We start from the raw sequence: 55,376 nt of genomic DNA on the forward strand, positions 1-55,376 counted from the left end.
TGCGCCGCGCGTCGGCCAGCAGCCGCTCGCCGTCGAAGCCGGGCCAGGCGCCGGCGACCACGAACTCGTGCGGCACGCCCGCGGCCTCGAAGCTGCCGCGCCAGAAGCGGCCCAGCTCGAAGGGGTGGTCGATGAGCTCGTCGTAGTCGGGCACGCCGAAGGTCAGCGCCGCGCCGCCCTCCACCGCCGGCATGGCTGTGGCCACCTCCCAGCCCTCGGGCAGCCGGCCGAAGCCGATCTGGTGCGGCTCGTGCTCGCGCCCTTCCACGCGCAGGCACAGGCTGGTGCCGTTGAAGAAGCCGCGGTCGGCGTCGAGGAAGGCGGTGCGCACCGAGGTGTCGAAGGCGTAGACCAGGCAGCTCACTTCCAGCGGCGCGTCGCCCGCGCAGGGCGCGAGCCAGGTGGTCTTGTCCAGCTGCCGCAGCGCCACGGGCGCGTCGCCCTGGCGCGCCTGCAGCCCCGAGAGGTGGCGGCCGAACTCGCGCACCATGTAGCTGCCCGGGATCCACACCGGCAGGCTCAGGCGCTGCTCGGCGGCGGGCCGCGGCACGCTCAACGTGACGCGCCAGAGATGCGAAGGGGCGTCCTCGACGTCGATGCGGTAATGGATCATGGCTGCGGTCAGGGTGATGCGTGGGTGATGCGGGCCGCCGCGCCGGCGCCCCGGTGGATGAGCCGCAGCGGGCAGTTCAGGTGCCCGCCGCGCCCAGGAAACAGCTCAGCGCGCCAACGGCGGTGAGACGGAAGCGCAGCGTCAGCCAGGACTGAAGCCCCAGCGTGGGGTAGACGCGCCGGTCCACCAAGTAGCACGCCACCAGCAGCACGCCCTGCAGCACCAGGCCGGCATAGGGCGGCATCAGTAACGTCACCCAGGCCGCCAGCGAGGGCACCACACCCCAGGTGAAGAGCCGCGGCTGGCCGTGGATGAAGCCCAGCCCCCAGTGGATGCCCCCCAGGAAGGAGACGATCAGCGCCGCGTAGGCCGCCAGTGCATCCACCACGTAGGGATGCGCGTCCGGACGCACGAACCACACCAGCAGCGCGCCCAGGACGAAGGGAATCAGGCCGGCATACCCCAGGCGCAGCGCGGGCTGCACGGGCAGGTAGGGGCCGGAAGGGGCGACGGTCACGGGCGTATGCATGTGCAACATTGTGCCGTTGCTCCCCCTTACAGCCGGCTGACCGTTCCTAAAAGCATGGACAACTGTTCCACTAGAACGGAACATCGTCCAAGACGCCCCCCGAACAGTGTTGGGAGCGGTTCGCGCCACGGGATTGCACCGTGGAAAAGCGGTGTGCACTCGATGCCCGCGTGGCCGGGGACAAGGGTGCGGGCGGGTCCTTGGATCTGCCCGACCGCCAGTGCGCTGCGTGCGCCGCTTTGAGTGCTGAGCGAATTCCCGACCATTGCTGCCACACATGCTTCGCGCGATTCCTCGCGGGTACGGCGAAGGTGACGTGGCCGCCATTGCGCAGCGGCACGATGGCCTCACGTACGGCCGGGGCTTCACGCAGCCCCAATCCTCGACGGGCGACGGCACACGCCGCGCCCTGATGTACTGAAATGCCCCGGCGCTGTGCATGGTTCACCGCGCCGATGACCGAGGTGTATGCCGGGTTGACCTCGAACACTTCCACGCCGGCGCGCAGGCTTGCCGCCTTGAGGCCGGCGATCATCTTCGAGAAGACAAACGACGAGAGCAGCCTGGCGCGGGCCGGATCCACCGCTTCGAGCTCGGCCTTCCTTTTCTGGAAGTCCAGCTTCTCCAGGGCCAGCGGCTTGCCACGCGCCTTGGCCAGTGCTGCGATTTGCACGGCTGCATCGCCGATGAGGGCCTTGGCTTGGTCGCTGGACTTGCCACGCGTGGGCAGTTCGAGGCGCCGCGCGTCCACCAGGTTCCCGAACCGGTCCAGCTCCGCCACGGCGAGGTGGTCAGCGTTGATGTCCAGGCCGATGCAGCCGTGCACCCGCGATGTGGTGACGGCCGCCGGCTCGATCTCGACGCTGGCGAACACGCGCCAGCCCTTGTCGTCACGCAAGAAGCGGTAGGTGATTGCACGCCGCACGCGCTTGGACGTCGGCCTGCCAGCTCGGGTAGAGACCGGCACGAGCCGGCTCATGGCCAGCGCCGAGACCAGGGCCCCGTGGCCGTAGGCAAAGCGCACGCCGGAAATCGTCAGGAACCTCGCCCCGCAGTGCTGCATCAGCGCGTCGGGCAGGCGCAGCTTCAGTTGCAGGCTGCCGTCCTCGCACACTGCGCCCTGGCAGGTCTGGTTGCCCGCGGTCTCGTCCTGGCTGCCCAGCACGAGAAACTGGCGGCTGCGCGAGCGGCGCCACTGGGCCAGCCACTGCTCATGGCTGGACAGGCCGTTGGCGTGCAGCTTGTACTGGGCATGGAACAGCCGGCGGCTGCCAAAGCACAGCCCCACCCGGCCCTGGGCCTCGTCGCGCTGCAGCGCCGCCAAGCGCTGCTCCAGCACGGCCAGACGCCGTCTCTTCTGATGCAACTTGTTGGTACCAGGACAGGTCTGGGCAAGCTTGTCGACCAGGCGGCGCGCCTTGGCAAGACGCGCCTTCGCCTCCTCGATGAGTTGCGGCCGGCGCTGCCGGATGGCCTGGACCTTGCCGTCGAGCTCGATGCGAACGGCGTTGAACTGGCGCGCGGTCAATCCGAACCGCGCCAGGAACTCGCGCTTGAGCCCGTTGAGATCGCGTTGCGCGCGCAACTCGGCGTGGAGACGGCGCTGCGCCCGGCCGTGCAGCTCGGCGTAGGCCTCCAAGGCGCGGGCCTGCTCGGGCGCGAGCACCAGCCGCGTTTGGTAGGTAAAGACGCAGCGCTCAGCCATGAGACAACACCTGCATCGACGCGATTGCCGTACTGCTTGACGGTAACCGGCATTTTGCTCTTGTGCCAATGCCACCTGAGTCAATTTCCACCACCATCCCGGCTTCCCATGGCACATGCGCTGTGCCGCAGGCCGCGATTTCGTCTTCTTGTCCTATCTGCCCATATCTTTCTCAACTGCTGGCAATCCTTCATGCCGGGCGCCACAGGACGGCGGACGCCTCAAGGCCCGCGGCCTCAGGACTTGCGGCTGCTTTCGGCTAGGTGCTTCTCGACCTCGGCGCCCGGGATGGCGCCGGGCACGCGGGTGCCGTCCTCGAACACCATGGCCGGCGTGCCCTGCACGCGGTGCTTCTTGCCGAAGGCCACGTTCCGCTCCAGCGCGGCAGTGTCGCAATCGCCCATGGAGCGCGGCGGGGTAACGCCGCTCAGCATCCAGTCGCGCCAGGTCTTGGCCGGGTCCTTGGCGCACCAGATGGCCTTGGACTTGGCGTCGGAATCGGGCCCCAGGATGGGATAGAGGAAGGTGTAGACCGTGACGTCCTTGACAGCGGCCAGGTCCTTTTCGAAGCGCTTGCAGTAGCCGCAGTTCGGGTCCACGAACACGGCCATCTTGCGCGCGCCACTGCCCTGCTTGATGACCACCGCGTCCTTCAGCGGCAGGCTGGCGAAGTCGATGGCGCTGAGCTTGTTGAGCCGCGACTCGGTGATGTTGGCGCGGGTGCGGGTGTCGACGATCTGGCCCTGGATGATGTGGTCGCCCTTGTCGTCCGTGTACATCACGTCGTTGCCGATGCGGATCTCCCACAGCCCAGGCACGGAGGTGCGGCTGACCTCGTCGATCTTGGGCAGGCTGGGCAGCCGCTCGGCCAGGTTCTTGCGGATCTGCGCCTCCTGCGCCGACGCGCCCAGGGCGGCGGCGGCCAGCAGGCTGAGGGCGCCTAGGCGGGCCAGCGTGCGCGTGTTCATGAAAGGTCCCTTCCTGGGAAAAGCGGTGTCAGATGCCCAGCGCGCGGCCGGCGAGCCAGCGCTTGAGCGGCGTGAGGTTGTTGACCAGGTTCAGGCCGTGGTTGCGCAGCTCGCGCAGCACGGGCGTGTCGTGCTCAAAGAGGTGCAGCAGCCCGTCGGTGAGCTGCTGCATGGCCAGCGTCGGCACGGCGCGCTGGCGTGCGTAGCGGCGCAGCAGCTTCTCGTCGGACAGCGGGCGCCAGGGCTCGCGCTGCGCGATCACTTGTGCCAGCGCCTCTACGTCGCCCAGGCCCAGGTTCAGGCCCTGGCCGGAAAGCGGATGCACCGTGTGCGCCGTGTCGCCCAGCAGCACCCAGCCCGGGCCGCACACGCGCTGCGCGCGCGAGAGCTGCAGCGGCCAGCCCACGCGCGGGCCGTCCAGCTTCAGTTGCCCGGCGGCACCGCTGCTGGCCTCGTTGAGGGCGGCCTCGAAGTCGGCGTCGGAGAGCTGCTGCATCGCCTGCGCGCGCTCGGCGGGCACGGACCACACCAGGCCGTAGGAGACGCTCCGCTGTGGCCGGTCGAAGGGCAGCAGCGCCAGGATGTCGGGGCTGCGGAACCACTGCCAGGCCACGCCCTGGTGCGGCCGGTCCGCCACCAGCCGCGCCGCCACCGCAGTGTGGCCATAGGGCTTAACCTCGAAATCCACGCCCAGCGCCTCGCGCGCGGCAGAGTGCTTGCCCTCGCACAGCGCCGTGAGCTGCGCCTGCACGGGGGCGTTGGCCGGCAGCACCGTGATGTGCGGGGCGAAGCGCACGGCGGTGGCCAGGGCCTCGTCCAGCGCCTGCGCGTCCACGATCCAGCACAGCGCGTCCACGCACTGGCCCCAGGCCGAGAACTCCAGCTGGCTGCCGTGGGCGTCGCCATGCACCAGCATCTCGGAGACGGGGGTGGCGGCGTCGGCCGGCAGCGCGTCCCAGACCTTCAGGCTGCGCAGCAGGTTCACCGCCTGCGCGTTGAGCGCGTAGGTGCGCACGTCGGGCCCCTGCTGGCGCGGCGGCGCTTCCAGCAGGGCCACGCCCAGGCCCTGGCGCGAGAGGGCCAGCGCCAGGCTGCGGCCCACCGCGCCGGCGCCGCGCACGGCGATGTCGTAGGAACTCATGCGGGGGATTGTAGGCAGCGGCGCTTTTCCCTCCGCCGCGCCACAGGCGCGGCAGTACGATGCCGCGCCCTGCCCGGCGCATGCGCCCAGGCGCCCTCTTTTGCCCTCCTGCCGAGTCCTGCCGTGAGCGACCTTTCCCTGCGCCTGCACGCCCTGAGCATCTACCCCGTGAAGTCCTGTGCCGGCCTGGCGCTGGAGCAGGCGCTGCTCACGCCCACCGGGCTCGAATACGACCGCGCCTGGATGCTGGTGGACGCCGACGGCGACTTCGCCAGCCAGCGTCAGTGGCCGCGGCTGCAGCTGGTGAAGCCCTCCTTCGAGGGCGAGACGCTGCTGCTGCATGCGCCGGACATGCTGCCGCTGGCCCTGCCCTTGGCCGTCCAGGGCACACCGCGCCAAGTGAAGGTGTGGGACGACGAGGTCACGGCGCTGGACCAGGGCGACGCGGCGGCGCACTGGTTCGAGGCCGCCGTGGGCCAGCCGCTGCGGCTGGTGCGCTTCGACCCGGCGCAGCGCCGGCTGTCGGACCCGACATGGAGCGCCGGCGTGGAGGCCGAAAACGCCTTCAGCGACGGTTTCCCGCTGCTGGTGGCCTCCACCGCCTCGCTGGCGGAGCTCAACGCGCGGCTGGCGGCGCGCGGCCAGCCGCCCGTCACGCTGGAGCGCTTCCGGCCCAACCTGGTGCTCGACGGGCTGGAGGATGCCAACGGCGAGGACTTTATCGACACCCTGGAGCTCGAAGGCGGGGTGCGACTGAAGCTGGTGAAACCCTGCGTGCGCTGCTCGATCCCGAACGTCGATCCGGCCACGGCCGAGCGCGGCCACGAGCCCGGCGACACCTTGGCGAGCTACCGGGCCGATCCGCGCATGAAGGGGCGCATCACCTTCGCCATGAACGCGGTGATCGAGGCCGGCGCGGGGCAGGTGCTGCGCGTGGGCGGCGGCGTGGAGGCGTCGCTGGCGGTGTGAATGCACGCCGCGCGGGCGGCGTCCATCCCCCGCGGTGGGGAGGCTGAAGGGCCGGGCGACTAGAATTTCGGCCCTTCAGCCCTGTCCGGGCCTTCGTCTGCCCTCTTACCCGGAACCCTTTCCATGAGCCTCAAGTGCGGCATCGTGGGCCTGCCCAACGTGGGCAAGTCCACCCTCTTCAATGCGCTGACCAAGGCGGGCATCGCTGCCGAGAACTATCCCTTCTGCACCATCGAGCCCAACGTGGGCGTGGTGGAGCTGCCCGATCCGCGGCTGGACAAGCTGTCGGAAATCGTCAAGCCCGAGCGCGTGGTGCCGGCCATCGTCGAGTTCGTGGACATCGCGGGCCTGGTGGCGGGCGCGTCCAAGGGCGAAGGCCTGGGCAACCAGTTCCTCTCGCACATCCGCGAGACCGACGCCATCGTCAACGTGGTGCGCTGCTTCGAGGACGAGAACGTCATCCACGTGGCCGGCAAGGTGGACCCGATCGCCGACATCGAGGTGATCCAGACCGAGCTGTGCCTGGCCGACCTGGGCACGGTGGAGAAGAGCCTGCACCGCTACGTCAAGGCCGCGCGCTCGGGCAACGACAAGGAAGCCGCGGCGCTGGTCAAGGTGCTGGAGAAGTGCCAGGCCGCGCTGGACCAGGCCAAGCCGGTGCGCACCATCGAGTTCAGCAAGGAAGAGCTGGTCATCCTGAAGCCGCTGTGCCTGATCACGGCCAAGCCCGCGATGTTCGTGGGCAACGTCTCGGAAGACGGCTTCGAGAACAACCCCTTCCTGGAGCGGCTGAAGGAATACGCCGCCGGGCAGAACGCGCCGGTGGTGGCGATCTGCGCCAAGACCGAGTCCGAGCTGGCCGACATGGAGGACGAGGACCGCGCGATGTTCCTGGCCGAGATGGGCCAGGACGAGCCGGGCCTGAACCGCCTGATCCGCGCCGCCTTCAAGCTGCTGGGCCTGCAGACCTACTTCACCGCCGGCGTGAAGGAAGTTCGCGCCTGGACCATCCACATCGGCGACACCGCGCCGCAGGCCGCCGGCGTGATCCACACCGACTTCGAGCGCGGCTTCATCCGCGCCCAGACCATCGCCTTCGACGACTTCATCGCCTACAAGGGCGAGCAAGGCGCCAAGGACGCCGGGAAAATGCGCGCCGAAGGCAAGGAATACGTGGTCAAAGATGGGGACGTGATGAACTTCCTGTTCAACGTGTAAGCCTCAGCCGAGCAGCGGGCCACCCGGCCCGGCTCCCGACGAGCCCTGCTCATCCTCGCGATGGCGGGGCTTTTTGCTGGACGAGGCGTCCCGCGCAACCGTTGCCGACCTGCCCGGTCAGGCCCTTGAGCAGATAAAGAACAGGCTCCGGTGAACGCAGAGGGAACACAGGCGCAGGTGGCCCGCTGGTGACGCGCGCCGGTGTCAGCCCGCGGCGGATGCCGGCATGCCAGCCGGGATGAAAAACCCGGGCCTGCCCGGGTCTTTTCACTATCCGAACAGCCGTCAAGGAGAGCACGCGGCGCGCCGGCCATCGGACAGTCCGGCATTAGCACTCAGATCAGCCGAGTGCTAATATTTTGGGAACCAAACGCGATTTCTCCAGTCCGAGCACTCCATGAACATGTCCACTGCGAATGCTGTTGCTCTGCGTGACCCTTGGGCGCTGGTGCCGTCCCTCGGCAACCTGGACGCCTACATTTCGGCCGTGAACCGCATCCCGCTGCTGACGGCGGAAGAAGAGAAGGACTGCGCCAAGCGGCTGCGCGACCACGGTGACGTGCAGGCCGCGGGCCGGCTGGTGCTGTCGCACCTGCGCCTGGTGGTGTCGGTGTCTCGCCAGTACCTGGGCTACGGGCTGCCCCACGGCGACCTGATCCAGGAAGGCAACGTGGGCCTGATGAAGGCCGTCAAACGCTTCGACCCCGAGCAGGGCGTTCGGCTGGTGAGCTACGCGCTGCACTGGATCAAGGCCGAGATCCACGAATACATCCTGCGCAACTGGCGCATGGTCAAGCTGGCCACGACCAAGGCGCAACGCAAGCTGTTCTTCAACCTGCGCTCGCTCAAGCAAGGCTTCAAGAACGAGGCCGATGCCGGCCGCAGCTACCGCAACTCGCTCAGCGGCGACGAGGTGCGCACGGTGGCCGAGCATCTCAACGTGAAGCCCGAGGAAGTGCTGGAGATGGAGACCCGCCTGTCGGGCGGCGACGTGGCGCTGGAGCCCCAGGGCGAAGACAACGAGGAGGCGACCTTCGCGCCCATCGCCTACCTGGCCGACGAAGCCAGCGAACCCACGCGGGTGCTGGAGGCGCGGCGTCGCGACGTGATGGCCAGCGACGGCATCCTGCGCGCGCTGGACGCGCTGGACGCGCGCAGCCGCCGCATCGTCGAGCAGCGCTGGCTGGAAGTGAACGACGACAACTCCGGCGGCAAGACGCTGCACGAGCTGGCGGCGGAGTACGGCGTCAGCGCCGAGCGCATTCGCCAGATCGAGGTCGCGGCGATGAAGAAGATGCGCAAGGCGATGGAGTCGACGGTCGCCGCCTGAGCGCCGGCGCCCCGCCCTCCCCGGCTGAAACGACGACGGCCCCCGCGGGGGCCGTCGGCTTTTGGCGTCCGGATTCGACGTCAGGCCGGTGCGGCCTGGGCCAGCAGCTTCTTGATGTCGTCGGCCAGCGCCTGCGCGCCGCCGGCGCCGTAGCGGCTGAACAGCCGCACGCGGCCCTGGGTGTCGTAGATGTAGCTGCCGGCGGTGTGGTCCAGGGTGTAGGCGTCGTCGGTCTTGCCCGGCACCTTCATGTAGAAGACCTTGAACTCGCGCGCCACGGCCTTGAGCTGCTCCGGCGAGGGCCGCAGCGCGATGAAGCCGGCGTCGAAGTTGTTCACGTACGCGCGCAGCATCTCCGGCGTGTCGCGCTCGGGGTCGAGCGTGACGAAGATGCCCTGCACGCGCTCGCCGTCCGCGCCCAGCGAGCGCTTGACCTCCGCCAGCTCGGCCAGCGTGGTCGGGCACACGTCGGGACAGTGCGTGTAGCCGAAGAACACCACGGCGACCTTGCCCTTGAAGTCCGAGAGCTTGCGCATCTGGCCCTGCACGTCGGGCAGCTCCAGCTTGCCGGCGTAGTCGGCCCCGGTGATGTCCACGGCGTGGAAGGTGGAGACAGTGGCCTTGGGTGCGTCGGCGTTGCCGGCGCGGTTGCAGCCGGCCAGGGCCAGCAGCGCCGCGGAGGCACCGGCCAGGGCCAGGGCACGGCGGGAGATCAGTACGGAATCCATGGGCTCAGGTAGTGGTCCAGCAGCAGCGCCGCGAACAGCAGCGACAGGTAGAGGATGGAGAAGCGGAAGGTCTTGCGCGCCTGCGCGTCACTGTAGACCCGCCACAGCTTCCAGGCATACGCGATGAAGAGGCCACCCAGCGCCAGCGCCGAGGCCAGGTAGAGCAGCCCGCTCATGCCGTAGATCCAGGGCAGCAGCGTGGCCGCCAGCAGCACCAGGCTGTAGAGCAGCACCTGCAGCCGCGTGAACTCCGAGCCGTGCGTCACCGGCAGCATCGGCAGCCCGGCGCGGCGGTAGTCCTCGGTGCGGTACAGCGCGAGGGCCCAGAAGTGCGGCGGCGTCCACAGGAAGATGATCAGGCACAGCATCAGCGCTTCGGGCCCGACCTCGCCGCGCACCGCGGCCCAGCCCAGCACCGGCGGCATGGCGCCGGAGGCGCCGCCGATGACGATGTTCTGCGGCGTCATCGGCTTGAGCACCACCGTGTAGATCACGGCGTAGCCGACGAAGGTGGCGAAGGTCAGGACCATCGTCAGCGGGTTGACGAAGGCCCACAGCAGCGCGCTGCCCAGGGCGCACAGCAGCCCGGAGAACAGCAGCGTCTGCCCGTTGCCGAGCTGTCCGCGCGCGGTGGGCCGCCAAGCGGTGCGCGACATGCGGGCGTCGATGTGCTGCTCCACCACGCAGTTGAACGCTGCTGCCGCCGCGGCCACCAGCCAGATGCCGGCGGTGGCTGCGATCACCGTGACGGGGGCCGGGAGCCCGGGCGTGGCCAGCAGCATGCCGATCAGCGCGCAGAAGACGATGAGCTGCACCACCCGCGGCTTCGTGAGGGCGTAGAACTGGCGCCAGATCGGGATGTGGACCTGGGCGGCCGGACGGGGGACGGCGGTCGTGGCGGCGGCGGGCGCGGGCGGGGTCACGGAGGAATGGGTTGCGGTTCGGGTCATGGGTATCTCGCTCCGGGCACCAGATCGGGATGCGCCGCGGGCTGCGCGGGAACTCGCGCACGCGCGCTCTGGTGGGCGCGCATGAGCATCAGGCTCAGGATCACGGTCAGCGCGGCAGCGCCGCCGGTGTGGGCCACGGCCGCCACCAGCGGCCAGCCCAGCACCACGTTGGACACGCCGCTGCCCAGCTGCCACGCCCCCACGGCGAGCAACGCGCAGGCCCAGCGGCGGGCTTGGGGATCGGGCTGGCGCCACAGCCCCCAGGCCGTCAGCGCCAGCGCCGCGAGCAGCACCAGCGCCATGAGCCGGTGCGTGAAGTGGATGGCCGTCAGCGCCGCAAAGGGCAGGAAGTCGCCCTCGCCCGTGCTGCCCAGCGCGCGCTGCAGGGTGAAACCGTGCTCGAAATCCATCTCGGGCCACCAGCGGCCGTGGCAGGTGGGGAAGTCGCTGCAGGCCAGCACCGCGTAGTTGGTGCTGACCCAGCCGCCCAGTGCGATCTGCGCCAGCGCCAGCGCGGCCAACGCCCACAGCCCGCGCCGCAGCCCCGGCGTCAGCGCCAGCGGCCGGCTGCCGGGGCCGGTGAAGGCCTGGGACTGCGCCGCCAGCAGCGCCAGCAGCCCGAGGCCGCCGAGCAGGTGCCCGGTGACGATGGCCGGATACAGCTTCAAGGTCACCGTCAGCGCGCCGAAGGCGCCCTGCAGGCAAACCCACACCAGCGTGGCGCTGGCCCACCAGGGGGAGATCAGCCCCGGCGTGCCGCGGCGGTGTTGCCGCCAGGTCGCCACCGCCAGCACCGTGATGAGCACGCCCACGGCGGTGGCGAGGTAGCGGTGCAGCATCTCGATCCAGGCCTTGGCATGCGTCACCGGGCCGTCGGGCAGCAGCGCCTGCGCGGCGGCGATGTGGTGCTGCGCGCCCAGCGGGCTGGCGCTGCCGTAGCAGCCGGGCCAGTCGGGGCAGCCCAAGCCCGAGTCGGTGAGCCGGGTGAAGGCACCGAAGAGCACGAGGTCGAAGCACAGGAACAGCGTCAGCGCGGTGAGCCCGCGCAGCCGGGCCGCCGCGCCGCGGTGGCGCAGCGCCACCCAGGCCAGCGGCGCCAGCGCCAGCGCGATACCCAGCAGCGCCAGGTGCAACAGCGGCGAGAGGTTGTAGGCCGTGTCCATGGCGTTTCAGCGGCCTTCGCGGTCCCAGCTGGCCGAGGCGCGCAGCAGCCGCTCCAGGTCGCGCTTGAGGCGCGAGGGGTCGGGGCGCACCGGGGCGCGCATCATCCATTGCCCCATCGGATCGACGACATAGAGGTGCGAGGACAACGACTCGCCCGGCGCGGGCTGCAGCCACTGCGCCACCTGCGCGGGGTCGGCGCGCAGGATCTGCGCCGCGCCGGCGTCCAGCACCGCCTTCTGCAGCGCGGCCGGGGGCATCTGGTCGTCGGTGACCAGCCACAGCTTGTCGATGCGCTCGCGCTCGCGACCGGTCATCTCGCGCAGCTGGCGCTGCAGGTACAGCAGCTTCTCGCAGTCGGCGTCGCAGTCGCCGCTGCCTGTGACCACCAGCAGCCACTGGCCCTTGAAGGAGGCGGCCGGGACTTGCTGGCCCTCCAGCGTGCGCAGCGCCAGCGGCGGCAGCTCGTGCGGCGGATCGATCAGCGCGGCGTAGTTGCTGCGGCCCTCGGGGCGGACGACGAAGTAGGTGAAGTACGAGGCCACCACGGGCGAGGCGCACGCCAACAGCACCAGCAGCATCTTGAGGCGCCCGCTGCGAGTGCGCCGCGCCTGCGCGTCGAGCTCAGGCCGGGGCATCGAGTGCACCGTCAGGCTCAGCGGCTCAGGCGGTGCGCCGGCGGGGGCGGAGGAGTTGGAACCAGACATAAAGACCCGTGATCAGCGCCGCCAGCGAAAACCACTGGACGGCATAGCCGTAGTGCTTGTGCACGTCCACAGCCGGCAAGGGCCAGTGGCGTCGCAGCCCGTCGGCAGCCGGGGCCGCAGCGTCGTCGAGCTGCAGCAGCGTGAGCGGACGCAAGCTCAGCTGCGTTTCATCCGCGAAGGATTCAATGGAGAGATTTTGACGGATCACCCCCGTCTCGCCGCCCTGCGGGGTGAATTCGTAGAGCCGCGCCGGCGGTCCCTCGATGCGCGCCGTGAGCGTCACCGGCTGCGCCGGCGTGGCGATGGCGGGCAGCCGGGTGCGCTCCTGCATGTCGCGCGGCACCCAGCCGCGCTGCACCAGCGCGGCACTGCCATCGTCCAGCCGCAGCGGCGTGAGCACGAAGAAACCTGGGCGGCCATCCATCTGCCGGTTGTCGAGGAAGACGGTGCGCTCGGGGAGCCACTGTCCCCGCACCGTGATGCGCCGGTGCAGTTGCCCGGCCGCCTGCGCCGGCGTGCTCGCCAGCGCCTGGGCAGGCAGCGGCGGCAGCGCGACGCTGCTGTCCACCGCCTGCTGCAGCGTCTCCTTCTGCGCCGCGCGGTCGAGCTGCCACAGCCCCAGCCGTGCCATCAACAGCGCGCTCGCCACGGCCGCCAGCGTGACCACCAGCCGCCGAGCACGTGCGCTCAGCATGGACACCGCCCGCCCGGAAAGCCGGTGCCAGAATGGCCGGCCATGAAATCCATCATCGTGCTGGCGCTGCTGGCCATCGTGGGAGCCCTGGCCGGCGCCGGCGTGCTGATGCTGCGCAAGAGGCCACCGCAGGCGCCACAAGCCGGCGGCCCCGACAAGCGCATGGCCCGGGCGCTGGCGCTGCGCGTGGGGCTGTCGGTGGCGCTGTTCCTGTTCATTCTCTTCAGTTACTGGATGGGCTGGATCCAGCCCACCGGCATTCCGCTGAGCCGCTGAACCCGGCGCTTCACGGCGCCACGCCGGGGCGGCTGCTGTTCACTTCAAAGCCAGTACACCATCAGGTACAGGCCCAGCCACACCACGTCCACGAAGTGCCAGTACCAGGCCGCGCCTTCGAAGCCGAAATGGCGGTCCGGGGTGAAATGGCCCTTCATCAGCCGCAGCGTGATGAACAGCAGCATCAGCATGCCCACGAAGACGTGGAAGCCGTGGAAGCCGGTGAGCATGAAGAAGGTGGAGCCGAAGATGCCCGAGCTCAGCTTGAGGTTGAGCTCCTGGTAGGCGTGGTGGTACTCGAAGGCCTGCACGAAGAGGAAGGTCATCCCCAAAAGCACCGTGATCCACATCCAGACGATGGCCTTGGCGCGGTGCGCGGCGATGAGCGCGTGGTGTGCGATGGTCAGCGTCACGCCCGAGGTCAGCAGCAGTGCGGTGTTGAGCGTGGGCAGCGGCCACGGCCCAATGGTGGAGAAAGGTTCGACAATGCCCGCCGGCGAGGCCGTGGAGCCGGGCTGGTCGCTGGGCCAGACGCCCTTGAAGTCGGGCCACAGCACGCTGTTCTCCAGGCCACCCAGCACCGGCAGCGTGTAAAAGCGCGACCAGAACAGCGCGCCGAAGAAGGCACCGAAGAACATCACCTCCGAGAAGATGAACCAGCTCATGCTCCAGCGGTAGGAGATGTCGATGTTGCGGCCGTAGAGCCCGCCCTCGCTCTCGCGCACCGCGTCGCTGAACCACTGGAACATCACCACGGCCCACCACAGCAGGCCGAAGAAGAGCGAATAGGCCCCCCACTGGTGACCGTTGATCCACTGGGCCGCGCCCAGGATCACGAAGAACAGGCCGACGGCCGTCATCACCGGATGCCGTGATGGGCTCGGCACGAAGTAGTTGGGCACGCTGCCGTGGTGCGTCGCTGCGGACATGGTTGCCGGTCTCCTTGAGAGGTTGCTCTTGCCGCGGGTCAGCCGGCCACGCCGCTGCCCACTACCCATCTCACCAGCAGCACTAGCACGGCCACGAACAGCGCCGCGGCCACGAGGCCGGCGACGATGACGTGCTGGGGCTTGAGCTGGCTGACATCCTGTTCATAGTCGCGGGCACGGCGCACGCCGAAGAAGGACCACGCCACGGCCCTGAAGCTGCGTAGCCACGAGCCCTTGCGCGGCACGGCTTCATCGGCGTGGCGCCCGCTCACGAGCGCGGCTCCGGCCGGGCCGCCGCGTTCTTGCCGCTGACCTCGAAGAAGGTGTAGGACAGGGTGATGGTGGTCACGTCCTTGGGCAGCTTCGGGTCGATCACGAAGGCCACCGGCCACTGCCGCGATTCCCCCGGCGCCAGCGTGTACTCGTTGAAGCAGAAGCATTCGACCTTGTTGAAGTAGGCCGTGGCCTGCTTGGGCGCGTAGCTGGGAATGGCCTGGGCCGTCATCGCGCGCGGCTGGCGGTTGCGGAACTCGTACATCACGGTGGCGAGCTCGCCAGGGTGCACTTTCAGCGTCGCCTGCGCGGGCTTGAAGTCCCAGGGCCCGCGCGCGTTGGCGTCGAACTCCACCGTGATGGTGCGGCTGCGGTCCACCTGGGTATTGAGCGCGTCGGCCGTGCCGCGCCCGAAGTTGGCCGTCTGGCGCTCCGACAGCGACAGCACGTTGATGCCCAGCGCCTCGCAGATGTGCTTGTACAGCGGTACCAGCGCATAGCCGAAGCCGAACATCAGCGCGGCCACCAGCGTGAGCTTGCCCACCATGTGGAGGTTGTCGCGGCGCAACCGGGCTTGGTGGCGGGGATCCATGGCCCAGGGCTCCTTGGCGGCCTCAGGGGCCCAACAGCACGATCTTGGCCACAAAGCCCAGCGCGAAGGCCGCAGCGACGGAGACCAGGATCAGCGCCAAGCGCAGGTTGCTGCGCCGGCGCTGCGCCGGGTCGTCGTGGCGCGGCGGCATCTTCACAGCCTGCGGCTCCATGGCGTTCAGCCCACCACGCGGGTGGCCGTGGCGTCGAGCTGCGGCGGCGTCTCGAAGGTGTGGAAGGGCGCTGGCGAGGGCACTTCCCACTCCAGCCCCTCGGCGCCGTCCCACGGGCGCTGCGGTGCAGGCTGGCCCTGGCCACGCATCATCGGCAGCACCACCGCGAGGAAGAAGTACACCTGCATCAGCCCGAAGCCGAAGGCGCCAACGGAAGCCAGCGCGTTGAAGTCGGCAAACTGCATCGGGTAGTCGGCATAGCGGCGCGGCATGCCCGCCAGGCCGAGGAAGTGCATGGGGAAGAAGGTGACGTTGAAGAAGATCAGCGAGCCCCAGAAATGGATCTTGCCGCGCGTCTCCGAGTACATCGTGCCGGTCCACTTCGGGCCCCAGTAGTACACGCCTGCGAACAGTGCAAAGAGCGAGCCCGCCACCAGTACGTAGTGGAAGTGCGCCACCACGTAGTAGGTGTCCTGCAGCTGGATGTCCACCGGCGCCATGGACAGGATCAGGCCGGTGAAGCCGCCCATGGAGAACACGAAGATGAAGCCCACCGCGAACAGCATGGGCGTCTCGAAGGTCATGGAGCCGCGCCACATGGTGGCGACCCAGTTGAACACCTTCACGCCCGTGGGGATGGAAATCAGCATCGTGGCGTACATGAAGAACAGCTGTCCGGTCACCGGCATGCCGGTGGTGAACATGTGGTGCGCCCAGACGATGAAGGACAGGATCGCGATGGAGGCGGTGGCGTACACCATGGAGGTGTAGCCGAAGAGCTTCTTGCGGGCGAAGGCCGGCACGATCTGGCTGATGATGCCGAAGGCCGGCAGGATCATGATGTAGACCTCGGGATGCCCGAAGAACCAGAAGATGTGCTGGTACATCACCGGGTCGCCGCCGCCGCCGGGCTGGAAGAAGCTGGTGCCGAAGTGGCGGTCGGTGAGCGTCATCGTGATCGCGCCGGCGAGCACCGGCATCACGGCGATGAGCAGGTACGCGGTGATGAGCCAAGTCCAGCAGAACAGCGGCATCTTCATCAGCGTCATGCCCGGCGCGCGCATGTTCAGGATCGTGACAATGATGTTGATGGAGCCCATGATGGAGCTCGCGCCCAGGATGTGCATCGCGAAGATGCCCGCGTCCATGGACGGGCCCATCTGCAGTGTCAGCGGCGCATAGAGCGTCCAGCCTGCCGCCGGCGCACCGCCGGGCATGAAGAACGACGACACCAGCATCACCGCCGCGGGCACCATCAGCCAGAAGCTGAAGTTGTTCATGCGCGCGAAGGCCATGTCCGGCGCGCCGATCTGCAGCGGGATCATCCAGTTCGCGAAGCCCACGAAGGCCGGCATGATCGCGCCGAACACCATGATCAGCCCGTGCATGGTGGTGAACTGGTTGAACAGCTGCGGGTTGACGAACTGCAGCCCGGGCTGGAACAGCTCCAGCCGGATCAGCAGCGCCAGGATCCCGCCCACCATGAGCATGGTGAAGCTGAACAGCAGGTACAGCGTGCCGATGTCCTTGTGGTTCGTGGCGAACAGCCAGCGCCGCCAGCCGTGCGGATGATCGTGCTGCTCATCGTGGGCGGCGCCGTGGTGGGGCAGAACTGCGCTCATGGGAGGCTTTTCCTTTCAGGCGACGGCGCGGGTCACTTGCGGGCCGCCACAATCTCGGCGGGCTGCACGGTCTGGCCGGTGTGGTTGGACCACGAGTTCTTGGTGTAGGTGATGACGGCGGCGATCTCGGTGTCGGAGAGCTGCTTCCAAGAGGGCATGCCACCGGGCAGGCCGTTGAGCAGCACCGCCACCTGCTTGCCCTTGTCCGTGTCGTTGACGACGGGCGAGCCGTCCAGCGCCTTGATCGGGCCCGCGCCCTTGCCGTCGGGGCGGTGGCACGCGGCGCAGTTGGCGGCGTAGACCTTCTCGCCACGGGCGAGCAGGTCGGCCTGCGTCCAGACCTTGGCCGGATCGTCGGCCGCCGCGGCCATCTTCTTATGCTGCTCGGCCACCCATGCGCTGTAGTCGGCCTGCGACAACACCTTGACGTGGATCGGCATGTACGCGTGCTCCTTGCCGCAGAGCTCGGCGCACTGGCCATAGAAGTCGCCAGTCTTGTTGGCGCGGAACCAGGTGTCGCGCACGAAGCCGGGAATGGCATCCTGCTTGACGCCGAAGGCCGGGATCATCCAGGCATGGATGACGTCACTGGCGGTGGTGACGATGCGCACTTTTCGGTCTACCGGTACCACCAGCGGGTTGTCCACCTTGAGCAGGTAGTCGTCGCCCTGCGGCTTGCCGGCGTCGGACATCTGGCGGTGCGCCACGTCCAGCGTGGAGAGGAAGTTGATGCCCTGCCCTTCACCGTTGAGGTAGTCGTAGCCCCATTTCCACTGGTAGCCGGTGGCCTTGATGGTGAGGTCGGCGTTGGTGGTGTCCTTCATCGCCACCACGGCCTTGGTGGCCGGCAGCGCCATGCCGATGACGATGAGGAAGGGCACGATGGTCCAGGCCACCTCTACCGCCGTGCTCTCGTGGAAGTTCGCCGCCTTGGCGCCGCGCGAACGCCGGTGCTTGAGGATGGAATAGAACATCACGCCGAACACGGCCACGAAGATGACCGTGCAGATGACCAGCATGAAGTTGTGCAGCCAGTACAGCTCGGCGGCGATGGCCGTGGCTGCCGGATGCAGGTTGGTCTGGTTGACCGCCGGCCCGCCGGGCAGGTCATTGACCGCCATCGCAGCTTGGGCGGCCGGCAGCATGCCCAGGCCCAATACAGCGCGGGCGAGGCGACTCGTGAGCGTCCTGTTCTTTCCCATGGTCCTCACTTGTGTTGCATTGCCGTGTTCTTGGGACTCGCCGCCGGCTGCAGCCCCACGGTGCGCAGCGCGCGCCGCAGCTCCTGCGCCAGCTGCAGGCGCAGCTCCGGCCGCAGGTAGCGGCCCACCCGCATCTGCCGGCCTTCGCCCGAAAGCTCCACCAGCGATCCCTGCGCCCGCGCCGGCTCCACGCGCACCCACGCGGCGCGGAACTCGGCGCGTTCGGTGCGGGCACCACAGCGGTGCTCCACTACCAGCGCCCCGTCCGCCAGCGTCAGCATTTCGCGGTCGGCGGCGTGTCGCGCGCATATCACCAGCGCCGTGCCCAGCAGCGCCAACTCCCCTGCCGCAAAAGCCGCCGCCATGGCCGTGCCCTGCCACCAGAGAAGCAGGGTCACACCCAGGGCCAGGGCGCCCGACAGGAACCACGCCCCCAGATGGCGTCGTGGCCCGAGCGCCCCGTTGCGGCCCAGCACCCAGCGCAGGCCGTGGCCATCTTCGATTTCGCAACCAAAACGCCACGGGCTGCGGGCGGGCGGCATGGGCCAGGGGGGGCTCGGAGCGACGGTCGCGGTCATGTGGAAGCGAGGACTCGGGCCGAGACATTGGCGTTTTTGCGCCAGGTCTGAAGCAGGTTTTGCCGATTTTGTCGTTGACGAAACGCAAATCTGACCCAGAAACCGCTGGATTCTAGGCAGACTTTGGGCGGCATCGAAGCATCTTTGCTTGATTTCGACGCCCGGCGCAACCTTGGGAAAACCCCTCAGGGACTGCGGCGCGAGCGCACCATTTGTCGCATCTCGTCCAGGCCGACCTCGGTGTGGGCCGCCACGCGCGGACGCGGCGCCGCCTTGAAGGCATGGCCGTACACCAGCTCGAAAGACAACGCCGGGCGCCCGTCACTGCTGCCGAGCGCCTGCAGAGCATCAACCAGGCGCTGTTGCCAGCGCGGAGTGCGCAAGCCTGCAACACGGCGCGTGTCGGCGTTGGCACCCAAGCCACGCAGCTCGGCCAGCGCGGCCGCGGCATCGGCCCAGTTCAGGTGCAGCACTTCCTGGTCCATCACCGGATCGGCAAATCCTGCTGCCACCAGCATGTCTCCCAGATCGTGCATGTCCACGAATTCGGCCATGGGCGAGCCCCAGCCGCGCTCGCGGTACAGGGTGCGGAGCTCGGCCAGCGTGCCCGGGCCGAAGGTGGAGAACATCAAAAAGCCGTCCACCGCCAGCGCCCGGTGCCACTGCGCGAACAGCGCCGTCGGGTCGGCTTGGCCCTGCAGCGCCATGTTGGACCACAGCAACTGCACGCTGCCGGGCGTCACGGCCTCCTCGGCCAGCGGCTCGGCAGCGGGCGCGGCGCCGGCCCAGCGCCGCGGCGACCACCAGGGCGCCGGCACCGGCGCGGCGCGCTCGCGGCGCACCAGCGCGGGCTCGACCACGAGCTGCTGCGCGTGCGGATAGGCCTCCCGCAGCAGCGCCTCGCTGGCCCCCAGGAAGCCCGACCACTGCAGCACCGCCTCCGGCGTGCGCCGGATCATGGGCAGCTTCTCGGCCATGCGCCGCGCGGCCTCGGCATGCAGCCAGGGCGGCTCGGCGGCCTGGGCCATGCGCCGTACGGCGCGCTCGATGGCGCGCGTGTCGATCGCGCGGGGGCTGGAGGAGTCGGTGGAGGCATTCATGGCGGGGGCGGCAGTATATTGACCCGATGCTCGCCAGTCGCCTCCGTCAGGGTTTCTGTGCGCTGGCCGCGCTCGCGGCGGCGCTGCCCAGCCAGTGCGCCGTGTGCCGCGCCTGGGACGCCGGACGGCTGTGCCGCGACTGCCGAACGCGATTCATCCCACCCGTGACGCGCTGCTCCGGCTGCGCGCTGCCGCTGCCCCAGCCGGACGTCCCCTGCGCCGACTGCCTGCACGCGCCCCTGCCCTTCGAACGCTGCGTCGCGGCGCTGGACTACGCCTGGCCCTGGAACGGCGTGATCGGCCAGCTGAAGTTCCACGACGGGCTGGACCTCGCCGGCGCGCTGTCCGCGCTGCTGCTGCAGGCGGTGCGGTGCGAGGCACCGCCACCGGTCGAGCTGCTGCTGCCCTTGCCGCTGGGCCCGCATCGGCTGCAGGAGCGCGGCTACAACCAGACCTGGGAGCTGGCGCGCCGGCTCGCGCCGCCGCTGGACCTGCGCTGCGACGCCCGGCTGTTGCTGCGCCTTTTCGACACACCCCGGCAGAGCGGTCTGGCGCAAGCCCAGCGCAGCGCCAACGTGCGCGGCGCCTTCGGCATCGCCACCGGGCGCGCCGCCGCGCTGCGCGGGCGCCGCGTGGCGCTGCTGGACGACGTCATGACCACCGGCGCCACCGCCGCCGAGGCCGCGCGCACGCTGCTGGACGCCGGCGCCGCGGCGGTGCAGCTGTGGGTGCTGGCGCGCACGCCGCGGCCGTCACAGGCCTGAGCGGCCCTCGCTCAGGGCGCGCCCACGCGCTCCCGCACAATCGCGCGATGTTCCACATCGTTCTCGTGCATCCGCAGATCCCGCCCAACACGGGCAACGTCATCCGGCTGGCGGCCAATACCGGCTGCACACTGCACCTGGTGGAGCCGCTGGGCTTCTCGATGGAGGACAAGCTGCTGCAGCGCGCCGGCCTGGACTACCACGAGTACGCCAGTGTGCGCCGCCATGCCGACTGGGACGCCTTCCTGGCCGCGGAGCAGCCCGATCCGCAGCGCCGCTTCGCCTTCACCACCCGCGGCACGCGGCTGCTGGGCGAGGTGAGCTGGCGTCCGGGCGACTGGCTGATCTTCGGCAGCGAAAGCGCCGGGCTCGCACCGGAGCTGCGCGAGCAGTTCGACCCGGCACAGCGCATCCGGCTGCCCATGCGCCCCGGGCAGCGCAGCCTGAACCTCAGCAACGCGGTGGCCGTATCGGTGTTCGAAGCCTGGCGCCAGAACGGCTACGCCGGCGCCGTGTAGAAGGCGCCGCCAGGCTTTCAGGAGGAGCGAAGGCCAGCCACGCGCCAGCCCTTCGCGTTTCAGCCGCGTCGTTCGGTGTTGGGCGCGCGCTGCATGAGGTGCAGCACGGCCTGATGCGGCGACAGCCGGCCTTCGAGCACGGCCACGACGGCCTCGGTGATGGGCATCTCCACGCCCTTGTCGCGTGCGCGGCGCAGCACCGTGGCGGCGCTGTAGACGCCCTCGGCCACGTGGCCCAGATCGGTCAGCACCTGCGCCAGCGTGCGCCCGGCAGCAAGCTGCAGGCCCACGCGGCGGTTGCGCGAGAGATCACCGGTGGCGGTGAGCACCAAGTCGCCCATGCCGGAGAGGCCCATGAAGGTTTCCACCCGCGCGCCCAACGCCACGCCCAGGCGCGTCATCTCCGCCAGGCCACGCGTGATGAGCGCGGCGCGGGCGTTGAGGCCCAGCTGAAGCCCGTCGCACAGGCCCGTGGCGATGGCCAGCACGTTCTTCACCGCGCCGCCCACCTCGACGCCCGCCGGGTCGTCGCAGATGTAGATGCGCAGCGCCTCGCCGTGGAAGGCCTGCACGGCCAGCTCGCACAGCGCCGTATCGGCACTGGCGGCCACCAGCGCCGCCGGCTTGCCCTGCGCCACCTCGGCAGCGAAGCTCGGCCCCGACAGCACTCCGGTAGACGCACGCGGGCAGACCTCGCGCGCGATCTCATGGCCCAGCAGCCCGGTGTCGGCCTCGAAGCCCTTGCACAGCCACAGCGCGCGTGCGCTCGCGGGCAGGACCTGCAGCATGCCGCGCAGGCCCGACATGGGCGTGGCGATCACCAGCAGCCCGTCGTGCGCATGCGCCAGCGCGGCGGCCAGATCGCTGCCCACGGACAGCGCCGCGGGCAACGCCACTTCGGCCAGGTAACGCTGGTTGCGGCGCTGCTCCTGCAGCGCCTGCGCCTGCTGCGCATCGCGCGCCCACAGCAGCACCTCGTGGCGCGCGGCAGCCTGCACCGCCAGCGCGGTGCCCCAGGCGCCCGCGCCCAGCACGCTGATCTTCATGCCGCGACCGCGCGCAAGCACGTCAGGCGACGCCGTTGCCCTGCGCGGCGAGTTGCTGCTGCTGGGCCTCGTACATGGCCTGGAAGTTCACCTCGGCCAGCATCACCGGCGGGAAGCCGGCGCGGGTGCAGATGTCGGAAATGATGGCGCGCAGGTACGGGTACACCATGCCCGGGCAGGCGATGCCGATGATGGCCTGCAGCTGGTCCTGCGGAATGTTGCGGATCTCGAAGATGCCGGCTTGCTTGGCCTCGACCAGGAACAGCGTCTTCTCGCCGATCTTGGTGGTGACGGTGGCCGTGACGCAGACCTCGTAGATGCCGTCGGTGATGGTCTCGGCAGACAGGCCCAGGTTGATTTCGACCTGCGGCGGCGTCTGCTCGGTGAGGATCTGGGGCGAGTTCGGCTGCTCCAGCGACAGGTCCTTCAGGTACATGCGCTGGATCTGGAACACCGGGTTCTGCTCTTGGTCGTCGGCCATGGTCTTGTCTCGAAGAAAAGAAGGCCCGCGACATGCGGGCGTGGCCGATTATCACGCAGCGCCGTGGCGGCTCCGGCGGGGCGCGGGCCGTCCCGGACGGGACGACGGCGCCGGGCGATCAGCCCTGCAGCAGCGGCACCAAACCGCCGCGCTGGTCCAGCGCGATGAGGTCGTCGCACCCGCCCACGTGGGTCTCGCCGATGAAGATCTGCGGCACCGTGCGCCGCCCGGTGATCTTCATCATCACGTCGCGCTGCGACGGGTCCTGGTCGATGCGCACCTCGTCGATGTGTTCGACACCGCGCTGCTTGAGCAGCTGCTTGGCGCGCTGGCAGTAAGGACAGACCAGCGTGGTGTACATCTTGACGGCATTCATCGCAGGCAGGGCGCGGCACGCGCGGCAGTGGTTGAGGACAAGCCATTGTCCGCCTCGCCTTCAACCCTTGCCGGTGCCGGGCGACTTGCCCCTGCGCCGGCCAGCGCCGGCGGCGCGCACGACAGGCAGCTGCCAGGCATGGTTGCGCCATCAACCGCCCTTGGCGGCGCCCTGCCCTTCATGCGGCCGGGCAGGCCTCAGGCTCAGGCCGCGGACTCGGTGGGCAGGTTGGCTTCGCGCCAGGCCGCCAGGCCGCCGGCCACGGGCTGGCAGTTCTCGTAGCCGCGCTTCTTGAGCAGCGCTACGGCGCGCGACGCGCGCGCGCCGGTGGCGCACAGCACCAGCACCGGCAACGTCTTGTTGCCCGGCAGCGCGGTGGAGGTCTCGAGTTGAGACAGCGGCACGTTGCGTGCCCCCACGGCATGGCCGCTGGCGAATTCGGCCGGTTCGCGCACGTCGATGAGCACACCCTTTTCGCGGTTGATCAGCCGCACCGCTTCAGCAGTGCTGATGCCGCTGCCGGCGCCGCCGCGGATCACCGGCCACAGCAGCAGTGCGCCCGAAACGAGCGCGGTGAGGACCAGGTACCAGTTGTCGAGCAGGAATCGCACGGCGTTCGAGGGGTTGCCAAAGCCGTGGATTATAGAATTTGCAGCTTTGCCGCCGGCGCGCACGCCCGTTGCCAACGACAGCGGCCACAGCCCTTCTTTTCACTCTCAGGCTTTGAGTCCCTGCCCATGTACAAGCTCGTGCTGATCCGCCACGGCGAATCGACCTGGAACCTCGAAAACCGCTTCACCGGCTGGACCGACGTGCCGCTGACGGACACTGGCGTGGCCCAGGCCCGCCAGGCCGGCAAGCTGCTCAAGGAAGGCGGCTGGGAGTTCGACGTGGCCTACACCTCGGTGCTCAAGCGCGCCATCTGGACGCTGTGGCACTGCCTGGATGAGATGGACCGCACCTGGCTGCCCGTGGTCAAGGACTGGCACCTCAACGAGCGCCACTACGGCTCGCTGCAGGGCCTCAACAAGGCCGACATGGCCAAGCAGTACGGCGACGAGCAGGTGCTGGTCTGGCGCCGCAGCTACGACACGCCGCCGCCGGCGCTGGAGGCCAACGACCCGCGCGGCCAGCGCCAGGACCCGCGCTACGCCCAGCTCGACCCCGAGCAGGTGCCGCTCACCGAATGCCTGAAGGACACCGTCGCGCGCGTGCTGCCTTACTGGAACGAGGTGCTGGCCCCGGCCATCAAGTCCGGCCAGCGCATCGTCGTCGCCGCCCACGGCAACAGCATCCGCGCGCTGGTGAAGTACCTCGACGGCATCAGCGACACCGACATCGTCGGCTTGAACATCCCCAACGGCATCCCGATGGTTTACGAGCTCGACGCCGAGCTCAAGCCCATCCGCCGCTACTACCTGGGCGACGCTGAAGCCGCCGCCAAGGCCGCCGCCGCGGTGGCCAACCAAGGCAAGGCCTGAAGCCAGGCCCGCGCCACAAGACGAAGGGGCCGCGAGGCCCCTTTTTCATTCCAGCCGCAGCGGCCGGTCATCCGGCCTCACAACCGCGCCACGGCCTGCGCCAGCAGCGGCGCCACGCTCACGACGTTGCTCGGGTGCGGCACGGCGTCCGTGCTCCAGACGTGGCGCACGCCGGCCGCGTGCAGCTGCGCCAGTGCATCGCCCACGAAGAGCGCGTGCGTCACCGCCACGTCCACCGAGGCCGCCCCGCGCGCCAGCGCCTGCGTGGCCGCGGCGATCAGCGTCTGGCCCGTGCTGGCCACGTCATCGAGCAGCACCACCGCGCGGCCGCCCAGCTCCAGCGGCGGCAGCTCCAGGACCACCTCGCGATCGCCCAGCCGGCGCTTGCAGCCCATGCCGTGCTCCAGGCCCTGCGCCTGCGCCGCGGCCTGCACCCACTGCGCCGCCTCCTCGTCCGGGCCGATCAGGACCGGGCGGCCCAGCTGCCGCGCCACCCACTCGCCCAGCAGCGGCGCCGCCGACAGCGCCAGCCCGCGCCGGCCCGGGAACAGCGCCTCCATCGAGGTCACGCGGTGCAGGTGCGGGTCCACCGTCAGCACCGCGTCGAACAGCCCGCCCAGCAGCGCCGCCACGTGGCGCTGGCTCACCACCTCGCCGGGCGTGAAGGCCATGTCCTGGCGCATGTAGGCCAGGTACGGCGACACCAGGACGAGCTCGCGCGCGCCCAACTCGCGCGCCGCCGGCGCGCACAGCAGCAGCTCCGTCAGCTTCTCGTTGGGCTGCTGCAGCCCGCGCAGCATCAGCACCCGCGACGGCAATCCTTCGGGCAGCCGCAGCCGCAGCTCGCCGTCGGGAAAGCGGTGCCGCTGCACGAAGGCCAGCGGCACGCCCAGCGCCTGCGCCAGGGCCTGCGCCAGCGGCGCCTCGTCGTCGAAGGCCAGCAGCATCTGCTCGCTCATGGGAACTCCAGACTGTTTTCTGAAGGGTTGGTCGATGGCGCGCGGGTCCGCATCGCCGAGGCCCTCAGCGGGCCTGCAGTGCGTGCGCGATGGTGTCGCGCAGCTGCGTCGCCAGGGCGCGCCGGTCGGCATGCGCCACCGCCTGCGGCGGCAGCACCTGCAGCTGCACTGCCAGGCCCTGCGCGCAGGCCAGGCGCCACAGGCTCTGGCCCAGCGTCATGTCGCCCACGAAGCTCGCGGCCGGGCTCACTGCGTGCAGCGGATCGCTGTAGCGCAGCGCCACCGGCTGCACCGGCTCGCCGCTGGCGATCACAGCCTGCAGCAGGTTGGCGTGGAAAGGCAGCAGCTCATGGCCCTCGCCGGTGGTGCCCTCGGGGAACACCGCCACCGTGTCGCCGTCGCGCAGCGCCTGCGTGATGGCGTGCAGCACGCGCATGGCGTCGCGCGCGCGCTCGCGCTGCAGGTACAGCGTGCCGGCGGCGTCCACCAGCCGCCCCACCAGGGGCCAGGCCTGCACCTCGGCCTTGGAGACGAAGCGCGCCTGCGGGCACAGCGCGTGGATGGCGGCGATGTCCAGCCACGACACGTGGTTGGCCACGATCAGCTTGGCGCCCGAGCGGAAGCTGCCTTGCGCGCGCAGCTCCAGCCCCAGCGTGGCCAGCAGCTTGCGCGACCACCAGCCGATGCGCGCTTGCCGCTGCGCCGGGCCGTAGGACGGGAACAGCAGCAGCACGATGACCAGCCCATGCAGCCCGTGCAGCACCGTGCGCGCCAGCCGCCACAGCGCGCGCAGCCGCCGCAGCGGCGACACGGCGGCCGGGGCGGACACCGCCAGCGTCGGCGTCGTCTCGGGCGGCAATTGCATCGGGGCGCCGGCAGGCGGAACGTGCCTCAGAAGGCCTCGTGCGCCACCGTGCCGGCCACCAGCGTGGCCACCACGCGCCCGGGCAGCATGCTGCCGGTGAGCTCGAAGGCGAAGGGCGTGTGCTTGCCCTGGCTGCGCAGCTGCGCAGCCTCCAGCCCCCACTGCGCCTGCGGATCGAACAGGCAGATGTCGGCCACGCCACCCTCCACCAGGCGCCCAGCGCTGGAGGCCAGCGAGCCCAGCGCTTCGCCCAGCACGGCCACCGGGCCGCTGGTCACGCGCGAGAGCGACTGCGCCAGCGTCAGGCCCTGGTCGTGGCCCCACTTCAGCGCCAGGCTCAGCAGCAGCTCCAGCCCGGTGGCGCCGGGCTCGGCTTCGGCGAAGGGCAGGTTCTTGGCGTCCTCGTCCACCGGCGTGTGGTCGGACACCAGCGCGTCGATGGTGCCGTCGGCCAGCGCCGCGCGCAGCGCGTCGCGGTCGCGCTGCTGGCGCAGCGGCGGCGTCAGGCGCATGGCGGCGTTGAAGAAGCCGATGTCCACGTCCGTGAGGTGCAGCGAGTTGATGCTCACGTCCGCCGTCACCGGCAGCCCCTGCGCCTTGGCCTGGCGCAGCAGCTCCACCCCTTCGGCGCTGGAGAGGCGGCACAGGTGCACGCGCGCGCCGGTGCTGCGCACCAGCTCGAAGATGGTGTGCAGCGCCACCGTCTCGGCCGCCACGGGCACGCCCGAGAGGCCCAGGCGCGTGGCGACTGCGCCGCTGGCGGCCACGCCGGCGCCCAGCCATGGGTCCTGCGGGCGCAGCCACACGGTGTAGCCGTAGGTGCTGGCGTACTGCAGCGCGCGCAGCAGCACCTGCGTGTCGCGCACCGGCGCCTCGGCCTGCGCGAAGCCGATGCAGCCGGACTCGGTGAGCTCGGCCATCTCGGTGAGCGCCTTGCCCTGCAGCCCGCACGTGAGCGCGCCCAGCGGGAACAGCCGGCAGCGGCTGAGCTTGCGGGCGCGGAACTTGAGCATGTCTACCAGGCCGGGCTCGTCGAGCGGCGGGTCGGTGTCGGGCGGGCAGACGAGGCTGGTGACGCCGCCGGCCGCGGCCGCGGCCAGCTCGCTTTCCAGCATGCCCTCGTGCTCGTGGCCGGGCTCGCGCAGCCGGGCGGCGAGGTCCACCAGGCCCGGCGCGACCACCAGGCCCTGCGCGTCGATCACGCGGTCGGCCTCGAAGTCCGGGTTGACGTTGCCGATGGTCAGGATGCGGCCCGCGGCGATGGCCACGTCGGCCGATTCGTCGCGGCCGGAGGCCGGGTCCACGACGCGGCCGTTCTTGATCAGGATCTTCATGAACGAAACGGTCTCGAGGTCAGGCGTCGTTGCCGGCGATGATGCTCATCACCGCCATGCGCACGGCGATGCCGAAGGTCACCTGCGGCAGGATCACGCTGTGGCGCCCGTCGGCCACCGCCGAGTCGATTTCCACGCCGCGGTTGATCGGGCCCGGGTGCATGACGATGGCGTCGGGCTTGGCCAGCGCCAGCTTCTCCGGCGTCAGGCCGTAGTGCTTGAAGAACTCGCCCGCGCTGGGCAGCAGCGCGCTGCCCATGCGCTCGTTCTGCAGCCGCAGCATGATGATCACGTCCGCGTCGCGGATGCCCTCGGCCATGTCGCGGCACACGCGCACGCCCATCTCGCGCAGGTTGTCCGGCACCAGCGTCGTCGGACCCACCGCGCGGATCTCGGGCACGCCCAGCGTCGTGAGCGCGTGGATGTCCGAGCGCGCCACGCGCGAGTGCACGATGTCGCCCACGATCGCCACCGTGAGGTTGGTGAAGTCCTTCTTGAAGTGCCGGATCGTGTACATGTCCAGCAGGCCCTGCGTCGGGTGCGCATGGCGCCCGTCGCCGGCGTTGACCACGTGCACGTGCGGCGCGCAGTGCTGGGCGATCAGGTAGGGCGCGCCGGACTCGCTGTGCCGCACCACGAACATGTCGGCCTGCATGGCCGAGAGGTTGGCGATGGTGTCGAGCAGGCTCTCGCCCTTGGCGGTCGAGGAGCGCGCGATGTCGAGGTTGATCACGTCCGCCGACAGCCGCTTGGCCGCGATCTCGAAGGTGGTGCGCGTGCGCGTGCTGTTCTCGAAGAACAGGTTGAACACGCTCTTGCCGCGCAGCAGCGGCACCTTCTTGATCTCGCGCTCGCCCACGGCCAGGAAGGTCGAGGCGGTGTCGAGGATCTGCGTGAGCACCGCGCGCGGCAGGCCCTCGGTGGACAGCAGGTGGATCAGCTCGCCGTGGCTGTTGAGCTGGGGATTGCGGCGCGACAGCATCAGGCGGCGCCCTCCAGGGCAAAGGTGAAGCGGCCGGCGGCATCACGCGCCAGCGACAGGCGTTGTTCGGCCGGCAGCGCGAGCTTGGCGGCGGCGAAGGCGGGCTCGATGGGCAGCTCGCGCCCGCCGCGGTCCACCAGCACCGCCAGCGTCACGCTGGCCGGGCGGCCGAAGTCGTAGAGCTCGTTGATCACCGCGCGCGTGGTGCGCCCGGTGTAGAGCACGTCGTCGATCAGCAGGATGTGGCGCCCCTCGATCTCGAAGGGCAGCTTGGTGGCGTCGGTCAGGTGCATGCCGCGCGAGCCGTAGTCGTCGCGGTGCAGCGCGCTGGAGATGACGCCGGGCGCGCCGGGAAGGCCCAGGTCGGCGTGCAGCCGCTCGGCCAGCCAGGCCCCGCCGCTCCACACGCCCACGAGCGCGGATGTTTCGGTGTCGGCGGGACGCAGCAGCCGCGCGACGCCGCGCCGCAGCTCGCCGTACAGCGCCTCGGCGTCCAGTGAAAGGGTGCTCATGCTTGTCTCAGGAACTGCTCCAGGATCAGCGCGGCCGAAGCCGCGTCCAGGTCGCGCGCACCGCCGGCCTCGGCCTCGGTGCTGGTGTAGCGCTCGTCCACCTCGTGCACGGGCAGCTTGAAGCGGCCGTGCAGCTGGCGCGCGAAGCGCTGCGCGCGGTGCGTATTGTCGTGCGGCGCCCCGTCGGGATGGCGCGGCACGCCCACCACCAGCGCATCGGGCTGGTACTCGCGGATGAGTTTCTCGATCGCCGCGAAGCGCACGTCGGCCTTCTCGGTGGCGATGGTCTTGAGCGGCGTGGCGCTGCGCGTGACGGTGTTGCCGCTGGCCACGCCGGTGCGCTTGGCACCGAAGTCGAAGGCGAGAAAGCTCTGCGCGCGGCCCACGCCGCCGGGCGCCTCACCACTCATGCGTGCCCCGCCTCGCCGCTGAGCATGCGCGGATCGATCCCCAGCAGCGACAGCGCGCGCGTGTAGCGCTGCTCGGCCGGGGTGTCGAAGATGATCTTCGGGTCGGCGGCGACGTTGAGCCAGCCGTTGCGCGAGATCTCCTCCTCCAGCTGCCCGGCGCCCCAGCCGCTGTAGCCCAGCGTCACCAGCACGCGGCGCGGGCCCGTGCCGTGCGCCAGCGCCTCCAGCACGTCCTTGCTGGTGGTCATCTCCAGCCCGCCGGGCACCGCCATCGTGGAGCTGAAGCGCGCCGCGCCCAGCGCCTCGTGCAGCACGAAGCCGCGCTCGGTCTGCACCGGGCCGCCGAAATACACCGGCTCGTCGGCCAGGTCGCTGCGGTCCAGGCTCAGGTCCACCTTCTCGAACAGGTGGCGCAACGTGATGTCGGTGGGCTTGTTGATCATCAGCCCCAGGGCGCCCTTGTCGCTGTGCTCGCACAGGTACACCACCGCGCCCGCGAAGTTGTCGTCCGCCATGCCAGGCATGGCAATCAGGAACTGGTTTGTCAGATCGATGCCACGCTCAGCCATGCGGCATTCTATTCCCGGGCCACACTGACACCCGTGAACAAGGACCTTGACACCGCCCTCGTCTGGTTCCGTCGCGACCTGCGCGCCGACGACCAGGCCGCGCTCTACCACGCGCTGCGCCATGCCCGGCGCGTGTGGTGCGCCTTCATCTTCGACACCGAGCTGCTCGCCGGCCTGCCGCGCCAGGACCGGCGCGTGGAGTTCATCCGCGACAGCCTCATCGGGCTGGACGCGCAGCTGCGCGCGCTGGGCGCCTCCCACGGCACCGAGCACAGCGGGCTGATCGTGCGCCACGGCCACGGTGCCGACGAGATCGTGCGGCTGGCGCGGCAACTGCACGTGCAGGCCGTCTACCTCAACCACGACGACGACCCCGCGGCGCTGGCGCGCGACGCGCGCGTGCGCGGCGCGCTGGCGCAGGACGGCATCGCGCTGCACGCCAGCAAGGACCACCTCGTCTTCGAGCGCAACGAGGTGCTCAGCGGCGCCGGCACGCCCTACAGCGTCTTCACGCCCTACTTCAACGCCTGGCTCAAGAAGCTCGACGACTACTACCTCAGCGCCTATCCCGTGGCGCGCCACGCCGCCTCGCTGGCGCCCGTGCCGGACGACCTGCGCCAGCCGGTCCCGAGCCTGGAAGCCCTGGGCTTCGAGACCACCAACCTGCACCAGCTGAAGCTGCCCACCGGCCCCGCCGGCGGCCAGGCGCTGCTGGAGGAGTTCCTGGCCGAGCGCATCGACCGCTACGACGCGACGCGCGACTTCCCGGCCGTGAAGGGGCCGAGCTACCTGGGCACGCACCTGCGCTTCGGCACCGTGTCGGTACGCCAGCTCGCGCGCGAGGCTTGGCGCCGCACGCAGGCCGGCTCCAGCGGCGCGCGCGTGTGGCTGTCGGAGCTGGCCTGGCGCGACTTCTTCCAGCAGATCCTCTTCCACCACCCGCGCATCGTGGAGCACGCCTACCGCCCCGAGTTCGACCACGTGAAGTGGGAGAAGGGCAAGCACGCCGACGCGCTGTTCGCCGCCTGGTGCGAGGGCCGCACCGGCTACCCGCTGGTGGACGCGGCCATGCTGCAGCTCGCGCAAAGCGGCTACCAGCACGGCCGGCTGCGCATGGTCACGGCCAGCTTCCTGGTCAAGGACCTGGGGCTGGACTACAGGCGCGGCGAGCGCTGGTTCGCCTTGAAGCTCAACGACTACGAGCTCGCCTCCAACAACGGCAACTGGCAGTGGGCCGCCGGCACCGGCTGCGATCCGCAACCCTGGTTCCGCATCTTCAACCCCGTGAGCCAGAGCAAGAAGTTCGACCCGCAGGGCCGCTTCATCCGCCGCTACCTGCCGCAGCTGGCGAAGCTGCCCGACGACCTGATCCACGCCCCCTGGCTGGCCAAGCCGGTGGACCTGGAGGCCGCCGGCATCGAGCTCGGCGTGGACTACCCGCTGCCCATCGTGGACCACGAGGAAGCGCGCCAGAAGACGCTGGCGCGCTTCGAGGTGGTCAAGGAAGCCAAGGCCGCCAAGGCCGCGGCCCGGGCGGCGAAGAAGGCGCTGGCGGCCGGGGTGGACTGAGCGCCGGCGCTCAGTCCAGCGCCACCCGCTGGAAGCCGAACTCGCGCCGGTACTGCCCCGGCGTGGTGTTCAGCTCCTTCGCGAAGGCCAGCCGCAGCGACAGCGCCGTGCCGAAGCCCGCCTGCGCCGCCACCTGCTCCACCGGCGCCTCGCCCGTCTCCAGCAGCCGCCGCGCCAGCTGCAGCCGCTGCGCCGTGAGCCACTGCACCACGCTCAGGCCCGTGGCGCGCTGGAAGCGCCGCGTGAAGGTGCGCCGGCTCATGGCGGCGTGCTCGGCCAGCCGGTCCAGGCTCAGCTTCTCGTCCAGCCGGCCCAGGCACCACTGCATGGTGCGCGCGACGCGGTCGCTGCCGCTGTTGGCCGGCGCCGGCTGCTCCACGTACTGCGCCTGGCTGCCCTGGCGGTGCGGCGGCGTCACCAGCCGCCGCGCCACCCGGTTCGCCAGCTCCGCGCCCAGCTCGCGGCGCAGCAGGTGCAGGCAGCAGTCCAGCCCGGCCGCGGTGCCGGCGGAGGTGACGACATCGCCGTGGTCCACGTACAGCACCTGCGGGTCCAGCGTCACGCGCGGAAAGCGCCGCGCGAACACCGGCGCCCAGCCCCAGTGCGTGGTCGCGCGCCGCCCGTCCAGCAGCCCGGCGTCGGCCAGCCCGAAGGCGCCCAGGCACAGCCCGATCAGCGTGCGGCCGCGCCGGTGCGCCTCCTGCAGCGCCTCGATCAGCGCCGGCGAGGCCGGCTGCTCCACATCGGGCCAGGACGGAACGATCACCCAGTCCGCCTCCACCAGCGCCGACAGCCCCTGCGCCGCCGCCAGCTCGAAGCCCATCGAGCTGCGCACGCGCCCGGGCTCTTCGGCGCAGACGACCAGCTCGCACGGCGGCAGGCCCTGCGCGCTCCAGTCCTCGCCGAACACCGCGTGCGGCACGGCCAGGTGGAAGGCGCTGATGCCGTCGAAAGCCAGCATGGCGATGCGTCGGGGCATGGCTGGAGCTCCTGAAGCCAAGGTTGGCCCGATCCTATCCTTCTATTTCCTGAAGGCCACTCGCGGCGCAAAACTCGTTTATTCAGAATTTGCCCTGCCCTCACTCAATCACGAAACCAAGCCATGGCAAATTCAAGCAACACCAACCCCAAGCGCGCGCTGATATTGATCGACGTGCAGAACGAATACGTCAGCGGCCAATTGCCGATCGAACATCCACCGCTGGATGTTTCACTGCCCAATATCGCCCGCGCCCTGGCGGCGGCGCGCGACGCGGGGCTGCCGGTGGTCGTGGTGCAGCAGATGGCGCCGCCCACGTCGCCGATCTTTGCCGAGGGCTCCCACGGCTGGGAGCTGCACGAGAGCGTGCGCGATGCGGCGCCGGACCTGCTGGTGCAGAAGACGCTGCCCTCGGCGCTGGCCGACACCGGCCTGGGCGACTGGCTGCGCCAGCGCGGCGTGGACACGCTGGTGGTGGCCGGCTACATGTCGCAGAACTGCAATGAATCCACCATTCGCCAGGCCGCCCACGAGGGCTGGTCCGTGGAGTATCTGCACGACGCCGCCGGCGCCATTTCATATTCCAACGAGCTGGGTTTCCTGCCGGCCCGGCAAATGCACGAGGCCTCGTGCATCGTGCTGCAGGCACGGTTCGCGGCGGTCATGAGCACCGACGCCTGGATCCGGCTGCTGCGCAGCGGCGAGCCCGCGCCGCGCGACAACCTGTACGCGTCCTACCTGCGCGCGCGGGAGCGGGCGGCGGACGCGCGCGCCTGAGCGCCGCGTCCGGCCGGCCCTTCCGGCCCGTTTCAGGCCGTGCCCGCCTTCTCCTGCGCCGGCGCGTGGTGGTGGTGCCGGCCGCGGCGCAGGTGCCGCAGCGTGAACTCCACCGCGTCGTCCACGAAGGTGAACACCACCGGGATCACCAGCAGGCTCAGGAAGGTGCTGGTGATCAGCCCGCCGATCACCGCCACCGCCATCGGCGAGCGGAAGCTCGGGTCGGTGCCCAGCCCCATCGCGATCGGCAGCATGCCCGCGCCCATGGCGATGGTGGTCATCACGATCGGCCGCGCGCGCTTGTGGCACGCGTCCAGCAGCGCGTCCCAGCGGTTCATGCCCTCGCGCCGCGCCAGGATCGCGTAGTCCACCAGCAGGATCGAGTTCTTGGTGGCGATGCCCATGAGCATGATCAGGCCGATCAGCGAGGGCATCGAGAACGCGCTCCTCGTCACCAGCAGCGCCACGAAGGCCCCGCCCAGCGACAGCGGCAGCGCCGCCAGGATCGTCACCGGCTGCATGAAGTTCTTGAACAGCAGCACCAGCACCACGTAGATGCACATCACGCCGGTGAGCATCGCCAGCCCGAAGCTGGCGAAGAGCTCGCCCATCACCTCCGCGTCGCCCAGCGCCGCCTGGCTCACGCCGGGCGGCAGGCGCTGCAGGCTCGGCAGCTTCTGCACCGCGGCGGCCACGTCGCCCAGCGGCACGCCGTTGAGCTCCACCTCGAAGTTGACGTTGCGCAGCCGGTCGTAGCGGTTGATCACCGCCGGGCCGCTCTCCAGGCTCAGCTGCGCCACGTTGGCCAGCTGCACCGGGCGCCCGTTGCGCCCGGGCACCGACAGCTGCGACAGCAGCGACAGGTCCTCGCGCGCGCTCTCGGGCAGCCGCACCACGATCGGCACCTGCCGCTGCGACAGGTTGAGCTTGGGCAGCGCCGCGTCGTAGTCGCCGGTGGTGGCGATGCGCAGCGTGTCGGCGATCACCAGCGAGCTCACGCCGGCCTCGGCGGCGCGCGCGAAGTCCGGCCGCACCACCAGCTCCGGGCGCACCAGGCTGGCCGTGGAGCGCACGCTGCCCAGGCCGGGAATGGTGCGCAGGTCGCGCTCCACCGCCTGCGCCGCCTGCACCAGCGCCTGGCCGTCCTCGCCCGAGAGCACCAGCATGTACTTCTCGCCCGATCCGCCCAGGCCCACCGACACGCGCACCCCGGGCAGCGCTTCCAGGGACTTGCGCAGCTCGGCCTCGATGGCCTGCTTGCGCAGCCCCGGACGCTCCGGGCGCGGCGTGAGGTTGAGGATCAGCGAGGCCTTGCGCACCTCGGCCGCGCCGCCGGGCATGAACGGGTCGGAGCCCGTGGCCCCGCCGCCGATGGCGGTGTAGACCAGCTTCACGTGCTGGTTCTTCTGCAGGATCTCGCGCGCCTGCTCGGCCACGTCGCGCGTCTCCTCGAAGGTGCTGCCCGGCGGCAGCTCCAGGCGCACCTGCGTCTGCCCGAAGTCGTCGGCCGGGATGAAGCCCGTGGGCAGCAGCGGGATCAGCATGATCGAGCCCACGAAGAACAGCCCCGCCCCGCCCGCCGTCAGCCAGCGGTGCTTCAGGCACTTGGCGGCGAAGCCCATGTACCAGCGCATCACGCGCCCCTCGGGCCGGGCGTGCACGATGGGCTTGAGCAGGTAGGCCGCCATCATCGGCGTGAGCATGCGCGCCACCACCAGCGAGGCGAACACCGCCAGCGATGCCGTCCAGCCGAACTGCTTGAAGAACTTGCCCGGGATGCCGCTCATGAACGCGGTGGGCAGGAACACCGCCACCAGCGTGAAGGTGGTGGCGATCACCGCCAGCCCGATCTCGTCGGCCGCCTCCATCGCCGCCTGGTACGGCGACTTGCCCATCTTCAGGTGGCGAACGATGTTCTCGATCTCGACGATGGCGTCGTCCACCAGGATGCCCACCACCAGCGACAGCGACAGCAACGTCACCACGTTGATGCTGAAGCCCAGCAGGTACATGCCCAGGAACGCCGGGATCACCGACAGCGGCAGCGCCGTGGCGGCCACGAAGGTGGCGCGCCAGTCGCGCAGGAAGAACCACACCACGATCACCGCCAGCAGCGCGCCCTCGTAGAGCAGGTGCATCGAGCCCTCGTAGTTCTCGGTCACCGGGTCCACGAAGTTGAAGGCCTGGGCGATGCGCAGGTCCGGGTGCTCGGCGTGCAGCTGCTCCAGCGCGCGGCGCACGCCCGTGTCCACGTCGATCTCGCTGGCGCCGCGGGCGCGCGTGATCTCGAAGCCCACCACCGGCTGCCCGTTCAGCAGCGCCTGGCTGCGCCGCTCGGCCACGGTGTCGATGACGTCGGCCACCTGGTCCAGCCGCACGCGCCGCCCGTCCGAGAGCGTGAGCTGCACCGCGCGCAGCTCCTGCGCCGAGGCCACCGTGCCCAGCGTGCGCACCGCCTGCTCGCCGCCACCCAGGTCCACCCGGCCGCCCGAGGACTCCTGCTGCACGCGCTTGAGCTCGCGCGAGATCTCGGACGCGGTGGCGCCCAGCGACAGCAGCCGCGCCGGGTCCAGCTCCACGCGCACCTCGCGCGTGACGCCGCCCACGCGCGCCACCGAGCCCACCCCCGGCACGCCCAGCAGCCGCTTGGCCACCGTGTTGTCCACGAACCAGGACAGCGCCTCGTCGTCCAGCCGATCGCTGGCGATGGTGTAGGTGAGGATCGGCACGCCCGAGAGGTTCATCTTGGCGATGCTCGGGTCGCGCAGGTCCGCCGGCAGCTGCGAGCGCACGCGGTTGACCGCGTCGCGCACGTCGTCCACCGCCTCCTGCGTGGGCTTCTCCAGCCGGAATTCCACCGTGATGGTGGCCACCCCGTCCTGCAGCGCGGTGTAGATGTGCTTGATGCCCTGCACCGTGGAGACCGAGTCCTCGATCTTGCGCGCCACCTCGGTTTCCATCTGCGCCGGCGAGGCGCCGGGCAGCGAGGCCGTGACGATGACCGTGGGCAGGTCGATGTCGGGGAAGTTCTGGACCTTCATCGCGCGAAAGCTCATCAGCCCTGCCACCGTGAGCAGGACGAAGAGCATCAGCGCGGGAATCGGGTTGCGGATCGACCAGGCGGAGACGTTCATCGCGTGGCTTTCGCGTCAGGGGTCGAGGTGGCGCCGGCGGCAGCCTGGCGCGAGGCGCCGGTGGCGGCCGCGGGCGGCGCGTCCACCACCTGCACCGTGTCGCCGTCGGCCAGGAAGGCTGCGCCGCGGTCCACCACGCGCGCGTCCGGCTTGAGGTTGCGCACCTCGATGCGGTCGCCCTGGCGCTGCCCCGCCTCCACCTTGAGCTGGCTCACCTTGGAGTCCGGGCCCAGCACCATCACGTAGCTGAAGCCCTCGCGCAGCAGCACGGCCGAGGCCGGCAGCGTCAGCACCGGGCGGCGCGCCAGCGTGAGATCGCCGCGCGCGAACATGCCCGCGCGCACGTCCGAGCCGGGCGCGGGCTGCAGGTCCACGTAGACCAGCGCGTTGCGCGTCTGCGGGTCGATGGTGGGTGCGAGCTGGCGCACCTTGCCCGGCACGCGCGTGCCCGCCGGCGTGACCAGCGTCACCGCCTGCCCCGCCTTCACCTTGGGCAGCTCGACGGCCGGCACCTCGGCGCGCCACTCCAGCCGGCCCTGGCGGATAAGGCGGAACAGCTCCAGCCCCGGCTGCGCCACGCTGCCCACGGCGGCGCTGCGCGCGCTCACCACGCCGTCGTCGGGTGCCAGCACCTGCGTCTTGCGCAGGCGCAGCTGCTGCGCGTCGAGCTGCGCGCGCGCGGCCTGCACGCGCGCCGCGGCGGTCTGCTCGCCGGTGAGGTACTGCGAGATCTGCTGCGCGCTCAAGGCGCCGCTCTGCTGCAGCGCCCGCGCGCGCTCGGCGTTGGCCTTGGCCTCGGCCTGCGCCGCCTGCGCCTCGGCCAGCGCCGCCTGCGCCTGCGCCACGTCGGCGCGGATGGTGTCGTCCACCAGGCGTGCCAGCGGCTGGCCGCGCTTGACCACGTCGCCCACGTTCACCAGCACCTGCGCCAGCGCCACGCCGCCGAGCTCGGCGCCGACGATGGTTTCCTGCCACGCGGCGACGTTGCCGTTGGCCGCCAGCGTCTGCGTCCACTCCGCGGGCTGCGGCTGCGTGACCGAGACGCTCAGCGCCGCGCGCGGCGCGGCCGAGGCCTTGTCGGCCGGCTGGCTGTGCACGCTCAGCGCCGACAGCGCCAGCCCGCCAAGCGCCAGCGCGGCGGCCAGCACGGTGGTTTTCTTCGAGATCGGCTTCATGGTTGACGGAAGTTGGATTCGGGGGCGGCGGAGCCGGCGGCGCCGGTGCCGGAAGTGTTGGCGGCCACGGCCAGCGAGCCGTCCCAGCCGCCTCCGCTGGCCTTGTAGAGCTGGACCCAGGCCGCCACGCGCTCGCGCCGCACGGCCAGCAGCGCGGCCTCGGAGGCGATGCGCTGGCGCCGCGCGTCCTGCAGCTCGATCAGGCTGGCGTTGCCCAGCTCCCAGCGCGTCTGCGTCGCCTGCACGAAGCGCTGCCAGTTCTCGGCCGCCACCCGCGCGTCATCTTCGCGCCGCGCCGTGGCGTCCAGCCGCACCAGGGCTTCTTCGACCTCGCGCACCGCGCCGCGCACGCGCTGCTGCCAGGCCGCCAGCGCCTCGTCCAGCCGCGCGCGCGCGGCATCGACCTCGGCGCGGCGCCGCCCGGCATCGAACAGCGGCAGCGACAGCGCCGGCCCGAAGGACCAGTTGGCGCCGGTGTCCTGCACGCCGCCCACGCGCCCCACGCCCAGCGTGACCGCGCCGGTGAGCAGCAGCCGCGGCCAGCGCGCCGCCTCGGCCACGTCCACGCCGGCGGCGGCGGCGCGCAGCTGCTGCTCGGCCGCGGCCAGGTCCGGTCGCTGCGCCAGCACCTGCGCCGGCACCGCCGCGACGCCGAAGGTCGCAGGCCGCGGCAGCCGCGCCGCGGCGCCGGCCAGCCGCGCGCGCAGCGCCGGCTCCTCCAGCCCGGTCAGCGCCACCAGCGCCTTGACGATCACTTCGCACTCGGCCTGCTGCGCCTGGGCGCGGGCGCGGGTGTCGGAGAGCGTGGCCTGCGCCAGCGCGCCGTTGGCCGGCGACTCGAAGCCCACCTCCACCTTGCGCTGCGTGAGGTCGGCGATCTGCAGCGCCGCCTCCACGTTCTGCGTCTCCAGCGCCACCTGCGCCTCGCAGGCGCGCAGGCCGACGTAGTTCAGCGCCACCTCCGCCGCCAGGCTCACGCGCGCGTCGTGCCACTGCGCGACCGCCGCCCCAGCCTGGGCCTGCGCCGCCGCCACGCCGGCGCGCCGGCCGCCGAAGAGGTCGAGCTCCCAGCTTGCGTCCACGCCGGCGCGGGCGATGGAGTAGGTCAGCGTCGGCGGCGGGAAGGCATTGCTGATGCGCGAGGCATCGGCGCGGCCGTCCAGCGCCGGCCGCAGCGCCGCGCCGGCCACCGTCAGCTGCGCCCGGGCCTGGGCGATGCGCGCGCCGGCCTGGGCCAGCGTCGGGCTGTCCGCTTGCGCCTGCGCCACCAGCGCCGGCAGCAGCGGGTCGTCGAAGCGCTCCCACCAGCGCGCCAATGCCTGCGGCTCGCCCTCGTGCGGGCGTGGGGCCTGCCAGGCGGCAGGCGCGGCGGGGGCCGCGGGCGGCGGCGAGAGCGTGCTGCAGCCGGCCACCAGGGCGACGCACAGCGGGATCAGGGGGCGCAGCAACGTCATGACAGCTCGTTACATTCTCAGCAACATGGGCGCGGCAGTGTACGCAAACCGGCTGACGTTGCGGCACGTCCAATCGGTTGAGTGCGCATCGCGCAAGAGGGGGAACCAGAAGAAGGAGGACCCGGATCAGAACAGGTCCACGTCCCCCGAGTGCGCTGGCGCCTCCACCACCCCGGCGGCGGCCAGGGCGGAGGGGCCGACGACGCGGTCGCGGCCGCTGGTCTTGGCGTGGTAGAGCGCGCGGTCGGCGCGGTCGAAGGCGGCGGTGGGGATGTCGGCGCTGCGCACGTCGCTGAAGCCGATGCTCACCGTCACGCGGCCTACCTGCGGGAAGTCGAACTGCCGCACCTGCTGGCGCAGCCGGTCCAGCACCGCGATCACGTCCGCCTCGTGCGCCGCGGCCAGCAGCACCACGAACTCCTCGCCGCCGAAGCGGAAGATCTGGTCGTCGAAGCGCAGCACCGTGCGCATCAGCCGCGCCAGCAGCAGCAGCACCTCGTCGCCGATGAGGTGGCCGAAGCGGTCGTTGATGTTCTTGAAGTGGTCCACGTCCAGCACCGCCAGCCAGTGGCGCTGCTGCGTGCGCGTGCGGTCGTCGTCCGCGGCCACCGGCTGCAGCTCGTGGCCGAGCATGGCGCTCATGAAGACCTCGTCGAAGGTCTTGCGGTTGAGCAGCCCGGTGAGCGCGTCGCGCTGCCCGTAGTCCAGCAGCGCCAGGAAGTTGCCGTAGAGCTGGATGATGGCCGCCACGGTGCCCTGGGCCTCGGCGCCCAGCGGCTGCGCGGCGCCGATCTCCAGCACCCCCGTGCCCTGCGCACCGGCCAGCACCGGGAACAGCACGCGCCCCGGCGTCCCGGGCTGCGCCACCGGCTGCTGGCCCAGCACGCAGTCGCGCCACTCGGGGCGGCTGTCCAGCGGCGGCAGCTGCTCGAAGCTGCGCCGGCGCGCGCCCTGGGGCGTGGCGCCGTGCACGCGCGTGAGCCAGCGCACGTCGGGCGGCTCGCCCACGCAGCGGTGCAGCGCCAGGAACTGCGGACGCAGCAGCCCGGCGAGCGTCTCCAGCAGCAGCCCGTCGGCCTGGTCGCGGTCGCGAAAGCGCGTGAGCTCCACCAGGTGATCGACCAGCGACGGCATGCGGCCTCTCTCTTGAACTCAGTTGGGGGCTTGAAGCGCAGGACTGTAGCCTGCCACCAAAGCCAGCAATTCTTCCTGCGCGCAGGGCTTGCCGAGGTAGTGCTCCACGCCCAGCGAGGCCGCGAGCTCGCGATGGCGGGGTGCCCGGCGCGAGGTGATCACGATCACCGGAAGCGCCTGCCAGCGCGGCTCGGCGCGCAGCCGCCGCAGCAGCTCGAAGCCGTCCAGCCGCGGCATCTCCAGGTCGGTGAGCACCAGCGCCGGCGGTTCCTGCTCCAGCAGCGCCAGCGCCTCGACGCCGTCCTTGGCCAGCGCCACGCGGTAGCCCTCGCGCTCCAGCAGCCGCTGCGTGGCGCGGCGCACCGTCAGCGAGTCGTCCACCACCAGCACCAGCGGCGCCGCCGGTTCTTCCACGGCCACCGGCGCCGGCGCCGCGGCCACGCTGCCGGCACCCGGCCCCCACGCCGCACCGCCGCCCACCTGCGCCGCCTGCTGCGCGGCCGTGTGGCGCAGCGCCAGCGCCGCGGGGTTGTAGACGGGCAGCGGCAGCCCGGAGGGCAGCAGGCTCATGCCGGCGAGTCCCGGCAGCGTCGCCAGCTGCGGCCCCAGCGGCTTGAGCACCGCCTCCTGGCGGCCCAGCACCTCCTGCACCTGCAGCGCCAGGCGCTGCTGCGCGCCGCGCAGCAGCAGCACCGTGACCATGCGCTCCGGCGCCTCGTCCGGCGGCAGCGGCCACTGCAGCAGCGGCTCCAGCCGGTGGAACACCGGCGCCTCGATGCCCGCGCCGAAGCGCCCGCGCGCCGCGGCCTGCCGCGCCTCGGCCGCCGGCACGCGCAGCACCTCGTCCACCAGCGCCGCGGGCACGGCCACGGTGGCCTCGCCGCAGCGCAGCAGCAGCACTTGCATCACGGCCGTGGTCAGCGGCAGCTGCAGCGTGAAGCGGCTGCCCTGCCCCGGCGTGGTCTCCAGCACGATGTGCCCGCCCAGCGCCTCGACCTCGGCACGCACCACGTCCAGCCCCACGCCGCGCCCGGCCAGCGGGCTCAGCCGCTCGGCGGTGGAGAAGCCCGGCGCGAACACCAGGTGCTGCAGCGCCGCCGCATCGGGCTGCGCCTCCAGCGCCAGCAGCCCGCGCTCGACGGCGCGGCGCTGGATGCGCTGCAGGTCCAGCCCGCGCCCGTCGTCGCTGCAGCTCACGCTGACCTGCGCCCCCTCCTGCGCCAGGCGCAGCAGCACGCGGCCCTCGGTGGGCTTGCCGCGCATGAAGCGCTCGGCCGGCGGCTCGATGCCGTGCACCACGGCGTTGCGCAGCAGGTGCTCGAAGGCGGGCGTCATGCGCTCCAGCACGCCGCGGTCGATCTCCACCTCGCCGCCCTCGATGTCCAGCCGCACCTGGCGCTGCGCTTCCTGCGCGGCCTGGCGCAGCACGCGCTGCAGCCGCTCGGCCAGGCTGTCGAAGGCCACCAGCCGCGTGCGCAGCAGCTCGTCCTGCAGTTCCCCGGCCAGCCGCGCCAGCACGACCAGCTCGTCGTCGGTGCCTCGCAGGCCCTGGCGCAGGCTGTGCTGCACGCTGGCCATGTCGTCCAGCGACTCGGCCATCATCCGCGCGAGCTCCTGCAGCCGGGTGCTGCGGTCCATCTCCAGCGCGTCGAAGGCCGGTGCCGCCTCCAGGCCCGAGTCGAGCCGGGTCTCGGCCTGCTGCTCCACCTCGCGCAGCTGGCCGCGCAGGCGCTGCAGGTTCTCGTCCAGGTCCGCCAGCGAGCTGCCGAGCTGCTGCATCTCCGCCACCAGCCGCGCGCGCGAGATGCCCACCTCGCCCGCCTGCGCCACCAGCCGGTCCAGCGCCGGGGCGCGCACCCGCACCGTGGCCGCGGGCGAGGCCGCCACCGCGGCCGGCGGCAGCGGCGGGGGCTCCACCGCGAAGCGCGACCAGTCGATGGCCGGCTCGCCTTCCTCGAACGCTTCGACGGCGCTTTCGTCCAGGGCCGGCACCGCGGCCTGCGCCACCGGCTCGGCTTCCGGCAGCGGCGCGTCGGCGGTTTCCTCAGGCGCCGCCTCGCCAGTGACGGTCTCAGATTCGGCCGCATCGAACGCCACGCCGCCGGCGGGAGCCTGCGCATCGGCATCGGCATCGGCCCAGGCAGACGGGATCTCCGCGTCGGCGCCCTCCGCCTGCGGCGTGGTGGCCGCGCGCAGGCGCTCGAACTCGGCGGCCAGCGCATCGGCACGCGCCAGCAGCGCCTCGATCTCGGTGCGCTCCGGCAGGCCGGAGCGGGCGAGCAGCGCCTCGATGGCGCTTTCCAGTGCATGGGCGGCATCGCCCAGCCGCATGGCGCCGGCCAGCCGTGCGCCGCCCTTGAGCGTGTGCAGCGTGCGCATGCCGGCGGCGGCGTGCTCCTCGCCGCCATCCTCGGCCCAGGCACTCAGGCTGTGCGCGAGCTGCGGCAGCAGCTCCTGCGCCTCGTCCTCGAAGACGGGGAACAGCGCTGGGTCCAGCGTCCGCAGGTCATCCTGCGCGGCGGCCGGGGCCGGCGCCCCGGCGTCTATGGGCGCGGGCAGCAGATCCCAGGGCTCGCCCGCCGGGACCGTCTCGTGGAAATCCTCGCCGGTCTCGTCGGCCTCGTCGGCCAGGTCCGGCACCGGCGCCACGTCGTCCGCCGGCATGCCGGCCTCCGCGGGCGTGGAAGCCGGCGGTGCTTCGGCCACGTCGGACAGGTCCAGCCACTGCAAGGACTCTTCGTCCCCCGCCTCGGACACCTTCCCGGCCGTGGCGTCCGGCCCGCCCTGCTCCTTGTCGGGGAGCGGCGCCCGTGCCTCGTCCGCGGCGGACTCGTCCGGCAGCTCCAGCTTCGTGGACTGCGGCGGCGGACCGAAGGGACTGCGCGCCTCCACCGGCGCACTGAAGGGGTTCTGCGCCGTCGGCACGTCCTCGTGCGGTGCCCGCAGGTACTGCAGGAAGGCCGGCTCCACCGGCTCCGGCAGCGTGCCGGACGCGAACAGCGTGAGCATCTCCCGCACGCGCAGCACACCCTCGCCCTGGCGCTGCTTCATCAGCGGCGTGGCGTAGCCCGGGCGCCGGCACGGCGCCATGGTGTCCTCCAGCGTGCGCGCGAGCTGCCACAGCGCCTGGTCGCCCACCGTGGCGGCCATGCCCGCCAGCGCGTGCATGACCACGACCAGCTCGCGCTCCAGCGGCTGCGGCGGCTGCCACTGCCACAGCTTCTCGTGCAGCCGGCCCGACAGCGCCTCGGCCTCTTCGATGTAGATGTCGAACAGCGACTGCGACACCCGCAGCGGACCCACCAGCCGGTGCTCGTCCTCCAGCGGTGCCAGCGTCGCGGCCGTGGCGATGGGCTCCAGCGCGGGCGGCGGCTCCAACACGGCCGGCGCTGCACCGGCGTCTTGCTCCATGTCGGCCGCCGGTGCGGACTCCGGCAGATCAATGTCGAAGTCCAGGTCGAAGCCGGCGTCCTCGTGCTCCGCGGGCGGCAGCGCCTCGCCGGGCAGCGCGATGCGGACCTCGCCGGCATCGGCCGGCACGGCAGGCGTGCCAGCCGCCGGGGGCGGCTCTTCCGGCTCACCCATGTCCAGGAAGATTTCCTCCTCGGCCTCGGCGTCCACGGCAGCCTGCGGCGACGTGTCCGTGCCGGGCAGCCCGGGGCCGAAGTCCAGGTCGAAATCGGCGCCCTCCTGCTCCGCGGGCGGTGGCTCCGCCCCGCCGAACGCCTCGTCCGCGGCGGCCAGCGGGAAGGCCGGCGCCTGGGGCGCGGGCGGCAGGTCGAAAGACAGGTCGAAAGACAGGCCGTCGCCCTCGGCCGGAGGCAGGCCGTCCGGCAGCTCAGGCAACTCCGGCAGCGCCGGCAAACCGGGCAGGTCGGACAGATCGGGAAGATCGGGCAGCTTCGGCCAATCCGGCAGGCCCGGTGCGGCGGCGGACGGCGCCTGGGCCGGCGGCACCGCAGCCGACCCGGCGTCCGGCTCGTCGCCGTCCCCAGCGCCCGCCTCCGCCCAGGAGCCGGCTTCGGTATCGAGCCAGGCGCGGGCCTCGGTGTCGGACCACAGGGTGTCCTCCTCGGCTGCCGGCGGCGCGGCGGGCGAGGCAGCGAGGTCCGGTGCATCGGCGGGCGCCTCGGTGCGTGCCACGGCAGCCGGGGCGTCGGCCTCAGGCCAGGGTGCTTCCGCGGCGGCAACGGCCGGCTGCGCGGCAACCGCGTCGTCCTCGCCCGAGAGCCCCGCACCGGCCTCCGAGGCAGGCATCTCGTCGGCAGGCGGCTCCGCGACAGGCGCCGCCTCGGCCGATGGCGCTTCGGCGACGGCCGTTTCAGCCCCGGGCCCGGCGGCCTCGCCGGCCAGTGCCGGCTCGTCCCAGGTGGCGGGCAGGGTCGAGGCTTGCGCGCCGGCGTCCTCGTGAGGTTGCGCAGGCTCCTCGGCCACGGTGGATTCGGAGGGCGCGGGCCCGTCGGCAGCCGGGACGCCCGGGGCACCCTGGTGCGGCGCACTGTCGGGCGCGGCGGCCACGGGTTCGGACGCCACCGGCGGCAAAGCCGGGGCGCCGCCCAGGCGGGACAGGGCCACGAGCCGCGAAGACAGGGGCGCCGCTGCGGCCTGGTCCGGCGGGCTTGCCACCGTGGGCGCCATGGCCGCGCCCTGCGCGTCCACGTGCTTCAGCAGCGAGGCCAGCTCGATGCGCTCGTCGTCGGTGGCCGATTGATGCAGCGTGACCAGCTGCGTGACGTCCACCAGTTCGGGCAGCTCGGCGGCGGGCGCGTCCCAGCCCGCCTCCACGCCGGGCGGCAGGGCCGGCTCGGTCAGCGCCGGCAGCTCGGGGCGCTCCGTCAGCAGCGGCGGCTGCGGCGCCAAGGAAAGGTCGGGCACGGGCCCGGACGGGAATTCCGCTTTGGCGCCGAGCTCGGGTTCGGGCGTGGCGGCAGCCTTCTCCACCGGCGCTGCAGCGGCTGCCGGTGCGGACGCCGACACCGCCACCGGCGGGACCGGCAGCCCGGGCTCGGCCCAGGCCTTGGCTTCAGTCAGGATCTCGGGGACAGCGATGGCGGCCGGCAGCGCGGCAACCGGCGCGGATGCCGGGCCCGCGGGTGCGGCCGGCGCCTCCATGGCATCCAGCTCCTCGTCGCGCGGCAGGCCCTCGGTGGGCGGCAGCCCCAGCGTCAGGCGCTCGCAGGCCAGGTCCAGCCGGGCCAGGCGCCGGGCCAGGCGCGCGGCCTGCGCGCCGTCCAGCGCCGAGGCCTCGGCCGGCAAGGCCTCGCGCAGCGCCTGCAGAGACGACGCCAGCTCGGGCTGCGACAGCACCGTCAGCACGCCCTGCAGCCGCTGCAGCCGCTGCGCCAGCGCGCGCAGCGTGGCGTCGTCGGGGCCTTGGGCCAGCGCATCGAGCTGCAGCCCGGCCTCGTTGAGCGCGGTGCGCAGCGACTGCCCCAGGGCGGTCAGCGCCTGCCGCTCGGCACCGCGCTGCGCCAGCTCCAGCAGCCAGGCGTCCACCGGCACCTCGGGATGCCCCGTCTCGGCCGGGGCGCCCGACAGCGCCTGCGCGATGCGCGTGGACAGGCACTGCAGCGGCTCGGCGGCCGTCTCGGTCTCGTGCTCCTGCAGCAGCAGCTGCAGCGCCAGCAGCGACTGCGCCACCTCCAGCGCCGGAACCGCCGAGGTCGCTACGCCCGGCTCGGCCATCACGTGCTGCAGCGTCTGCGTCAGCTCCTCCACGGCCTGCGCCTGCCGCGGCAGCAGCTGCCGCAGCGACTGCGCCATCTGCGACAGGGCCTCCCGCTGGCCCGGCCGCGGCGTGCCGGCTGCGGCGGCGTCCCACAGCGCCTGCACCGCGGCGAGCTGGCGCAGCGTCTGCGCCAGCAGCGCGGCGTCGGCCCCGGCCGGCAGCGCGTGCTCCACGTCCACCGCCGGATGCCGCTCCAGCCCCCAGGTCCGGCGCACGCCGGCCAGCCGCGGCGTCGCGCCGTCCTGGGCCTGCACGCCGGCCTGGGCGCAGAAAAAGAGCAGGTCGTGCGCCAGGCGCTGCGCCACGGCGTCGGCGGTGCCCAGCGGGCCGCGGCGCAGCTGCGCCAGCAGCCGCGAGGACACCCGCTTCAGGTGCACCTCCGGCGCCAGCAGCCCCTTGGCCTGCCCCTCGTACATGGCCGAGGCCAGGCCCCACAGCGTGGCCATGCGGCCATCGGCGGCACCGCGCGCCAGCGCGGCGAAGAGGTCGCTCAGCCGCGACGCGGCCACGCTGCGCGCGTCGCGCATCAGCGCCAGCGTCAGCTGCTCGGCCGCGCCGCGCGTGGCGCCGTCGGGCTGCAGCGGCGGCATGCGTTCGTCCGGCGGCAGCGCGTGCCACTGCCAGGGCACGGGCCACAGCTCGGCCGGGTGGATGCGCTCGGCGCCGCTGAGGGTCTGCAGCGTGTTCCACGCCGGGTACAGCGCCAGCGCCGACAGTGGCCGCCCCGCACGCCAGCGCCGCAGGTACGTGCGCAGTGCCGCGCAGGCGTGCTCCACGCCCTCGACCACCGCCACCCCCGGCGGCCCGGCCTGCGCCGCAGCCTTGGCCAGCAGCTCCGCGACGGCCGCCGGCAGCCGCGCCGCCTGCTCGAAGCCCGTGATGCGCAGCGCCCCGGCCACCTGCTGCATCTGGCGCACCGACAGCTGCAGCACCGTGGCCGGATCGGCCTCGGCCGGCGCCGCGCCGCGGCGCAGCCGCTGCAGCGCGCGCGGGACGGCGTCCAGCACGCGCTCGGTCTCGTCCTGCACCCGCGCCAGCGCGTCGGTGTCGGCCCGGGGTTCGAGCGCCGGCGACACGCCGGGCGCCGCGGCGGGGCTCGGTTGCGGATCGGGCCACGCGGTGGCGGAGAGGGAGTGAAGGTCCATCGGCTCAGTAAAGCTTGAAGCGCGCCACGGACCGGCGCAGCGCCTCGGCGCTGCGGGCCAGCTCCTGCACCCGCTGCACGGTGGAGCGGGTGCCGGCCTCGGCCTGTTCGGTGACGGCGAAGATGTGCTCAATGCTGGCCGCCACCACCGAGGCCGATTGCGCCTGCGACAGCGCCTGCCCGGAAATGCGGCCGATGTGTTCGTGAAGCTCGCGCGAGACGCGGCCGATGGCGGCCAGCGCCGCGCCGGCGGCGTCGGTCAGCCGCGTGCCCTGCACCACGCCCTGCGTGGTGCGCTCCATGGCGCCCACGGCGTCCTGCGTGTCGGCCTGGATCGCGCGCACCAGCGCCGCGATCTGGCGCGTGGCGTCGGCCGAGCGCTCGGCCAGGCGCTGCACCTCCTGCGCCACCACCGAGAAGCCGCGCCCGGCCTCGCCGGCGCTGGCGGCCTGGATCGCCGCGTTGAGCGCCAGCACGTTGGTCTGCTCGGTGATGTCGGAGATCAGCTGCGTGATCTCGCCGATCTCCTGCGAGCTCTCGCCCAGGCGCTTGAGGCGCTTGGCGCTGTCCTGGATCTGGTGGCGGATCGCCTCCATGCCGCGGATGCTGTCGTGCACCGCCGCCTGGCCGCGGTCGGCCGCCTGCAGCGAGGCCTGCGCCACCTCGGCCGTGTGCTGCGCCTGGTCCGAGATGCCGTGGATGGTGCCGGCCAGCGCCAGCACCGACTCGCCGCTGTCGCGGATCTCGCGCAGCTGCGCGGTGGAGGCCTGCAGCAGCGCCGCGGAGGTCTGCTCCACCTGCTGCGTGGTGGCGGTCACGCTCGCGGCCGTGTCCTGCACCTGCGCCACCAGGCGGCGCAGCTCCTCGACGGTGTAGTTGATGGAGTCGGCGATCGCGCCGGTGACGTCTTCCTCGGTGACCGGGGCCTGGCGCGTGAGGTCGCCGCCGGCCACGGCCTGCAGCTCGTTCATCAGGCGCAGGATCGCGCCCTGCGTGGCCTCGTTGCGGCGCTCCTCCTCCAGGCGCCGGGCCTCGGCCTCGCGCCGGCGCGCCTCGGCCAGCAGCGCGCGATGGGCCTGGTCCTGCACGTACACGCGCACCAGCCCCGCGCCGCCGCCCAGCAGCGCCAGCGTGCCCAGCAGCATCAGCGCCTTGGCCAGGCCGCCGAAGCCCGCGTCGAGCTCCAGGCGGCGCTGCAGGTCCTCCAGGCCGCGGCGCAGCGGCTCGCTGTCCTGCAGGATCTCCTGGCGCGCCGCGCGCGCGGCGGCCAGCGGCTGCAGCTGGTCCAGGATCACGCCGGCCTCGCGCCGCGTGCGCGCGTACAGGTCCAGCAGCTCCCGCAGCCGCTCGCGCGTGAGGGGGTCGCGCGCCGCGGCCAGGCGTAGCGGCGCATCGCCGTCGAGCAGCCCTTGCGCCAGGGCGCGGAAGGTTTCGAGGTCCTGCTCCAGCCGCTGCGCCGCCTCGGGGCGCGCGTCGTCGGCCCGCAGGAACTGGAAGGCGCTGCGCGGGATGCGCTGCGTGAGCATCACCAGGCGCCCGGCCGCCGAGACCTGCGCCGGCGCGGCCTCGCGCTGCAGCTCCAGCACGGCCACGGCTTCGGCGCTCTCCAGCAGCCGCGCCGACAGCCCGTCGAGCACCTGCAGCGCCTGCGCGGCCTGCGTCAGCCGCGGCTGCTGCGCCAGCACGGCGCGGGCGTTCCTCTCCGCGACCTCCGACAGCAGCAGCAGTTGCGCCACCTTGTGCTGCAGCGCTTCGGGCGCGGGCGTCATGCCGCCGCCCCCGCGCAGGCCGCGCAGGTTGCGGGCCAGCACCTCGGCGCTGGCCTCGACTTCGGCGAAGGCCGCAGGCTGGCCGGCCAGCGCCTGGTTGACCGACTTGGCCAGGCGCTGCGACTGCATCAGCGCCTGCCCGCTGGCGGCCACCTGCGCCGCGCCGCGCTCGGCGCGCTGCAGCGCCAGCATCGTGCCCGCCACCAGCGCCAGCACGCCCAGCCCCACCAGCGAACCCAGCAGCAGCCGGTGGCGCTCCAGGCGGCGCGCGGCGCGGCGCCTGGGCGCGGCGGCGCGGGCAGCGGTATCGACAAAGGGCGATGCGGACGCGGCGGCAGCGGCAGGCGCGGCGCCGGCATCGGCGGCGGCGGTGCTGCCGCCGGGGGCCGCGGCGTTCATGTCCAGGCCCAGCCCGGCAGCGCCGTCCAGCGTGGCGCCCTCGGCCGGCGCGGCCCAGGCCGGGCGCGGCGCGTCGTCGCGGGAGCCCAGGAGCCGGCGCAGGCTCATGCCGCCCCCGGCAGCGGCTGGGCAACCTGCAGGAAATGCGTGTCGCGCGCCAGCGCCGCCAGCCGCAGCGCCTGCCAGCTGCGGCCCTGGCCGTCGCCGTAGAACTCGCCGGCGAAGGCCGGGTGCGCGGGCGCCTCGGCGCCGGGCAGCGGCGCCAGCTGCGAGCCGTTGCGCAGCCCGGCGAGCCGGTCCACGCGCAGCGCGCAGTGCAGGCCCAGCGCGGGGTTCAGCGCCACCAGGCGCGAGGTGTCGGGATGGGGTGCGCCGGCGGCGCGCAGGCCCAGGAAGGCCGCCAGGTCCACCACGCCGTGCAGGTGGCCGCGCAGGTTGAGCACGCCTTCGAACCACGGCAGCGCATGCGGCAGCGGCAGCAGTGGCGGCACATGCGCGTGCTCCACGATCTCGCCGGCCTCCTGCAGCGGCAGCAGCAGCCGCACGCCGGCGCATTCCACCGCCAGCCAGGCCGGTGCCTGGCCCGCAGGCGCCTGCTGCAGCTGCTGCGCCAGCCGGGCCTGGAGCTCCTTGAGGGCGTCCTTGCGGGCCATGGGCGGCTGCACCGGCGGCTCAGCCCAGGGCGCGGATCTTGGCAAGCAGCTCGGCCGAGTCCACGGGCTTGACCACGTAGTCGCGCGCGCCCTGGCGCATGCCCCAGACCTTGTCGGTCGTCTGCCCCTTGCTGCTGCAGATGATCACCGGCAGGTCGGCGTAGCGCTCGTCGCGCGTGATGGTGCGCGTGAGCTGGAAGCCGTTGGCCCCGGGCAGCACCACGTCCATGAGGATCAGGTCAGGCTTTTCCTCGGCTAAGCTTGTGAGCGCCTGCTGACCGTTCTCGGCCGTGCGCACGCTGTAACCCGCCTTGCGCAGCATCTCGCCGAGGTGGTGGAGCTCGGTGCGCGAGTCATCCACCAGCAGGATCTTTTGAATCGGCATCGGGAGTCCTTGGGCCGCGCGAGGTCGGGCGCGGCAACGCGATACGGTAACCCCTTCAGCCGATGGCTGGACCGTAGCGCGCAACTGCCTGCAGCAGCTGGTCCTTGGTGAAGGGCTTGGTCAGGTGATCCTGCGCACCCGCCAGGCGTGCGCGGGCACGGTCGAACAGACCGTCCTTGGAAGTGAGCATGATCACCGGGACCTGCGCGAAACGCGGGTTGCGCCGCAGCAGCGCGCAGGTCTGGTAGCCGTCGAGCCGCGGCATGAGGATGTCGCAGAAGATGAGCGCGGGCTCGAACTCGTCGATGAGCGCCAGGGCATCGAAGCCGTCCTCGGCCAGCAGCACCTCGTGGCCACCCTGGTGCAGGAAGATCTCGGCACTGCGGCGGATGGTGTGGCTGTCGTCGATCACCAGCACCCTCAGCGGCACGGCCGCTGCGGCGGGGTCGAAAGCCGAAGCCGGGACGGTTTCGTCTTCAATCATGGGAGGTTGCCGTCCGCCAGGGCCGGGCGCTGCGCAAGCGTGCGGATCAGCTCAGATCTGCACCATCTCGAAGTCTTCCTTGCGCGCGCCGCACTCGGGGCACGTCCAGTTCATGGGCACGTCTTCCCAACGGGTGCCGGGCGCAATGTCGTGTTCGGGGTCGCCTGCAGCTTCGTCATAGATCCAGCCGCAGATGAGGCACATCCAGGTTCGAGGTTCGCTCACTTGGTATTGTCAATCACTACAATCGACGGGCATTGTAGCCACGGCCCCTGGGCGCCCACCGCGGCATCCGGCCGGGCTGAACATGCCTCTTTTCACAGTCCTGCGCCCGCGCGCAGCAGCAACATCGGCGCAGCGCCGCAGGACCTTCAGGACCACCCATGAACCCCGACTCCAATCCCGCCGCCGTCTCCGACGAAGCGGCGCAGGAAGCCCCTGCGCCCGCCTGCGTGATGAGCTTCAACGCCGCCGATGCCAGCGGTGCCGGCGGCGTGGCCGGTGACGTGGCCACCATCGCTGCCATGGGCGCGCACGCGCTGCCGGTGACCACCGCCATCCTCATGCGCGACACGGCGGAGATCTTCGACCACCACGAGCTCGACGCCGAGGTGGTGACGGAGCAGGCGCGCTCGATCCTGGAGGACGTGACGATCTCGGCGTGGAAGGTGGGCTTCCTGGGCTCGGCCGAGGTGGTGGCGGCGGTGGCGGAGGTGCTGTCCGACTACCCCGACGTGCCGCTGGTGGCCTACATGCCCAGCCTCTCCTGGATCGAGGAGGAGGACAAGCGCGAGCCCTACCTCGACGCCTTCCGCGAGCTGATCCTGCCGGCCACCGAGGTGCTCGTGGGCGGACACCAGACGCTCGCCGACTTCCTGCTGCCCGACTGGGAGAGCGAGCGCCCGCCCTCCGCACGCGAGCTCGCGGTGGCCGCGGCTGAGCACGGCGCGCGCTTCGTGCTGGTCACGGGCGTGCACCTGCAGTCGCGCGGCGGCGAGCAGTACCTGGACAACGTGCTGGCCTCGCCGCAGGCCGCGCTCACGGGCGAGAAGTTCGAGCGCTTCGACACCGCCTTCGTCGGCGCCGGCGACACGCTCTCCGCGGCGCTGGCCTCGCTGCTGTCCGCGGGCACCGAGCTGCAGGCGGCCGTGGGCGAGGCCCTGGCCTTCCTCGACCAGAGCCTGGACTCGGGCTTCCGCCCCGGCATGGGCAACGTCGTGCCCGACCGCTTCTTCTGGGCCCTGCCCCCGGAAGAGGAAGGCGCTGAGGGCCAGCTCATGGAGCCGCCGGCCGAGACCGGCCCCGCCAACGGCAACGACAACAGCAAGGGAGGCTCGCGCCGTGTCCATTGACAAGAACAACACCACCACCAACGCCGCGCTGTTCGAGCGCGCGCAGGCCGTCATCCCCGGCGGCGTGAACTCGCCCGTGCGCGCCTTCCGCGCCGTGGGCGGCACGCCGCGCTTCATCCGCCGCGCCGAAGGCGCCTACATGGTCGATGCCGAGGGGCAGCGCTACATCGACTACATCGGCTCCTGGGGCCCGATGATCCTGGGCCACGGCCATCCCGCCGTGCTCGAAGCCGTGCAGCGCGCCGCCACCGAGGGCTTCAGCTTCGGCGCCCCGACGGAGCGCGAAGTCGAACTGGTTGAGGCCATCATCGAACAGGTGCCCAGCGTGGAGCAGCTGCGCCTGGTCAGCTCGGGCACCGAAGCCGCGATGAGCGCGATCCGCCTGGCCCGCGGCGCCACCGGCCGCTCGCTGCTGGTCAAGTTCGAGGGCTGCTACCACGGCCATGCCGATGCGCTGCTGGTGAAGGCCGGCTCGGGCCTGGCGACCTTCGGCCACCCGACCAGCGCCGGCGTGCCGGCCGAGGTGGTGCAGCACACGATGGTGCTCGAATACAACAACCTGGAGCAGCTCGAAGAAGCCTTCGCGCTGCAGGGCGCGGAGATCGCCTGCGTGATGGTGGAGCCCATCGCCGGCAACATGAACTTCGTGCGCGCCAGCGTGCCCTTCATGACGCGGCTGCGCGAGCTGTGCACGCAGCACGGCGCGCTGCTGGTGCTCGACGAGGTGATGAGCGGCTTCCGCGTGGCGCTGGGCAGCGCGCAGTCGATCTACGCCAAGCTGATCCCGGGCTTCAAGCCGGACGTGAGCGTGTTCGGCAAGGTCATCGGCGGCGGCATGCCGCTGGCGGCTTTCGGCGCGAGCCGCCAGGTCATGCAGCACCTCGCCCCGCTGGGCCCGGTCTACCAGGCCGGCACGCTCAGCGGCAACCCGGTGGCCACCGCCTGCGGCCTGGCCACGCTGCGCGAGATCGCCAAGCCCGGCTTCTTCGAGGCGCTGGCCGCCAAGACGAAGCGGCTGGTGGACGGCCTGCAGGCCATCGGCCGCGAGGTCGGCGAGCCGCTGGCGGGCGACTGCGAGGGCGGCATGTTCGGCTTCTTCTTCGCCGAGTCGCTGCCGCAGAACTACAAGGCCGTGATGGCCGGCGGCACCGAGCGCTTCAACCGCTTCTTCCACGCCATGCTCGACCGCGGCGTGTACCTGGCCCCGGCGATGTACGAGGCCGGCTTCGTCAGCGCCGCGCACAGCGACGCCGACATCGACGCCACGCTCGAAGCGGCCCGCGCCGCGCTGCGCGCGGCCTGATCCGCATCAAGGGGCCCGGCTCCAGGGCCGGGCCCAAACCGCCTTGGGGCGGCTTCTAGAATCCAGGCGATGCACATCCACATCCTGGGCATCTGCGGCACTTTCATGGGTGGTCTGGCGGCGCTGGCGCGCGAAGCCGGACATCGCGTGACGGGCTGCGACGCCAACGTCTACCCGCCCATGAGCGACCAGCTGCGCGCCCTGGGCATCGATCTCATCGAGGGCTTCAGCCCTGACCAGCTCGCGCTCAAGCCGGACGTCTTCGTCATCGGCAACGTGGTCAGCCGCGGCAACGCGCTCATGGAAGCCATCCTCGACGCCGGGCTGCCCTACACCAGCGGGCCGCAGTGGCTGGCGCAGGAGGTGCTGCAGGGCCGCCACGTGCTGGCCGTGGCCGGCACGCACGGCAAGACCACGACCACTTCCATGCTGGCGTGGATCCTGGAGCACGCCGGGCTGCAGCCGGGCTTCCTGGTGGGCGGCGTGCCGATGAACTTCGGCGTCTCGGCGCGGCTGGGCGCGGGCAAGAGCTTCGTGATCGAGGCCGACGAGTACGACACCGCCTTCTTCGACAAGCGCAGCAAGTTCGTCCACTACCGCCCGCGAACCGCCGTGCTCAACAACCTGGAGTACGACCACGCGGACATCTTCCCCAGCCTCGAAGCCATCGAGACGCAGTTCCACCACCTCGTGCGCACCGTGCCCTCTTCGGGCCGCCTGGTGGTCAACGCGCGCGAGGAGGCGCTGCAGCGCGTGCTGGCCAAGGGCTGCTGGAGTGAGGTGCAGCGCTTCGGCACGCGCAAGGAAGAGCCCGGCTGCTTGCGCGCGCGCGGCGAGCCGCATGCCTTCGACGTGCTGCGCGGCGGGCTGAAGATCGCGCGCGTGGAGTGGGGCCTGCTGGGCGAGCACAACCAGCTCAATGCGCTGGCGGCGCTGGCCGCGGCCGAGCACGTGGGCGTGGCGCCGGAGCTCGCGGCCGAGGCGCTGGGCCGCTTCGAGAACGTGCGCCGCCGCCTGGAGCTGCGCGGCGAGGCCGGCGGCGTGAAGGTCTACGACGACTTCGCGCACCACCCCACCGCGCTGCGCACCACCGTCAACGGGCTGCGCCGCCGCGTCGGGCTGGACCGCATCCTGGCCGTGTTCGAGCCGCGCTCCAACACCATGAAGCTCGGCACCATGAAGGCCCAGCTGCCCTGGGCGCTGGAAGAGGCCGACCTGAGCTTCTGCCACTCCGGCGGCCTGGGCTGGAACGCGGCCGAGGCCCTGGCCCCGATGGGCGAGTTGGCCATCGTCAGCGACGACATCGACGCGCTGGTCAAGGCGGTAGTCAAAGCCGCACGGCCGGGCGACCACATCCTGTGCATGAGCAACGGCAGCTTCGGCGGCATCCACGACAAGCTGCTGCAGGCGCTGGGGAAGAAGGCGTGAGCGCCCCCGCACGGCCGCTCCGAAGGGGGCGCTCCGTCCCGCTCGTCGGGACCGCGCGCAGCGCGAGGGTGCACCAGTGAGCGCCTCTGCCGCGCCTGCGGTGCAGGCCGCGGCGCCTCTCACGCACCTGCTCTATTTGCACGGCTTCCGCTCCTCGCCGCGCTCGTTCAAGGCGCAGCGCATGCAGGCGTGGATGCAGCAGCACCAGCCCGACGTGCACTGGTGGTGCCCGCAGCTGCCGCCCTCCCCGCGCGAGGCCGTCGAACTGCTGGAACGGGGCACGGCGGACTGGCCGCGCGAGGGCATGGCCGTGGTGGGCAGCTCACTGGGCGGCTTCTATGCCACCGTGATGGCCGAGCGCCTGGGCTGCCGCGCCGCGCTGATCAACCCGGCGGTGGAGCCCGCGCGTGACCTTGCCAAGTACATCGGCGAGCAGACCGCGTTTCACGATCCGCAGCAGCATTTCTTCTTCCGGCCCGAGTTCGTGGACGAGTTGCGCGCGCTGCACCCGCCGGCCGTCACGCGCCCGCAGCGCTACCTGGCACTGGTGGCCACGGGCGACGAGGTGCTGGACTGGCGTGAAATGGCCGCGCGCTATGCGCAATGCCAGCTGCACGTCATCCAGGGCAGTGACCATGCGCTGTCGGATTTCGACGCCCACCTGCCGCAGCTGCTGGCGTTCCTGGGCCTGTCCGGCAACACCCGGGGCTGAGGGCGGCGCAACACCGCGCGCGCAGGGGCGGGGCCGGGGGAAC

The 55,376-nt window shown here is 71.7% G+C and carries 53 protein-coding genes (1 of these 53 only partly in view); 13 read left to right on the forward strand and 40 right to left on the reverse strand.

The genetic code is table 11. From position 1 onward, the window contains the following. The 5 genes from H537_RS0100800 to H537_RS0100820 form a co-directional block, all read right to left on the reverse strand. Positions 1-613: the 5' portion of a M61 family metallopeptidase gene (locus H537_RS0100800; protein WP_028996385.1), read on the reverse strand. The gene continues 1,127 nt to the left of window position 1, outside the view; 613 of the gene's 1,740 nt are visible here — the first part of the coding sequence; the start codon lies at positions 611-613; the stop codon falls past the left edge of the window. A gap of 76 nt (positions 614-689) precedes the next feature. Then, complete coding sequence (locus H537_RS0100805; RefSeq protein WP_028996386.1) at positions 690-1,142, reverse strand: DUF3429 domain-containing protein; 453 nt, start codon at positions 1,140-1,142, stop codon at positions 690-692. Positions 1,143-1,212: 70 nt separating this feature from the next. Further along, a complete protein-coding gene (locus H537_RS0100810; RefSeq protein ID WP_441293971.1) occupies positions 1,213-2,808 on the reverse strand; it encodes an IS200/IS605 family accessory protein TnpB-related protein in 1,596 nt (531 codons plus the stop codon). Positions 2,809-3,083: 275 nt separating this feature from the next. Next, positions 3,084-3,815 carry a DsbC family protein gene (locus H537_RS0100815; RefSeq protein WP_043457952.1) on the reverse strand — a complete coding sequence of 244 codons (732 nt, stop codon included), beginning with the start codon at positions 3,813-3,815 and terminating at the stop codon, positions 3,084-3,086. A 28-nt stretch (positions 3,816-3,843) separates the two neighbouring features. Beyond that, complete coding sequence (locus H537_RS0100820) at positions 3,844-4,956, reverse strand: FAD-dependent monooxygenase (RefSeq protein WP_028996389.1); 1,113 nt, start codon at positions 4,954-4,956, stop codon at positions 3,844-3,846. Positions 4,957-5,079: 123 nt separating this feature from the next. Here H537_RS0100820 and H537_RS0100825 point away from each other — a divergent pair, with 123 nt between their 5' ends. The 3 genes from H537_RS0100825 to rpoH all read left to right on the forward strand — a co-directional run bounded on the left by H537_RS0100825 (position 5,080) and on the right by rpoH (position 8,473). Further along, positions 5,080-5,925, forward strand: coding sequence for an MOSC domain-containing protein (locus H537_RS0100825; RefSeq protein ID WP_028996390.1), 846 nt, complete (start codon positions 5,080-5,082; stop codon positions 5,923-5,925). A gap of 123 nt (positions 5,926-6,048) precedes the next feature. Further along, positions 6,049-7,143, forward strand: coding sequence for a redox-regulated ATPase YchF (gene ychF / locus H537_RS0100830; protein ID WP_028996391.1), 1,095 nt, complete (start codon positions 6,049-6,051; stop codon positions 7,141-7,143). 397 nt (positions 7,144-7,540) lie between these two features. After that, the gene (gene rpoH / locus H537_RS0100835; RefSeq protein ID WP_028996392.1) at positions 7,541-8,473 is read left to right on the forward strand and encodes an RNA polymerase sigma factor RpoH; all 933 of its coding nucleotides are present in this window, start codon (positions 7,541-7,543) and stop codon (positions 8,471-8,473) included. Positions 8,474-8,553: 80 nt separating this feature from the next. On the opposite strand, the gene H537_RS0100840 is transcribed toward rpoH, so the two are convergent. The 5 genes from H537_RS0100840 to H537_RS0100860 are packed head-to-tail and all read right to left on the reverse strand — an operon-like array spanning position 8,554 to position 12,713. Next, on the reverse strand, positions 8,554-9,201 hold the full coding sequence (locus tag H537_RS0100840; RefSeq protein WP_043457953.1) for an SCO family protein: 648 nt from the start codon (positions 9,199-9,201) through the stop codon (positions 8,554-8,556). Beyond that, entirely contained in the window at positions 9,186-10,151 is a 966-nt protein-coding gene (gene cyoE, locus H537_RS0100845) for a heme o synthase (protein WP_043457954.1), read from the reverse strand. The genes H537_RS0100840 and cyoE overlap by 16 nt, the downstream gene beginning before the upstream one ends. Next, complete coding sequence (locus H537_RS0100850) at positions 10,148-11,314, reverse strand: COX15/CtaA family protein (RefSeq protein ID WP_028996395.1); 1,167 nt, start codon at positions 11,312-11,314, stop codon at positions 10,148-10,150. Before H537_RS0100850 ends, cyoE begins: the two co-directional genes overlap by 4 nt. 6 nt (positions 11,315-11,320) lie before the next feature. Further along, positions 11,321-12,019, reverse strand: coding sequence for an SCO family protein (locus H537_RS0100855; RefSeq protein ID WP_051241451.1), 699 nt, complete (start codon positions 12,017-12,019; stop codon positions 11,321-11,323). Further along, positions 11,976-12,713 (reverse strand): SURF1 family protein, encoded by a 738-nt coding sequence (locus H537_RS0100860; protein ID WP_028996397.1) that lies wholly within the window; start codon positions 12,711-12,713, stop codon positions 11,976-11,978. The genes H537_RS0100855 and H537_RS0100860 overlap by 44 nt, the downstream gene beginning before the upstream one ends. A 42-nt stretch (positions 12,714-12,755) precedes the next feature. Between H537_RS0100860 and H537_RS0100865 the strand changes: the two genes are divergently transcribed. Beyond that, complete coding sequence (locus tag H537_RS0100865; protein WP_028996398.1) at positions 12,756-12,989, forward strand: twin transmembrane helix small protein; 234 nt, start codon at positions 12,756-12,758, stop codon at positions 12,987-12,989. A 44-nt stretch (positions 12,990-13,033) separates the two neighbouring features. Here H537_RS0100865 and H537_RS0100870 read toward each other — a convergent pair whose 3' ends face one another. The 8 genes from H537_RS0100870 to H537_RS0100905 form a co-directional block, all read right to left on the reverse strand. Continuing rightward, positions 13,034-13,918 carry a cytochrome c oxidase subunit 3 gene (locus H537_RS0100870; RefSeq protein WP_028996399.1) on the reverse strand — a complete coding sequence of 295 codons (885 nt, stop codon included), beginning with the start codon at positions 13,916-13,918 and terminating at the stop codon, positions 13,034-13,036. A 38-nt stretch (positions 13,919-13,956) separates the two neighbouring features. Continuing rightward, on the reverse strand, positions 13,957-14,190 hold the full coding sequence (locus H537_RS0100875; RefSeq protein WP_028996400.1) for a DUF2970 domain-containing protein: 234 nt from the start codon (positions 14,188-14,190) through the stop codon (positions 13,957-13,959). After that, on the reverse strand, positions 14,187-14,783 hold the full coding sequence (locus tag H537_RS0100880; RefSeq protein ID WP_028996401.1) for a cytochrome c oxidase assembly protein: 597 nt from the start codon (positions 14,781-14,783) through the stop codon (positions 14,187-14,189). The genes H537_RS0100875 and H537_RS0100880 overlap by 4 nt, the downstream gene beginning before the upstream one ends. A 22-nt stretch (positions 14,784-14,805) precedes the next feature. Beyond that, entirely contained in the window at positions 14,806-14,955 is a 150-nt protein-coding gene (locus H537_RS52180; RefSeq protein ID WP_156901259.1) for a cytochrome oxidase small assembly protein, read from the reverse strand. Positions 14,956-14,960: 5 nt separating this feature from the next. Further along, positions 14,961-16,577, reverse strand: a complete 1,617-nt coding sequence (ctaD, locus tag H537_RS0100890) for a cytochrome c oxidase subunit I (protein ID WP_028996402.1) — start codon at positions 16,575-16,577, stop codon at positions 14,961-14,963. A gap of 32 nt (positions 16,578-16,609) precedes the next feature. Continuing rightward, positions 16,610-17,722 carry a cytochrome c oxidase subunit II gene (coxB, locus tag H537_RS0100895; RefSeq protein WP_238446575.1) on the reverse strand — a complete coding sequence of 371 codons (1,113 nt, stop codon included), beginning with the start codon at positions 17,720-17,722 and terminating at the stop codon, positions 16,610-16,612. Between the two features lie 62 nt (positions 17,723-17,784). Continuing rightward, positions 17,785-18,321 (reverse strand): DUF2244 domain-containing protein, encoded by a 537-nt coding sequence (locus H537_RS40330; protein WP_064735876.1) that lies wholly within the window; start codon positions 18,319-18,321, stop codon positions 17,785-17,787. A gap of 221 nt (positions 18,322-18,542) precedes the next feature. After that, entirely contained in the window at positions 18,543-19,457 is a 915-nt protein-coding gene (locus tag H537_RS0100905; protein ID WP_051241452.1) for a methyltransferase domain-containing protein, read from the reverse strand. Between the two features lie 26 nt (positions 19,458-19,483). Here H537_RS0100905 and H537_RS0100910 point away from each other — a divergent pair, with 26 nt between their 5' ends. Together H537_RS0100910 and H537_RS0100915 are read left to right on the forward strand one after the other, a co-directional pair. Beyond that, positions 19,484-20,221 carry a hypothetical protein gene (locus tag H537_RS0100910; protein WP_051241454.1) on the forward strand — a complete coding sequence of 246 codons (738 nt, stop codon included), beginning with the start codon at positions 19,484-19,486 and terminating at the stop codon, positions 20,219-20,221. A 47-nt stretch (positions 20,222-20,268) separates the two neighbouring features. Continuing rightward, a complete protein-coding gene (locus tag H537_RS0100915; protein WP_028996406.1) occupies positions 20,269-20,739 on the forward strand; it encodes a tRNA (cytidine(34)-2'-O)-methyltransferase in 471 nt (156 codons plus the stop codon). A gap of 59 nt (positions 20,740-20,798) precedes the next feature. Here H537_RS0100915 and H537_RS0100920 read toward each other — a convergent pair whose 3' ends face one another. From H537_RS0100920 to H537_RS0100935, 4 genes are all read right to left on the reverse strand, one after another. Further along, positions 20,799-21,785: an NAD(P)H-dependent glycerol-3-phosphate dehydrogenase gene (locus H537_RS0100920; protein WP_028996407.1), complete on the reverse strand. Its 987-nt coding sequence runs from the start codon at positions 21,783-21,785 to the stop codon at positions 20,799-20,801. A 22-nt stretch (positions 21,786-21,807) separates the two neighbouring features. Beyond that, entirely contained in the window at positions 21,808-22,266 is a 459-nt protein-coding gene (gene secB / locus H537_RS0100925) for a protein-export chaperone SecB (RefSeq protein WP_028996408.1), read from the reverse strand. A gap of 118 nt (positions 22,267-22,384) precedes the next feature. Further along, complete coding sequence (gene grxC / locus H537_RS0100930; protein ID WP_028996409.1) at positions 22,385-22,642, reverse strand: glutaredoxin 3; 258 nt, start codon at positions 22,640-22,642, stop codon at positions 22,385-22,387. Positions 22,643-22,845: 203 nt separating this feature from the next. Further along, positions 22,846-23,253 carry a rhodanese-like domain-containing protein gene (locus tag H537_RS0100935; RefSeq protein WP_028996410.1) on the reverse strand — a complete coding sequence of 136 codons (408 nt, stop codon included), beginning with the start codon at positions 23,251-23,253 and terminating at the stop codon, positions 22,846-22,848. 126 nt (positions 23,254-23,379) lie between these two features. Between H537_RS0100935 and gpmA the strand changes: the two genes are divergently transcribed. Continuing rightward, complete coding sequence (gene gpmA, locus H537_RS0100940; protein WP_028996411.1) at positions 23,380-24,123, forward strand: 2,3-diphosphoglycerate-dependent phosphoglycerate mutase; 744 nt, start codon at positions 23,380-23,382, stop codon at positions 24,121-24,123. A 77-nt stretch (positions 24,124-24,200) separates the two neighbouring features. On the opposite strand, the gene H537_RS0100945 is transcribed toward gpmA, so the two are convergent. The 7 genes from H537_RS0100945 to H537_RS0100975 all read right to left on the reverse strand — a co-directional run bounded on the left by H537_RS0100945 (position 24,201) and on the right by H537_RS0100975 (position 29,754). Beyond that, positions 24,201-25,082, reverse strand: coding sequence for a ribose-phosphate diphosphokinase (locus H537_RS0100945; protein WP_028996412.1), 882 nt, complete (start codon positions 25,080-25,082; stop codon positions 24,201-24,203). A 64-nt stretch (positions 25,083-25,146) separates the two neighbouring features. Then, complete coding sequence (locus tag H537_RS0100950; protein ID WP_211234948.1) at positions 25,147-25,947, reverse strand: lysophospholipid acyltransferase family protein; 801 nt, start codon at positions 25,945-25,947, stop codon at positions 25,147-25,149. A gap of 26 nt (positions 25,948-25,973) precedes the next feature. Next, positions 25,974-27,281 carry a dihydroorotase gene (locus H537_RS0100955; protein ID WP_028996414.1) on the reverse strand — a complete coding sequence of 436 codons (1,308 nt, stop codon included), beginning with the start codon at positions 27,279-27,281 and terminating at the stop codon, positions 25,974-25,976. 19 nt (positions 27,282-27,300) lie between these two features. Then, positions 27,301-28,263, reverse strand: a complete 963-nt coding sequence (locus tag H537_RS0100960) for an aspartate carbamoyltransferase catalytic subunit (protein ID WP_028996415.1) — start codon at positions 28,261-28,263, stop codon at positions 27,301-27,303. Continuing rightward, a complete protein-coding gene (gene pyrR / locus H537_RS0100965; RefSeq protein WP_028996416.1) occupies positions 28,263-28,775 on the reverse strand; it encodes a bifunctional pyr operon transcriptional regulator/uracil phosphoribosyltransferase PyrR in 513 nt (170 codons plus the stop codon). Before pyrR ends, H537_RS0100960 begins: the two co-directional genes overlap by 1 nt. Next, positions 28,772-29,185, reverse strand: coding sequence for a Holliday junction resolvase RuvX (ruvX, locus tag H537_RS0100970; protein ID WP_028996417.1), 414 nt, complete (start codon positions 29,183-29,185; stop codon positions 28,772-28,774). Before ruvX ends, pyrR begins: the two co-directional genes overlap by 4 nt. Continuing rightward, positions 29,182-29,754 carry a YqgE/AlgH family protein gene (locus H537_RS0100975; protein ID WP_028996418.1) on the reverse strand — a complete coding sequence of 191 codons (573 nt, stop codon included), beginning with the start codon at positions 29,752-29,754 and terminating at the stop codon, positions 29,182-29,184. Before H537_RS0100975 ends, ruvX begins: the two co-directional genes overlap by 4 nt. 33 nt (positions 29,755-29,787) lie before the next feature. Here H537_RS0100975 and H537_RS40335 point away from each other — a divergent pair, with 33 nt between their 5' ends. Next, a complete protein-coding gene (locus tag H537_RS40335) occupies positions 29,788-31,323 on the forward strand; it encodes a cryptochrome/photolyase family protein (RefSeq protein ID WP_043457955.1) in 1,536 nt (511 codons plus the stop codon). Between the two features lie 10 nt (positions 31,324-31,333). On the opposite strand, the gene H537_RS0100985 is transcribed toward H537_RS40335, so the two are convergent. Next, positions 31,334-32,302 (reverse strand): GlxA family transcriptional regulator, encoded by a 969-nt coding sequence (locus H537_RS0100985; protein WP_028996419.1) that lies wholly within the window; start codon positions 32,300-32,302, stop codon positions 31,334-31,336. A 123-nt stretch (positions 32,303-32,425) separates the two neighbouring features. Here H537_RS0100985 and H537_RS0100990 point away from each other — a divergent pair, with 123 nt between their 5' ends. Further along, on the forward strand, positions 32,426-33,079 hold the full coding sequence (locus H537_RS0100990; RefSeq protein ID WP_028996420.1) for a cysteine hydrolase family protein: 654 nt from the start codon (positions 32,426-32,428) through the stop codon (positions 33,077-33,079). Between the two features lie 32 nt (positions 33,080-33,111). On the opposite strand, the gene H537_RS0100995 is transcribed toward H537_RS0100990, so the two are convergent. The 10 genes from H537_RS0100995 to H537_RS0101040 form a co-directional block, all read right to left on the reverse strand. Continuing rightward, a complete protein-coding gene (locus H537_RS0100995; RefSeq protein WP_028996421.1) occupies positions 33,112-36,213 on the reverse strand; it encodes an efflux RND transporter permease subunit in 3,102 nt (1,033 codons plus the stop codon). Further along, positions 36,210-37,388 (reverse strand): efflux RND transporter periplasmic adaptor subunit, encoded by a 1,179-nt coding sequence (locus tag H537_RS0101000; protein WP_028996422.1) that lies wholly within the window; start codon positions 37,386-37,388, stop codon positions 36,210-36,212. The genes H537_RS0100995 and H537_RS0101000 overlap by 4 nt, the downstream gene beginning before the upstream one ends. Beyond that, positions 37,385-38,842 carry an efflux transporter outer membrane subunit gene (locus H537_RS40340; RefSeq protein WP_064735877.1) on the reverse strand — a complete coding sequence of 486 codons (1,458 nt, stop codon included), beginning with the start codon at positions 38,840-38,842 and terminating at the stop codon, positions 37,385-37,387. The genes H537_RS0101000 and H537_RS40340 overlap by 4 nt, the downstream gene beginning before the upstream one ends. A gap of 126 nt (positions 38,843-38,968) precedes the next feature. Then, positions 38,969-39,976, reverse strand: a complete 1,008-nt coding sequence (locus H537_RS0101010) for a GGDEF domain-containing protein (protein WP_028996423.1) — start codon at positions 39,974-39,976, stop codon at positions 38,969-38,971. An 18-nt stretch (positions 39,977-39,994) separates the two neighbouring features. Then, on the reverse strand, positions 39,995-46,849 hold the full coding sequence (locus H537_RS56410; RefSeq protein WP_028996424.1) for a response regulator: 6,855 nt from the start codon (positions 46,847-46,849) through the stop codon (positions 39,995-39,997). A gap of 4 nt (positions 46,850-46,853) precedes the next feature. Continuing rightward, entirely contained in the window at positions 46,854-49,124 is a 2,271-nt protein-coding gene (locus tag H537_RS0101020) for a methyl-accepting chemotaxis protein (protein WP_028996425.1), read from the reverse strand. Next, on the reverse strand, positions 49,121-49,669 hold the full coding sequence (locus H537_RS0101025; RefSeq protein ID WP_028996426.1) for a chemotaxis protein CheW: 549 nt from the start codon (positions 49,667-49,669) through the stop codon (positions 49,121-49,123). Before H537_RS0101025 ends, H537_RS0101020 begins: the two co-directional genes overlap by 4 nt. 19 nt (positions 49,670-49,688) lie before the next feature. Continuing rightward, positions 49,689-50,054: a response regulator gene (locus H537_RS0101030; RefSeq protein WP_028996427.1), complete on the reverse strand. Its 366-nt coding sequence runs from the start codon at positions 50,052-50,054 to the stop codon at positions 49,689-49,691. A gap of 55 nt (positions 50,055-50,109) precedes the next feature. Continuing rightward, a complete protein-coding gene (locus H537_RS0101035; protein WP_051241456.1) occupies positions 50,110-50,538 on the reverse strand; it encodes a response regulator in 429 nt (142 codons plus the stop codon). 51 nt (positions 50,539-50,589) lie between these two features. Continuing rightward, positions 50,590-50,742, reverse strand: a complete 153-nt coding sequence (locus H537_RS0101040) for a rubredoxin (RefSeq protein WP_028996429.1) — start codon at positions 50,740-50,742, stop codon at positions 50,590-50,592. 179 nt (positions 50,743-50,921) lie between these two features. On the opposite strand from H537_RS0101040, the gene thiD reads away from it, so the two are divergent. From thiD to H537_RS0101060, 4 genes are all read left to right on the forward strand, one after another. Further along, a complete protein-coding gene (gene thiD, locus H537_RS0101045) occupies positions 50,922-51,890 on the forward strand; it encodes a bifunctional hydroxymethylpyrimidine kinase/phosphomethylpyrimidine kinase (RefSeq protein WP_028996430.1) in 969 nt (322 codons plus the stop codon). Next, positions 51,880-53,193 carry a glutamate-1-semialdehyde 2,1-aminomutase gene (hemL, locus tag H537_RS0101050; protein ID WP_238446571.1) on the forward strand — a complete coding sequence of 438 codons (1,314 nt, stop codon included), beginning with the start codon at positions 51,880-51,882 and terminating at the stop codon, positions 53,191-53,193. Before thiD ends, hemL begins: the two co-directional genes overlap by 11 nt. Before the next feature lie 69 nt (positions 53,194-53,262). Continuing rightward, a complete protein-coding gene (mpl, locus tag H537_RS0101055; RefSeq protein ID WP_028996432.1) occupies positions 53,263-54,621 on the forward strand; it encodes a UDP-N-acetylmuramate:L-alanyl-gamma-D-glutamyl-meso-diaminopimelate ligase in 1,359 nt (452 codons plus the stop codon). A 76-nt stretch (positions 54,622-54,697) separates the two neighbouring features. Continuing rightward, positions 54,698-55,333: a YqiA/YcfP family alpha/beta fold hydrolase gene (locus tag H537_RS0101060; RefSeq protein WP_238446572.1), complete on the forward strand. Its 636-nt coding sequence runs from the start codon at positions 54,698-54,700 to the stop codon at positions 55,331-55,333. Positions 55,334-55,376: the final 43 nt, after the last annotated feature.

The organism is Azohydromonas australica DSM 1124 (assembly GCF_000430725.1).
Classification (GTDB): Bacteria; Pseudomonadota; Gammaproteobacteria; order Burkholderiales; family Burkholderiaceae_C; genus Azohydromonas; species Azohydromonas australica.

Bases quoted from the DNA above. Each gene is read 5' to 3' on its own strand.
- H537_RS0100910 (WP_051241454.1), top strand. From the start codon at position 19,484: ATGCTCGCCAGTCGCCTCCGTCAGGGTTTCTGTGCGCTGGCCGCGCTC.
- H537_RS0100870 (WP_028996399.1), bottom strand. From the start codon at position 13,918: ATGTCCGCAGCGACGCACCACGGCAGCGTGCCCAACTACTTCGTGCCG.
- mpl (WP_028996432.1), top strand. From the start codon at position 53,263: ATGCACATCCACATCCTGGGCATCTGCGGCACTTTCATGGGTGGTCTG.
- H537_RS0100865 (WP_028996398.1), top strand. From the start codon at position 12,756: ATGAAATCCATCATCGTGCTGGCGCTGCTGGCCATCGTGGGAGCCCTG.
- H537_RS56410 (WP_028996424.1), bottom strand. From the start codon at position 46,849: ATGGACCTTCACTCCCTCTCCGCCACCGCGTGGCCCGATCCGCAACCG.
- H537_RS0100855 (WP_051241451.1), bottom strand. From the start codon at position 12,019: ATGTCTGGTTCCAACTCCTCCGCCCCCGCCGGCGCACCGCCTGAGCCG.
- H537_RS0100820 (WP_028996389.1), bottom strand. From the start codon at position 4,956: ATGAGTTCCTACGACATCGCCGTGCGCGGCGCCGGCGCGGTGGGCCGC.
- H537_RS0100860 (WP_028996397.1), bottom strand. From the start codon at position 12,713: ATGCTGAGCGCACGTGCTCGGCGGCTGGTGGTCACGCTGGCGGCCGTG.
- H537_RS40340 (WP_064735877.1), bottom strand. From the start codon at position 38,842: ATGACGTTGCTGCGCCCCCTGATCCCGCTGTGCGTCGCCCTGGTGGCC.
- H537_RS0100840 (WP_043457953.1), bottom strand. From the start codon at position 9,201: ATGGATTCCGTACTGATCTCCCGCCGTGCCCTGGCCCTGGCCGGTGCC.
- H537_RS0100850 (WP_028996395.1), bottom strand. From the start codon at position 11,314: ATGGACACGGCCTACAACCTCTCGCCGCTGTTGCACCTGGCGCTGCTG.
- H537_RS0100995 (WP_028996421.1), bottom strand. From the start codon at position 36,213: ATGAACGTCTCCGCCTGGTCGATCCGCAACCCGATTCCCGCGCTGATG.
- ychF (WP_028996391.1), top strand. From the start codon at position 6,049: ATGAGCCTCAAGTGCGGCATCGTGGGCCTGCCCAACGTGGGCAAGTCC.
- pyrR (WP_028996416.1), bottom strand. From the start codon at position 28,775: ATGAGCACCCTTTCACTGGACGCCGAGGCGCTGTACGGCGAGCTGCGG.
- H537_RS0101000 (WP_028996422.1), bottom strand. From the start codon at position 37,388: ATGAAGCCGATCTCGAAGAAAACCACCGTGCTGGCCGCCGCGCTGGCG.
- H537_RS0101025 (WP_028996426.1), bottom strand. From the start codon at position 49,669: ATGGCCCGCAAGGACGCCCTCAAGGAGCTCCAGGCCCGGCTGGCGCAG.
- H537_RS0100990 (WP_028996420.1), top strand. From the start codon at position 32,426: ATGGCAAATTCAAGCAACACCAACCCCAAGCGCGCGCTGATATTGATC.
- secB (WP_028996408.1), bottom strand. From the start codon at position 22,266: ATGGCCGACGACCAAGAGCAGAACCCGGTGTTCCAGATCCAGCGCATG.
- H537_RS0100805 (WP_028996386.1), bottom strand. From the start codon at position 1,142: ATGCATACGCCCGTGACCGTCGCCCCTTCCGGCCCCTACCTGCCCGTG.
- H537_RS0101040 (WP_028996429.1), bottom strand. From the start codon at position 50,742: ATGTGCCTCATCTGCGGCTGGATCTATGACGAAGCTGCAGGCGACCCC.
- coxB (WP_238446575.1), bottom strand. From the start codon at position 17,722: ATGCTGCCGGCCGCCCAAGCTGCGATGGCGGTCAATGACCTGCCCGGC.
- H537_RS0101030 (WP_028996427.1), bottom strand. From the start codon at position 50,054: ATGCCGATTCAAAAGATCCTGCTGGTGGATGACTCGCGCACCGAGCTC.
- H537_RS0100950 (WP_211234948.1), bottom strand. From the start codon at position 25,947: ATGCAATTGCCGCCCGAGACGACGCCGACGCTGGCGGTGTCCGCCCCG.
- H537_RS40330 (WP_064735876.1), bottom strand. From the start codon at position 18,321: ATGCCGCCCGCCCGCAGCCCGTGGCGTTTTGGTTGCGAAATCGAAGAT.
- H537_RS0101010 (WP_028996423.1), bottom strand. From the start codon at position 39,976: ATGCCGTCGCTGGTCGATCACCTGGTGGAGCTCACGCGCTTTCGCGAC.
- H537_RS0100945 (WP_028996412.1), bottom strand. From the start codon at position 25,082: ATGAGCGAGCAGATGCTGCTGGCCTTCGACGACGAGGCGCCGCTGGCG.
- H537_RS52180 (WP_156901259.1), bottom strand. From the start codon at position 14,955: ATGGAGCCGCAGGCTGTGAAGATGCCGCCGCGCCACGACGACCCGGCG.
- H537_RS0101035 (WP_051241456.1), bottom strand. From the start codon at position 50,538: ATGATTGAAGACGAAACCGTCCCGGCTTCGGCTTTCGACCCCGCCGCA.
- H537_RS0100815 (WP_043457952.1), bottom strand. From the start codon at position 3,815: ATGAACACGCGCACGCTGGCCCGCCTAGGCGCCCTCAGCCTGCTGGCC.
- H537_RS0100880 (WP_028996401.1), bottom strand. From the start codon at position 14,783: ATGGATCCCCGCCACCAAGCCCGGTTGCGCCGCGACAACCTCCACATG.
- grxC (WP_028996409.1), bottom strand. From the start codon at position 22,642: ATGAATGCCGTCAAGATGTACACCACGCTGGTCTGTCCTTACTGCCAG.
- ctaD (WP_028996402.1), bottom strand. From the start codon at position 16,577: ATGAGCGCAGTTCTGCCCCACCACGGCGCCGCCCACGATGAGCAGCAC.
- H537_RS0100985 (WP_028996419.1), bottom strand. From the start codon at position 32,302: ATGCCCCGACGCATCGCCATGCTGGCTTTCGACGGCATCAGCGCCTTC.
- H537_RS0100955 (WP_028996414.1), bottom strand. From the start codon at position 27,281: ATGAAGATCCTGATCAAGAACGGCCGCGTCGTGGACCCGGCCTCCGGC.
- H537_RS0100960 (WP_028996415.1), bottom strand. From the start codon at position 28,263: ATGCTGTCGCGCCGCAATCCCCAGCTCAACAGCCACGGCGAGCTGATC.
- H537_RS0100905 (WP_051241452.1), bottom strand. From the start codon at position 19,457: ATGAATGCCTCCACCGACTCCTCCAGCCCCCGCGCGATCGACACGCGC.
- H537_RS0100915 (WP_028996406.1), top strand. From the start codon at position 20,269: ATGTTCCACATCGTTCTCGTGCATCCGCAGATCCCGCCCAACACGGGC.
- rpoH (WP_028996392.1), top strand. From the start codon at position 7,541: ATGAACATGTCCACTGCGAATGCTGTTGCTCTGCGTGACCCTTGGGCG.
- ruvX (WP_028996417.1), bottom strand. From the start codon at position 29,185: ATGAGTGGTGAGGCGCCCGGCGGCGTGGGCCGCGCGCAGAGCTTTCTC.
- cyoE (WP_043457954.1), bottom strand. From the start codon at position 10,151: ATGACCCGAACCGCAACCCATTCCTCCGTGACCCCGCCCGCGCCCGCC.
- thiD (WP_028996430.1), top strand. From the start codon at position 50,922: ATGAACCCCGACTCCAATCCCGCCGCCGTCTCCGACGAAGCGGCGCAG.
- gpmA (WP_028996411.1), top strand. From the start codon at position 23,380: ATGTACAAGCTCGTGCTGATCCGCCACGGCGAATCGACCTGGAACCTC.
- H537_RS0101020 (WP_028996425.1), bottom strand. From the start codon at position 49,124: ATGAGCCTGCGCCGGCTCCTGGGCTCCCGCGACGACGCGCCGCGCCCG.
- H537_RS0100975 (WP_028996418.1), bottom strand. From the start codon at position 29,754: ATGGCTGAGCGTGGCATCGATCTGACAAACCAGTTCCTGATTGCCATG.
- H537_RS0100920 (WP_028996407.1), bottom strand. From the start codon at position 21,785: ATGAAGATCAGCGTGCTGGGCGCGGGCGCCTGGGGCACCGCGCTGGCG.